Source organism: uncultured Anaerococcus sp. (assembly GCF_963512375.1).
In the GTDB taxonomy this organism is placed as follows: Bacteria; Bacillota; Clostridia; order Tissierellales; family Peptoniphilaceae; genus Anaerococcus.
The window spans coordinates 55271-112941 of record NZ_CAUPMI010000002.1; the positions used below are offsets into that span (position 1 = coordinate 55271).

Here is a 57671-nt window from a genome sequence, read left to right on the forward strand (position 1 = left end):
TCAAAACTCAGGGCTAAAAAAGCTGTTGATGAAATAGCCGATGACCTTGTAAAACTTTATGCAGAAAGAGCTAAACAAAAAGGACATGCCTTTTCTAAAGATACCACTTGGCAAGAAGAATTCGAAAACTCCTTTGCCTATGACGAAACCTATTCTCAACTAAGAAGTATTGACGAAATTAAGGCTGATATGGAAAGTGACCTACCAATGGATAGACTATTATGCGGTGATGTAGGTTACGGAAAGACTGAAGTTGCCTTAAGAGCCGCTTTTAAGGCTATTATGGATGGTTATCAAGTAGCATTCTTAGTTCCAACTACAATACTAGCCAACCAACACTATCACACAATGATTGAAAGATTTAAGGACTTCCCAGTCACATCTGCGGTCCTATCAAGATTTAATACAAAAACAAAAGATGAAGAAATATTAAAGGGTATAAAAACTGGAAAAATTGACATAGTTGTCGGTACCCATAGACTTTTATCAAAAGATATTAAATTTAAAAAATTAGGTCTTTTGATAATAGATGAAGAGCAGAGATTCGGTGTAAAACATAAGGAACAGTTTAAGAAGTTTAAATCATCAATAGATGTCTTAACCTTATCAGCAACCCCAATCCCTAGGACCCTACAAATGTCTTTGTCAGGAATTAGAGATTTATCAACACTTGACGAACCACCAGAAGAAAGGCTACCTGTCAATACCTATGTATTAGAATTTGATCCTGGAATAATAAGGGATTCTATATTAAGAGAAATAAATAGAGATGGCCAAGTATTTTTCGTATATAATAGAGTAAATGATATAGAAAAAATCTACCTAATGCTAAAGGACTTGGTTCCTGAAGCAAGCATTGATATAATTCATGGACAAATGAGTCCAAGACAAATCGAAAATATTATGCTTGACTTTTTAGAAGGGAAAACTGATATATTACTCTCAACTACAATAATTGAGACTGGTATGGATATAAAAAATGTTAATACCATAATAATATATGATTCTGACCTCATGGGTCTATCCCAACTTTATCAGCTAAAGGGGAGAATAGGAAGAGGATACAGGTCATCCTACGCTTATTTTACTTATAGGCAGGGAAAAATCTTAACAGAAATTGGAGAAAAACGTCTAAAATCAATCAAGGACTTCTCAGATTTCGGCTCAGGCTATAAGATTGCTATGAAAGATTTAGAGCTAAGAGGTGCTGGAAACTTACTAGGTGAAAGCCAATCTGGCCATGTTGAGGCTGTAGGTTATGACCTATATGTAAAATTCTTACAAGAGGCTGTTGAAAAAGCAAGCGGTAAAGAAGTAAAAATCAAAGAAAGAAATCAAACATATATTGACATAAAAATAGATGCATACATTCCAAATTCTTATATTAGCGATCCAAGTCAAAAAATTGAAATATATAATAGGATAGCTAATATTTCAGATAAGGAAGATTATGAACTTTTAGTTGAAGAATTGATAGATGTATATGGAGATATTCCATTAATAGTGGATAATATAATGTATGTATCTTTAATAAAATCTCTAGCATCAGAAAATGGTATAACAGAGATTAGGGAAGTTGATAACGAAATCAATTTATATTTCCAATCAAGAGATTACTATAGCTTTGAGGAATTGAAATTGATTAATGAAGGCTATAAGGGCGAAATGAGTCTTGATTTAGCCAACAAACCAGCTTTCAAGATTCCTTCAAGTAAAAGCAAATTACTTGACACATATGAACTTTTAGATACAATTAACAAAATAAGGAGTAATTAAATGAAAAAGAAACTATTAACAATTATGCTAGCATCAACAATGGTACTAGGTGCTTGCGGAAACCAAGCAAATAACGATAAGAATGCAGAACAAAAAGTAAGCAGCCAAGAAGCAGCTAAAGAATTAGGTAAAGATAGTATAGCTTTAGTGAATGGCGAAAAAATTAGCAAAGACGACTATAAAAAAGAAATGCAATTTTATGGTGCAATGCTAGCAAGCAGACAAAACCTCAAAAATTCTATAGTTCAAATGATGGTTCAAGATAAGCTTATTGCTGATGATATGAAAAAAAATAAAATTGAAGTTGCAGAAAAGGATGTAAATGATTCATTTATGAATTCTGTAAAACAATTCGGTGGTCAAGAACAATTTGATAAGATGCTTGATGACTATAACATGGATGTAGAAAAATTCAAAGAAACCGTTAAGAAAGATTTAATGTATCAAAAACACAGAGAATGGTTTAATAAAGAACACCCTGTAACAGATGATGAAATTAAAAAATACTATGAAGATAATAAAGACCAATTTGCTAAGCGTGATGCCGCTCATATCCTAGTAGCAGATGAAAAAACAGCCAAAGAAATCAAAGATAAGCTAAATAATGGTGAAGATTTCGCTGAACTTGCTAAGGAATATTCAACAGATACAGCAAATGCTGCAAAGGGCGGAGAACTAGGAACATTTTCTAAAGGTCAAATGGTAAAAGAATTTGAAGATGCCGTATTTGCCCTTAAAGAAGGTGAAATTTCAGAGCCAGTAAAAACACAATTTGGATATCACATAATCAAACTAAATAAAATCGCAGATTCTCTAGAAGATAATAAGGATGCAATCAAGAAAACTCTTGAAGATAAAAAATATTCTGATTACATCAAAGAACTTAATGAAAAAGCAAATGTTGTAACTGAAACAAGCATAGCCCAAGATAAAGCAACAGAAGAAAATTTAAACAAAGCTAACGAAGAAGACAAGAATGATTCTGAAGAAGCACCAGAAGAAAACAAGGAAGAAGAAGCTAAATCAGACGAAAAAGAAGCTGAAACTAAAGAAGATGAAGCCGATAAGAAAGATAATAACTAATCTTTTATATTTATCTTGCCTTGCCTTGTTATTAACTTCATGCAAAAAGGGTGTAAATACAGCAAATACTGTTGCTCTTGTTGATAATAAGCCTATTGATAAAAATACCTATAATAGTGAACTTGAATTTTATTTAAGCTTCTATGGCAAAAAATATGGAACAAATTACCTCGATAACAAGGATAAGTCAGGCAAAACAAACAAAGAAATCTTACAAGAAAAGCTTCTAGAATCTATGATAAAAGATCAGGTAATGCTAAATGATCTTGAAAAACATAAGATTGAAATAGATGACAATGCCGCAAACAAAATCAGAAGTGAGATGGAGAAAAAACTTGGAGATAAGGATTCTCTAAAAGCTAATATAAAAGCTTTAAATGTTAGTGATAGCGAATTTTCTGATATAATCTTTAATGATTCAATAAGAAAAATGCATTACGACCTCTTCATCTCAAATAGCGGTATAAAAGATTCTGAAATACTTAAACATTACAAAGAAAATCAAAATCTTCAAAGAATGTATAAGTATAACTTACTTAAATTTGATGATAAATTAGAAGCCGAAAGAATAAAATCAAAGATAAAATCACAGCTTGATTTTAGAAAATTACTTACAGGCTCTATAAAATCTTACGATGTTTTTAATTCAGATTTTGTATACGAAGATGATCCAATTCTTCTAGCATCAAAAATAAAAGAAAAAGATAAAGTAAGTGAAATATTTGAATATAATGGAAAATACAATATTTTAATGGTTAACTCATACAATGAGAATGAAAATGAACTCTTGATGCACGCAAAAGATATTTATTTAAAAGATGCATATAGAAAATACCTAAATAAATTAATAAAATCTAGTAAAATAAAGGTTTTTATTTGATGAATGCTTGAAATTATTTAATTTGTTATGTATAATCATTCTTAGAGTTAAACAGAAATCATGTTGATTTATAGGAGGAAATATGAATAAATCAGAATTATTAAATAGCATATCAGAAAAAAGTGGACTTAAAAAAGTTGAAGCAGAAAAAGCACTAAATGCATTCTTAGAAACAGTTCAAGAAGCACTAGTTGCTGGTGATAAAGTTCAACTTGTTGGTTTCGGTACATTCGAAGTAAGAGATAGAAAAGCAAGAGAAGGTAGAAACCCAAGAAAACCTGATGAAGTAATTCAAATCCCAGCTTCAAAAGCTCCAGTATTCAAAGCTGGTAAAACTCTTAAAGAAGCAGTTAACTAATTAAATCTAATAACAAAAGGCGGTCCTTGAAATAAAGAACCGCTTTTTTTATGCTAATTTTTCTATTTTATCCTCTATATTTAAACTCATATCTACAGTGATAGTTTTAAAGTTTTCGTAATATACCATACCTTCTTTAGCACCTTTGGCTTTGTTTACATTTTTCTTTTCTGTATAGTCCACATCAACTTTATTCTCACTAGCAACTGAAGAATTTGTCGCTGCCAAATAGGAAGCAACAATTATATCTTCTTGATTTATCTTGTCAGCTTTTAAAATCACATGGGAACCAGGTAGATCTTTTACATGGAACCATAGGTCGTCTTTTCTAGCTAGCTTAAGAGTAATGTAATCATTCTGTTTAGAATTTTTGCCAACATAGATGTCAGAACCATTTTTGGTTTTAAAATGCATAGGCTTTGACAATTTAACTTTCTTCTTCTTATTAGTCTTCCTTTTAAGAAGTTTATTATCAATCATTTCTTCTTTAATTTCATTTAAGTCAGAGATTGAACTTGTTCTATCTATAAAATCATCAAGTTGTTTTAGATAATTTAGTAATTCTACTTGCTTTGGCAAGTCTTTTTGCGCATAGCTTACAGAAGATTTGATTTTCTTAGCTCTATTATAGTAGTCATTAATATTATCCCAAGGAGATTTACTAGGATCTAAGCTAATTTTGATGGCCTTATTGTCATTATAAAAATCTTCTAATACTACTTCTTCGGACTTTTCTTCTAACCTATAAAGATTAGCTGCTAGCAAATCAGCCTTCTTCTTGGACTCATCAGCATTTTGTGACTTAGAAATATTATTATTAAGTATATTAATTTTTTTATTTACAGATTTCATATGACTGGATACTTTTTTTGAAAGTTCTGCCTTCATCTGATCTAATCTATCATTTGACTTATTTAAAGAATAGAAATCATCAATAGCCTCGCTCATTAAGTCATATTCAGTTTCTTTAAAATTTAGATGGGTTAATTTTAAGCAATAATATTCTTTGATTTTTTTATCATCCCTGTAATCAAAGGCTGACAAATTACCCTTAATAATATCATCTCTTAGCTCTAAAAATAATGAATTTAGTCTGCTTTTTTCATCTTCACTTACAAGTCCCCAATTTATCCTAGGGTCTATACCAGCTCTGAAAATTAATTCCTTACCAACTACAGGAGAAAAACCCTCGTAGTTTTGGTAAAATATTTTAAAAGGAATTTGACTATCCGGAATATTTTTATCTAGGCCTAGAGGGTCTAAGTTAAAATTCTCATCAGTAATATCAATCTTGTCACTTGGAATTCTTTCATATTGCAAAGATGGGAATATCTCCCTAACAGAAGACATTTCCTGGTTGACCCTTTTTACAGCATCAATTATCTTATAAGATTCGTCAGTTAGAATAATATTTGAATGTCTACCCATTATCTCAACTACAATCTTTTTACTTGTATCAAAGCCCATTTCATCAATAGATCCTACGGATATCTCAACAATCCTATCAAGCCCAACCTGCCTAATATCTAAAATCTTTCCTTGTTTAAGATGTTTTCTTAAAACCATGCAAAAATTTGCTGGAACTTCCGGATTTTCATATTTTTTATTTGTAAAATTAATTCTTGCTTCATTATTATTTGCACTTATCAATAATTTATAAGATTTACCCATAGAGTATATATCTAAGACTAAATCATATCGAGAAGGCTGAGATATTTTTTGTATCTTTCCCCCTAAAATTTCTTTTTTTAATTCGTTTACAATTTTTCTTGTAACTATTCCATCAAAACTCATATTTTCACCTCATTTATATTATACACTAAGATAACATCATACTTGAAGTAAATCCATATAAAAGTAAAATGATTTAAATAAGGGGGAGCGATGAAAAAGGGATTTTTATTGGTAATATCAGGTCCGTCAGGAGTAGGAAAAGGAACAGTCCTTCATGACTTGATGAATACACAAAGCAATTTAGTTTATTCAGTATCAGCAACCACAAGGAAAAAAAGAGACGGTGAAATTGAAGGAGTCAGCTACTTTTATAAGACGCATGAAGAATTCGAAGATATGATTTCAAGAGGCGATTTCCTTGAATACGCTCATGTCCATAACAATTACTATGGCACTCCCAGGGAATTTGTGGAAAATAAGATAAACGAAGGAAAAATAGTAATATTAGAAATAGATGTGCAAGGAGCTCTAAATGTCAAGAAAAATACTGATAATGGAGTCTTTATTTTTTTGGCGCCACCTAGCTTACAAGAACTAAAGAGAAGAATAGTAGGTAGAGGAACTGAGACAGACGAAGATATTAATATCAGAATGTCAAACGCTAAGAAAGAACTTGACCACATTAAAGACTACGACTACCTAGTAGTTAATGACCATTTAAACTCAGCAATTACATCTGTAAACGAAATAATTAATGCAGAAAAACATAAAGTTTTTAGAGAAGAAAATATAGAATTTGAGGAGAATTAATGAAAAACCCATCATTTAAAACATTGTCAGAAGTAAGCCCAAGTAGATATGAAATCTGTATGATGTGCTCAAAAAGAGCAAGAAGAATAGTAAACGGTTCTGCACCACTTACAAAAGAAGTCGAAGCAAAACCAGTTACCCAAGCACTTCATGAGATAATTGAAGGCAAAGTTACTAAGAAAAATAGATAAGATGCTTAAGGGCAAAAATATACTTTTAGGAGTAAGTGGAGGCATTGCAGCCTACAAAGTTTTAGACCTCTGCTCAAGACTAAAAAAGAAAGATGTAAATCTTAAAATAATAATGACAAAGTCAGCTACTGAGTTTGTAAGTCCCTTATCCTTTGAAACAATGGGTAGATGCTTAGTATATACTGATCTATTTGAAGGCCACCATGAAGAAGTCCACCATATCGAATTAGTAAAATGGGCTGACCTAATGCTAATAGCCCCTGCAAGTGCAAACACAATAGCAAAAATGGCAAATGGTATTGCTGACAATTTTCTTACCTCTTCATATTTGGCATGTGATAAGGATGTAATTATTGCTCCAGCAATGAATACCAATATGCTTAAGTCTAAGGCTACACAGAGAAATCTTAAAACTTTGGAAGAGGATGGAGTCAATATAATAAAGCCTGAACCTGGTATTCTAGCCTGTAATACTGTTGGGGATGGAAGGATGGAAGAGCCATCTGAAATTGTTGACTACTTAGATTCTTATTTTACAGAAAAAGACCTAGTAGGCAAGAAAATAATAGTAACAGCAGGTCCTACAGTTGAGCCTATAGATTATGTAAGATACATATCTAATAATTCTAGCGGCAAAATGGGCTATAATATAGCAAATGAAGCGAGAAAGCGTGGAGCTGATGTTGTCCTCATATCTGGACCTGTCAATCCTTTTAAAGTCAATGATATAAAAAGAATTGAAATAAAAACTAATTTAGAGTTGAAAAATACAATCGAAAGAGAATTTGCTGATTCAGATGCTCTAATCATGTCAGCTGCTCCTGTAGATTATAGATCAAAGCATGTAAGTGATAGAAAGCTAAAGAAAACAGGAAATGACCTTAATCTTGAATTGATAGAGAATCCTGATATTATAAAATATTTTGGATCAATAAAAGATAAGCAAACAATAATTGGTTTTGCTGCAGAAACAGATAATTTAATTGAAAATGCCAACAAAAAATTAAATGAAAAAAACCTTGATTATATAATAGCTAACGACTTAACAAAATGGGGAGCAGGATTTGATGTAGATACAAATGTCGCATCAATAATATCAAAGGATGAAATTAGAAATCTAGATATAATGCCAAAAAGTGAACTAGCCAATAGAATACTGGACTTATTAAGGTGATATATTGTACGCAAAAGTAATTATTGATAGTAAGAGCAGATTTTTAAATAGGTCTTTTACCTATCATATACCAGAAAAATTAAATAATAAATTACAAAGAGCAATGAGAGTCTTAGTACCATTTGGTAAAGGTAATAAGACTAGCGTTGCTTTTGTTTATGAAATAATTGATGAACTTGATGAAGATTTTAAAACAAAGGATATTATATCTATCATTGATGAAAATAAGCTAATTGACGATGAATTGATCGATCTTGCTTTTTATATGTCAAAAACATATCTTTCCCCAATTCAGCTATCTTTAAAGCAAGTTTTACCACCAACTAGTATAGATAAAATTAATACTTATTACCTTAGCAAGCAAAATAACGATGATGAAATACTTAAATTTTTATCTCGTAAAAGATCTAAAGAAGAATTTATTAAAAAATTCCCAGATAAATTAGATCTACTTAATTCTTATATAGAAAAAGATATGGTGAAGCTTGTATATGATGCTAAAGATAAACACAAAGTATCCTACGATACCTTTATAAAGCTGATAGATTCTAAGGCTAAGTTACCTAAAAATGCAAAAAAACAAATAGAAATAGTATCATATCTAAAGAAAAATGGTACAACCGAGCAAAAAATCCTTTTACAAGTCACTTCTTCCAGCACTTCTTCGATTAAATCTCTAGAAGACAAAAATATTATAGAAAAATTTGAAAAAGAAAGTGAAAAATCCCTAATAATCGACCATAAAGACTACAAAAGCCATGTTTTAAATGAGGAACAAGCAAAGGCCTTTAACAAAATAGAGTCAAAAGATAATGGCAAATATTTGTTATTCGGTGTCACAGGTTCAGGTAAAACAGAAATATTTTTACAAGTTGTGGAAGAAACAATCAAACAAGGCAAAGAAGCAATTATTTTAGTCCCGGAAATCTCACTGACACCTCAAACAATAGAAAGATTTGTGGGTAGGTTCAAACAAAAAATAGCTATCATGCACTCAAGGCTAACTCCAAAAGAAAGATTTAATCAATGGAGAATGATAAAAAATGGGGAAGTGAAAATAGCTATAGGTGCAAGGTCAGCAATCTTTGCTCCCTTTAAGAATTTAGGTGCAATAATAATCGATGAAGAACATGACAAGTCATATATCTCATCCCAAGATCCAAAATATCACACAAGTGATATAGCAAATTTCAGGGCAAATTACCAAAATGCTAAGTTAATCCTAGCATCAGCCACACCATCTATAAATACGATGAAAGATGCGATGGATGGCAAATATGAAATCTTAACCCTTAAGCAAAGAGTAAATAAGGTAATGCCTGACCTTTCAATTGTAGATATGAGAGAAGAGCTAAAAAATTCTAATTATTCTATGCTCTCATTGAGATTACAAGAAGAAATAAAGAAAAACCTTGAAAACCATGAACAAACAATTTTATTCCTAAACAAAATAGGCCATGATTCCTTTACTTTTTGTAGGGCTTGCGGATATGTCGTTAAATGTGAAGCCTGTGATGTTGCTATGACCTACCACAAAAATGTCAATAAACTTGTTTGTCATTACTGCGGACGAACCAAAAACCAAGTCACAAGATGTCCAAATTGCCACTCAAAAAAAATAAAGGAATTTGGAGCTGGTACTGAAAAACTTGAAGAGGAAGTAAGGTCATTATTCAAAGGAGCAAATATTCTAAGAATGGACTCTATGGTTGCAACTAACAGAGCTAAGTACGATCAAATGTATAAAAATATGAAAAATGGCAATATCGATATACTTCTAGGCACGCAAATGATAGCAAAGGGTCTTGATTTTGAAAATGTAACCCTTGTAGGAATAATCGCAGCAGATCTTTCTTTAAATGTTGGAGATTTTTCTGCTCAAGAAACAGCCTTTCAACTCCTAACCCAGGTCTCTGGTAGGGCGGGGAGGTCAAAGAAAATGGGACGAGCAATAATTCAAACCTATAAACCCGAAAACTTTGTAATTCAAGCTGTAAAAAATAATGATTATTCAAGTTTCTTAAAGAGTGAACTAAATATAAGAAGCGCATTTGCCTATCCACCATATAAAAATTTGATATCTATAAGAGTAGTAAATACAGATAGGGTAAAAACAATAGAAATTTCAAAAAAAATGACTGAGGAATTAAGAAAAATCACTTCAAATCTTATAGATGTTGAAATTATAGGACCTAATCCATGTAAAATATCCAGAATAAATAATAAATTCAGGTATAATATTCTAGTGAAGGCCTTTGATACGGACCTTGATGAAGTTAGAAACCATATAAAGTTGATTAGAAATAATTTTATAAACGAATATAAAGATACTTCTTTTATAGTTTCTATCAATCCAGCTAATATGAATTAAGGAGTATAAATGTTTGATTTTTTAAGAAGAAAAAAGAAAAAAGATGAAATTGAAAAAAAGGAAGAAATAATAGATAAAAAATCAGAGATAAATTCTAATGAAGATAAATCTGAGAAAGAAGAAGTTAAAATCATTCATAATAATCTAGATAATGATGATTACAATTCTTATAATTCCTATAATGAATACAATAAATTCAATGACCAAAAAGAAGAAGAAAATCAAAACTTAGAAAAGAATGATGAAGATAAAGAAAAGCAAGGCAGATTCATTGATCTAACAAAAGATGATGAAATATCAGATTTAAGCTCGGATATTAATGAAGATGAATCTATAGAAAAAAGCGAATCAATCTTTGATAGGCTAAAAAAAGGTCTTACAAAAACTAGAGATAATCTTACATCAAATCTTAAAAATTTATTTACAAGAAATGTTAAAATCGACGATGATTTATATGATGACCTAGAAGAAATTTTGATATCAGCTGATATCGGTATGACATCAACCGTAGAAATTGTCGATACATTAAGAGATGAAATAAAGAAAAGATCTATAAAAGAAAGTGAGCAGATCTATCCACTTCTTAAAGAAATAATGATTAGCAAACTAGATGAAAATAATCTTGATAATTCAATCACTTATAAAGATGGAGACTTAACTGTCATACTTGTAATAGGTGTAAATGGAGTAGGAAAAACAACAACAATAGGTAAGCTTGCTAATAATTTCAAAAAAGAAGGCAAAAAAGTTATGCTTGCAGCAGCTGATACATTTAGAGCAGCAGCAATTGAACAATTAGGTGAATGGGCTAAAAGAGCAGATGTAGAGATGATTGCTGATAAAGAAGGCGCTGATCCATCTGCAGTAATATTTGATGCTATTAAATCTGCTAGAAGCAATGATGTCGATGTCTTAATATGCGATACAGCTGGTAGACTTCATAATAAAAAGAATCTAATGCAAGAGCTTGATAAAATAAATAGAACCATTGATACCCATGCAGTAAATGCCCATAGGGAAAATCTTCTAGTTCTTGATGCAGCTACCGGTCAAAATGCTGTAAGCCAATTAAGAGAATTTAAAAATGTTACTGATATAACAGGTTTAATACTTACAAAACTTGATGGTACAGCCAAGGGAGGGGTAATATATCCTCTACAAGTGGAAGTAAAAGTACCGGTTAAATATATAGGTGTTGGTGAAGGCATAAATCACTTACAAAAATTCGATTCAAAATCTTTTGTAGAAGCTATGTTTTGATGTTGAAATATAGGTTTTTAGGAGTATATTATATCAGTACTACAACAATCACACTTAGGGATGCTTATATCGTTGCCTATTAGGTTATATAAGCAGTTGAAATAAGTGGAAGAATAAACGGAGGTAAATATGGCAGTAGTTTCAATGAAAAAATTATTAGAAGCCGGTGTACATTTTGGACACCAAACTAGAAGATGGAACCCTAAAATGGCAAAATACATCTTCACAGAAAGAAATGGTATCTATATAGTTGATCTTCAAAAGACAGCTAATCAAATAGAAGATGCTTACAAAGCTATTAGAGATATAGTAGCTGATGGTGGTAGAGTTCTATTTGTAGGTACAAAAAAACAAGCACAAGATTCTATCCAAACTGAAGCAAAGAGATCTGGTCAATACTATGTATCTCACAGATGGTTAGGTGGAATGCTTACAAACTTTAAAACAATCAGAAAAAGTGTAGAGAAACTTCAAAGATATGAAAAGATGGAAGAAGATGGAACATTTGATCTTCTACCTAAAAAAGAAGTTCTACAATATCAAAAAGAAATGGATAAACTAGAAAGAAACCTTGGTGGTATCAAAGATATGGTTGAACTACCAGATGTATTATTCGTAGTTGATCCAGGCGAAGAATCTATAGCTGTACATGAAGCTAAAATTCTAGGAATCCCAGTAGTTGCAATTGTTGATACAAACTGTGACCCAGATGAAGTAGATATTGCAATACCAGGAAATGATGACGCAATAAGAGCAGTTAAGCTTATAACATCAGTTATGGCAGATGCTGTAATAGAAGCTAATCAAGGTAACGAATTTGACCCATCAGCAGATGAGGAAGCATTTGAAGAAGAATCTGAAGAAGCTGATGATTCTATAGAAACTGAAGAAGAAGTTTCTGAAGAAGAACTAAAAGAAGCAGCTGAAGAAATCGAAACACAAGCTTTCGAAGAAAACGAAGCAGAATAATAAAGGGGTAAAAGATGGCAATTAGTGCAAAATTAGTAAAAGAATTAAGAGAAAGATCTGGCGCTGGAATGATGGACTGTAAAAAGGCCCTTGAAGAAGCCGGCGGTGATATCGATAAGGCTCAAAAAATCCTTAGAGAAAAAGGTCAAGCTACACTAGATAAAAAAGCAGGTAGAATTGCTGCAGAAGGTGTAATCGGTTCTTACATCCACAATGATAAGATTGGTGTAATTGTTGAAATCAATACTGAAACAGATTTCTCAGCAAACACAGATTCTGTTAAACAATTTGCTAAAGACCTTGCTATGCACATTGCTGCAAGCAATCCTAAATATATATCAGAAGCAGATGCTGATGAAGCAGATGTAGCTGAACAAAAAGAAATCCTAATCAAACAAGCTATGAATGAGGCAAATGAAAATATGCCAGAAGATAAAAAACAAATGATAGCTGAGAAAAAGGTTGAAGGAAGACTTAAAAAATGGTTCTCTGAAGTATGCCTATTAGATCAAGCATTCATTAAAAATCCTGATCAAACAATAGAACAATTACTAAGAGATACAGCTAATGGTGTTGGAGAAAACATCAAAATCAGAAGATTTGCTAGATTTGAAGTAGGCGAAGGATTAGAAAAGAAAGAAGAGGACTTCGCAGCTGAAGTAGCAGGTCAAATGAACCTATAATTTAATATTAGAGATTATATCTCAATCAAATCCCTCATATGGTCATAAGGCCATATGAGGGATTTTTTTATCAAAAATATAAGCCTTAGCTAACTTGTAAATTCACTATATATAATACAAGTATACTAATGACAAATAGCTTGATATACCTTAGTACTAAGTCATCTGAATAATAAGAGAAATTAATAATTAACTTTTTTATCAATTTGTTGTAGTATATAGATATGTAATTTATTACGATAATGTATTTAAGGAGTTGTTATGAAAAATGAAAAAATAGTTAGACTACCAAATTTATTTGAAGCAGTCCTTCCCATATTTACTATGGTAAGTCTAATGATTTATGTCTTTGTATTTGCGAAAGATGGAAAAGAAAATATTTATGACGCTGCTCACCTTCCACTTATTTGCGGGATTATTGTTGCTTCTCTTGTAGGGCTTATGTGTGGAATAAGTTTTAGAGAAATGCTTGATGGAATTATAGAACGAATTAGAACAACTCTTAATGCCATTTTAATATTATTAACTGTTGGCTTGCTAATATCCTCTTTTATGATTTCTGGCACAATACCTGCCCTAATCTACTATGGTTTAGAACTTTTAAATCCAAAGCTCTTCCTGCCAATTGGATGCATTATAACATCTCTTGTTAGTCTATCATGTGGGTCATCATGGACAGCAACAGCAACAATCGGTATAGCTTTTATGACTATAGGACAAGGTCTCGGGATTAATCCAGCAATAACAGCTGGCATGGTAATCTCAGGAGCTTACATAGGAGATAAATTTTCTCCCTTATCAGATACAACCAATCTTGCAGCTGGTGTTGCAAAAACCGGATTATTTGATCACGTTACAGTAATGGTTTCTACAACTGGTCCTATATTTATAATTTCTCTTATCCTTTATAGCCTAATAGGACTTAGGGCAAATGTTGTAAACTATGACCAAAATATAGCTGAAGGAATAAAAAGCGCTCTTTCTAGCAATTTTAATTTAAATCCACTAGTTCTTTTACCAATATTACTAATTATCTTACTTTGTGTTTTAAGAATTGAGGGTCTTGCTGGAGTAATTATTTCTGTATGTGTTGGCTTAGTCTTTTCCATTATTTTTCAAAAACAAAGATCACTAGCCGAAATATTTGCAATCCTCCACTACGGACCAAGTATTGAGACAGGAAATGATTTTGTAGACAAAGCACTTGCAAAGGGTGGAATGGATAATCAAATGTGGACAATTAATCTGAACTACTCGCAGTGTCATTTGGGGGAGCATTAGAAAAAGCTGGTATCATCAAAAAACTTTTCTCCCACCTAAAAGAAAGAATTAATACAGTTGGTGGCCTAGTAGGTTTAACCATGCTTACATCAATTTTCTGTGACGCTACTATGTGTGACCAATTTTTAGGAATAGGAGTACCTGCTCCTTTATACGAAGATAAATATGACGAGCTCGGACTTTCCCGTAATATGCTATCAAGAACTCTAGAAGATGCAGGCACTCTCTGGGCTGTTATGTTTCCATGGACTGCTTGCGGTGCATATCAAATGAAAACTTTAGGAGTTAGTCCACTAAACTTCTTCCCTTTTGCTTTTGTAAATCTTCTAAATCCAATTTATGCCCTAGTTACAACTATGTTTAAAAAGAATATCTTCTGGGCAGACGGATCTTATACTAACCTATTTGGTAATACAAAAATGAAAAAAAGAGCAAAAGCACCTGAAGATTCATTAAAGATCGCCTTAGAAAGCTTAGATAAATTAAGAAAAACAGGAAAAGTACCTAAATTAAATTAAAATACTAAACATAGAGAGCCTTGACCTGAACCCGTAAACACGGAATAATTTAATAATATTTTAAAAGATTGCTTTTTAAAGTATAGTAAAAATGTAGGAAATAATAATTTAAATCATTTATTAATGATGCGCATATATAAAGAAAGGATATTTATGACTATTAAAAAAAATCCAACAGAGTTAATTGGTAATACCCCATTATTAAAACTTAACTCTCTTAAAAAAGAGGGCAGAGCTGACATCTATGTAAAAGTAGAAAAAAACAATATAGCTGGTTCTATCAAGGATAGGATTGCCCTCTACATGATAGAAGAAGCAGAAAAAAGTGGAAAATTAAAAAAAGGTGGAACAATTGTAGAACCTACTAGTGGTAACACTGGTGTAGCCCTTGCTGCTCTAGCTGCTGCAAAAGGTTACAACTTAATCCTGACCATGCCTGCATCTATGAGTATAGAAAGAGCAAAACTTGCTATGGCATATGGTGCGAAAGTCATAAGAACTACTGAAGGCGCTTTACAAGGATCAGTTGATAAAGCAAAAGAATTGGCTGAAGAAAATGGCTATTTCATGCCAGACCAATTTTCAAATCCTGCTAATATCAAAGCACACTACGAAACCACAGGACCTGAAATTCTAGCAGAAATTAGTCCAGATGCCTTTATAGCAGGAGTAGGTACAGGTGGAACTGTAACAGGTGTTGGTAGAAAATTAAAAGAAGCTAACCCAGACACTAAAATATACGCTATAGAACCTGCTGAAAGTCCACTTTTATCAGGTGGTAAGGCTGGTGGCCATAAAATTCAAGGTATAGGTGGTAACTTCATACCAAAGAATCTTGATTTTGATATAGTCGATGGAATAGTAGATGTAAAAGGTGATGATGCAATAGAGATGTCTAGATTTTTAGCAAATAACGAAGGATTAGCTGTTGGTATATCATCAGGCGCCAATGTTAAAGGTGCTATAGAGATAGCAGATAAATTAGGAGAGGGGAAAGTTGTGGTAACTGTTCTACCTGATACAGGTGAAAGATATCTATCAACTGAGTTATACGGAAATGTTGAATTATAACCAATATAAAGAAGAATTAATAGAAAACGCCCTAAAAAAAGATCCAGCATTAAAAAGTAAAGAGGAGGCAATCCTCTTCTCTGCTGGAATTAAGGCTTTACTAGCCCATTATATTGCCCATAATTTATATCTAGAGGGTAAATTATATGAGGCAGAGGAAACCGCCTTTAAAGCAAGGATGGAAACTGGAATAGAAATCCATCCAGGAGCTAAAATAGGACGTAGATGTTACATAGATCATGGAATGGCAACAGTTATTGGAGAAACAGCGGAAATTGGTGATGATGTTTTAATATATCATTCGGTAACTCTAGGAGCCATAACAAATAAAAAAATAAAGAGACATCCAACTGTTGGTAATAATGTAATGATTGGAGCTGGTGCTGTATTGCTAGGTAATATTCACATAGGAGATAATAGCATGATTGGAGCAAACTCTGTTGTTCTTACTGATGTTCCAAATGATTGTACAGCTGTAGGTTCACCTGCACGAATAATCCCTCATAAAAAGTAGCTTAGGCTGCTTTTTTTATTTCGAATGAAAACTATTTCGTATAATTATAAAAATCGGGTATAATAATATTTGGAATGAATTTTCCATATTATTGGAGGTGATATGATGTTTGATAATTTAAATCCAATAGTTGTTCTCATCATAGTTGTCGCCTTCGTATTGTTAGCTTTTTATTTTGGCTATCTTTATCGTAAGAAAATTGGTGAATCTAAGATTGGTAGTGCTGAAAGTTTAAGTAGGCAAATCATAGATGACGCTAACAAACAAGCTGAGGCATTAAGAAGAGAAACTCTAATCGATGCTAAAGATGAAATATCAAAGTTGAAATCTGAAAATGAAGAAATGCTAAATCAGACAAGAGCCGAACTTAATAAAAGGGAAGCACGTTTGATAAAGAAAGAAGAAAGTTTAGACAATCGATCTTTATTGATTGACAAGAAATCTGATCAAATCTCTAGTGATCAGAAAAAATTGAAACAAAAAGAAGAAAGAATTGACAAGTTAATAGAACAACAAGAGTTGGAGCTACAAAATATCGCTGGACTAACTAACAATGAGGCTAAAGAAATTATATTAGCTAGAGTAAAATCAGAGACAATTCATGAATCAGCCAGAATGATAAAAGAAGCTGAAGAAAGAATTAAATCTGAAAGTAAGAAGATTGCAACAGAAATATTAGCTACCACTATTCAAAGATTTGCCCCAGAGCAAGTTTCAGAAAATACTGTATCTGTAATCTCCCTTCCAAAAGATGAAATGAAAGGTAGAATTATAGGCCGTGAAGGTAGAAATATAAGAGCTTTCGAACAAGCATCAGGAGTAGACCTTATAATAGATGATACTCCAGAAGCAGTAGTGATATCATGTTTTGAACCTGTAAGACGCGAAATAGCCAAAGTTGCACTAGAGAAATTAATTCAAGATGGAAGAATAAATCCATCTAGAATTGAAGAAATGCTTCAAAAGGCTACAGACGAAGTAGAAGCCAGAATCATAGAAGATGGTGAGGCAGCTGCAGAAAAAGTAGGAATAATGAATCTTCATCCACAGCTAATAAGGCTAGTAGGTAAGATGAAATTTAGAACATCCTACGGTCAAAATATTCTAAATCACTCTGTAGAAGTAGCCCTCTTAGCCGGAATGCTAGCTGAAGAAATAGGTGCAGATGCCCAACTAGCTAGACGTGGTGGGTTACTACACGATCTTGGTAAAGCAATAGACCAAGAACAAGAAGGCACACACATCTCACTAGGAGTCGAAGCAGCTATAAAATATGGTGAAAACAAATATGTAGTTAACGCTATAGAATCACATCATGGAGATGTTGAACCAAATTGTGTTGAATCAATCCTAGTTCAAACAGCAGATGCAATAAGTGCTGCTAGACCAGGAGCTAGACGCGAAAGTCTTGAAAATTATATCAAGAGACTTGAGAATCTAGAAAAAATCGCAAATTCATTCGATGGTGTTGAAAAATCATTTGCTCTACAAGCTGGTAGAGAGCTAAGAATATTAGTCAAACCAGACAAGGTATCAGATGACGAAATGGTTGTAATAGCTAGAGATATTGCAAAGAAAATCGAAAATGAATTAGAGTATCCAGGTGAAATTAAAGTGAACTTATTAAGAGAGTCCAAAGCGATAGATTTTGCAAAATAATATTTAATTAATTATTTAAACTAACTGCCAAGTAATTTGGCAGTTTTTTTAGTAGAATTTTAAAGGTATAAATACACCAGCAAAAATTTAAAATCGCTTAGAAGTCAAAATAGAGCGTATTACAATCCTAGTTCTATAAGGAGAATTTTTTTAATATAAAACTATAGAAGATGTTTAAATTTAATTGAAAATAATAATATAAAGGAGAATTAGACCCAAGCATAAAAACAATACATATAATAAAGCAAAGCATATTCACTCATAAAACTTCTTGACAAATAAGAAAATATAATCTTAAAAAGACATGAAAAGAGGTATATGGCAATTTTAAATTATTGCACAAAATAACAATTTTGTGCAATAATTTGTTTTTATCGAAATTTTAAGTATAGTATCTATGTAAATATTAATACGAATACATCCTAGAGCCTTTATAAACTTAATTAGGAGTAATTATGGAAAAATTTATTAAACCCCTTATACTTACAGATTATTTAAACTATTTAAAATCCATCAAAGGTCTTTCTGCATCTACTATTAAGGAATATGAATATGACCTTCTTATGTTTATCGAATTTGAAATTATAAGAAAAATATATTCCGGCAATGAAGAATCTTATCTTAAAGATTTTGATTTTAATAAAATAAACCATATTATCAATAGCGAATTTTTTGAGCAAATGTCTATCCAGGATTTCTATGCCTTTCTTTCATATTTAGACAACGACAAAAATGATTCAGCTACTACTAGATCACGTAAGATTTCTGCTATCAAATCTTTTTACAAATATATGTACAATGAGATTGAAATTATAGACACTAATAATGCTAACAAATTAACAAATCCCAAAATAAGTCAAAGACAACCAATATACCTAACTCTCTCGGAAACCGAGATCTTGCTTAATGAAATAAACAAAGAAAAGAACGAATTTTTAAGAGCTAGAGACCTAGCCATGGTTTTTACCTTTTTAACCACCGGTATGCGTCTATCAGAGCTAGTAAGTATAAACTTATCTGATGTAAATAAAGATAGTTTTAACATCATTGGAAAAGGTAATAAAGAACGAACTGTATACCTTACAAAAAATTGTTTAGAACTGATTAATTCATATATTATAATAAGATCAGCTTATCTTAAGGATGATAAGGTCAACGCCCTATTTATATCCACTAGGAAAAAGAGAATTTCAAATAGAGCTGTACAAGCCACAATTGATAAATATCTCGAAAAAGCCGGTTTTGATACCACCATCTATTCAACCCATAAACTAAGACATACTGCTGCAACTCTAATGTATAAGTATGGAGATGTTGATATTAGAGCTCTTAAGGATATACTTGGGCACGCTTCTGTATCTACCACACAAATCTACACCCACTTAGATGACGAAGACCTAAAAAAGGCCGTCAACAAAAATCCACTTTCAAAACTCGACATATAAAAATCGCCCATTAAGCTTAAAGCTATTTGGGCGATAATTTCTATATTAAATTATTTTTCTTCAGTCTATTTAAAACTATTTTCAAAGCTAACTTACCGTGATAATAGTTAAGTCCTCCTTGTAAATATGCCATATAAGGCTCTCTTAGAGGACCATCCGCTGATAATTCAGATGTAGCGCCTTCAACAAAGCCACCAGCAGCCATTATTACAGGGTCTTCATATCCTGGCATTGGATATGCTTCAGGAATGAAGGTTGAATCAACTGTACAAGCTTCTTGGATTGCCTTACAGAAAGTTTTAAGCTTATCCGGATTTCCTAGCTTTATAGCTAATATTATATCTGACCTTGGATCTTCTAAGCTTGGAGTAACTTCATATCCTAATTTCCTAAACACAGATGCAAATAAAAGTGCCACTTTAATTGATTCCTTAACAACATGTGGAGCAAAATATAAGCCTTCTGCAACCAACCTATTTGTTCCAAAACTTAATCCTTCGTCCTTGCCAATGCCTGGTGCAGTAAGGGTATTTGCACAATATTCTATCAAATTTCTTTTTCCTGAGATATAGCCCCCTGTTAATGCTATTCCCCCACCTAGGTTTTTAATTAATGATCCTGCTACTATATCAGCACCGACTTCTATAGGTTCCTTATCTTCTGTAAATTCACCATAGCAGTTATCTATGAAAACAATTACATCTTTATTTTCTTTTCTAATTTCATCTATAGCTTTTTTAATTTCATCAATTGTAAAAGCTCTTCTTTGACTATAGCCAGTTGACCTTTGAATAAGAATGACCTTAGTCTTATCGTCAATTTTATCTCTAATCTTTTCATATTTGATCGACCCATCATCATTTAAGTCAATTTTGTCATATAGGATTCCTTTTTCAAGCAAGGTCCCCTTCTTATTTCCAGCTATTCCTATCACTTGCTGCATGGTATCATATGGGTCATCAGTTATAGATAGGAGTTTATCACCGTGGTTTAATAGTGAGAATAAGACAATCGAAAGAGCATGGGTACCTGATACTATAGAAGGTCTTACTAGACTGTCTTCAGCCTTGAAAATACTTGAAAAAATATTCTCTATAGTATCCCTACCAGTATCTGCATAACCATAACCGGTGGAAGAATTAAAATCACTTGTTTGCAGAGCGTTTTTATTAAAAGCACTTAGTACCTTGGCTTGGTTAAATTCACTAATATCTTCATGTTGTTTAAATAAATCTTCTAATTCTTTCTCAGACTCTTTGATAATCTCATCAAATGAATCGTCTATATTATAATTATCATATATCTCTTTATAGTCCATAAACATCCTTTATTATACTTTCTATTATCATTCCTGCATCATCCTTGCTTAATTCATCCATTATTATTTCGTGGCAAAAAGGATAATTTTTGTATCTTTTCATCCAAGTTATTTGCCTTTTTGCATATCGTCTTGTATTTTGAGCAATAGTTGCTATAAGCTCATCCTTATTTATTTCACCCTTTATATATGGAAATATTTCCTTATATCCAATTGCAGCCATAGATTGACTGTCAGGAGTTAGATTAAATCTATCAATTAAATATTCAAATTCTTCAATCAGACCTTGGTCAATCATTTGCTCGACTCTTAGATTTATTTTGTCGTAGAGTATATCCCTATTCTCGTAATTTAAGAAAAACAAAATCGGATTTATTTCAGAATTTAAAACCCTTTCGCCAGTCCTTTGCACTGAAGCCTTTACTCCTGTTTCCTTATAGATTTCAAGAGCTCTTATTATTCTATTTCTTTCATTTGGATGATATTTACTTGCACTTTCTGGATCTATTTCCTTTAGCTTTTCATATAAATATTCATTTCCAAATTCTTCCGCCTCAGAATCTAATTTATCTCTTAGCTCTTCATTTTTACTGACCTTTCCATAATTCATATCGAATAATATAGAATCTATATAAAAGCCAGTTCCACCTGTCATAATCGGAGTAAGGCCATTATCATTTAATTCTCTAATAATGCTGAGGGTCTCGGCCCTAAAATATTCAACTGTAAAATTCTCGTCTGGATTAACAACATTTATTAGATGATGATCTACCGTGAAATCATCAACCTTATTAGTCCCTATGTCCATATATCTATAGACTTGTTGACTATCTGAAGAAATTATTTGACTATCTAATTTTTTAGCTAAATTTATAGCGATGTCACTCTTTCCGCTTGCAGTAGGACCTGTTATTATTATAAGTTTATCTTTCAAAGTATTTCTCCAAATCTTTACTATCTATCATTATTAAAGTAGCTTGTCCATCATAGTTTATATAGGGATTTTCTTCATCCATAAGTTTTTTATAAAGTGAAACTGCCTCATCTTCGTTAATCCTATGGCCCTTTCTAAAGGATAAAGCCTTTACTAGCTTTCTAAATTTTTTATATAAAAATTTATTTGAATCATCATAATCTATATCGAGTAAATCATAAAAGAAATCGCTATTTTCTGGTAAATCAAATATGGTTGGTATTTCTCTAATTATCAGCTTATTATTCGATATAAAATCTATATCAAAGCCCATATTTTCAAATAAATTATCCTTTTCTTTAACTCTTTTAATATCATCAACCTTAAGCTCAACTGTTAGTGGATTTGTAAGAATCTGTCTTGCTATATTGCCTTCTTTAAAATCTCTAATATATTTAGACATTTTAATTTTCTCATCAGCTTTTCTATGGTCGAGTATATAGGCTTTATTCTTATCTTCAAATATTGAATATCGAAAAAACAAACTTGTCTTGTAGGTTGGTATATCATCTATAAATTTCTCTTCGATAACATCTTCATAAAAATCATTATTTTCTTCCAATGCCCCTAAATCCAATGGTAAAGATTCATCAAAGAAGTTATTAGAATTTTCAGTTGAATAATTACTCGGACTTTCTCTAATTAAATTCTCAACTGGAGAATACTTATCAAGTATAGCCTTATAATCGCTGAAATCTAGGCTTTTATTTTCCTTAGTGACTTCCTGTCTGATAGTCTTTATGTCTTTATTCTTCTTAAAAGCCTTGTTAATTGAATTAGTGATTAGGTCTATAAGTTCTTCCTCGTAGGAAAATTTAATTATCTTTTTATTAGGATGGATATTTACATCTATATTTTTGGGATTTGTATCTATAAATAAGAAAAAAGCTGGATATCTTCCATTAGGGATAAGTCCTTGGTATTGGTATTCAATAGCCCTATTTATTTCATCATTTTCAATTAATCTTTTGTTTGCAAAGACATATTGCATTGATCTCTTTCCACGATAATAGTTTGAATTTGAAATATAGGCTTTTATATTAAAAATATCGTTCTTATCACTTATTTCTATCAAATTTTCTTCAAGCAAACTATCTAAAAGATCAGCTATATTTAGCTTAAAAGATGTATTTGAAGTTGATCTAAATTGTAGACTATCATCTTTTATATATTTAAAAGATATATCTTGATAACCTATAGCAAAAGCATAAAGAAGCTTTGTAATTTTATTTGTTTCTGCTAGGTCGGATTTAAAGAATTTTCTCCTAGCAGGTATGTTATAAAATAAGTCTTCCACTATAATACTTGTACCTTTATTTGTAGCAATCGAACTTTTACTGGTATCTTTTGAGCTTATGACTAACTTACTACCTATAGGTGCACCTTCAGTCTTAGAAATAGCTGTAAGTTTACTTACGGCTGCTATGCTTGGAAGAGCTTCCCCCCTAAATCCAAGAGTGTCAATCCTATATAAATCATCAAAATCAGTAATCTTACTTGTGGCATGTTTTTTGAAGGCTATCTCTAATTCATCACTATCAATACCTGCCCCATCGTCTGTGACTCTTATATATGACTTACCGCCATTTCTTATTTCAACTGTTATATTTTTACTATTAGCATCAATGGAATTTTCTACCAATTCTTTAACAACAGAAAGAGGAGATTCTATTACCTCTCCTGCCGCTATTTTTTCTATTGTATCCTTGTTTAGTCTAATTATAGGCACTATAATTCACCGATTCTTTCTATTAATATATTTAGTTTATTTAGTGCTTCTAGAGGAGTAAGTTCATTAATATTTATATCCTCTGACAAATTTCTTAAATCTTCTAGCTTCTTATCTTTTATTTCATCTATTGAATTTTTAAGCTCTTTTTGCTTATCTACTTCATAAAAATCATCATTAGATAGTTTGTTCATTATCTTATTAGCATTATCAATTATCTCATCAGGCAAGCCGCTTAATTTAGCAACTTCTATACCGTATGATCTGTCAGATTTTCCCTTGCTTATTTTTCTTAAGAAAACTAAGTTATTATTCTCTTCAAGGATTTCTATCTTAAGATTTGTAACATTATCAAGCTCATTTTCAAGAATAGTTAATTCGTGAAAGTGAGTAGCGAACACAGTCTTAACCTTCTTATGCTTTGATAAATACTCAACTAAGGCCATAGCTATACTTAGCCCATCGTCAGAGCTTGTTCCCCTACCAACTTCATCCAGGATAACAAAAGACCTATCTGTAGAATTTTCCAAAATATTTGATACTTCATTCATCTCTAGCATAAAGGTAGACTGACCTTTTGATATATTATCACTTGCCCCTATCCTTGTAAACACTTTATCACAAATTCCAATTTGGGCACTGTCTGCTGGTACAAATGAACCTATCTGAGCCATAATTATTATAAGAGCTGTTTGTCTCATATATGTCGATTTACCAGCCATATTTGGACCAGTAATAATCTGTATTAGATTAGTATCCTCGCCAATATCTGTATCATTTGCTATAAATTCATTTTCTTTTAGGTTTCTCTCTATAACAGGATGTCTCCCTGATTCTATCTTTATTACAGGCTCATCATTTATTATTGGTTTTACATAATTGTATTTTGTAGCAATTTTAGCAAAGGAATTAAGTGAATCAATATTAGCTATCATTTTTGATAGGGATTGAAGTCTTGAGGTTGATTCTAATATTTTATCTACAATATCATTAAAAAGTTCATATTCAAGACTATTAATCTTATCCTTCCCATTTAAGATAAGAGAGCTAATATTTTCTAATTCTTCTGTTGTGTATCTTTCCTGGTTTTTAAGTGTTTGTTTTCTAATATATGACTTATCAACCTTATCGGTATTTACCTTTGTAACCTCAATAGAATAACCGTTATTCTTGTTATAGATGATTTTTAAATTCTTAATTCCAGTAAGATCTCTTTGTTCCTTTTCATAGGTTAAGAGTCTATCTTCAGCATTATTAGATAATTTTTTTAAATCGTCTAAGTCTTTGTTATAATTTTCTTTTATTAAATTACCTTCAGTAATTGTTATAGGCGGTTCCAGTACAATTGATTTATCAATTAAATCATAAATGTCACTTATATCTGGTAAATTAATGCCTAGGGCTGATATTAACTTATTATTGGAATTTTTTAGTATATCTTTTAGCTTAGGAATATCCTTCAAGGAATTTTTTAGAGAAATTAAATCCCTTGCATTTGCTCTTTTATAAGAGATTTTAGCAAGTATTCTTTCTAGATCATATATGCTATCTAAAATATTAGACACATTCCTAGATAAAATATTATCCTTATAAAATCCATCAACTAAATCAAGTCTTCTTTGTATCTTATCCCTATCTATTAAGGGTCTTTCTAACCAGTCGTGAATTAGCCTAGATCCCATTACAGTATCTGCCTCATCTAATAGAGAGATTAGGGTATTTTCCTTACTGTTGTTATTTAAGTTTCTGGTAAGCTCTAGATTTTTTCTCGTATTAGCTTCTATTTCCATATATTCATTGATCTTTAAAAGTTCAATATTATTAATATGTTCTAATTTTTCATTGTAATACTTATATATATAATCAAGTAGATTTGCTAAAGAAATTATTGCTAGTCTTTTATCAGATATCTTCTCTAAATTTTCCTTACCTAAATATTTGACTATGGTTTTGATTCTATTTTCATAATCATTTGTAAAATTAATATAGTTTAGAAAGATATTATTATTTAAATTAAAATACTGTCTTAGATCTTGGTTGGAATAATTTGAATTTATAACCAATTCTGCAGGATTTATCTTTTCTATTTGATCAATTGCTTTTTTACCTAGGCTCTTGCTTAGGGCTTTTATTTCAAGGCATACAAGCTTACCTGTGGATATATCACAATAGGTCATTGCTATACCATATTCATTTTCAAATATTGATAAAAGATAGTTATTTTCTTTCCTATCTAGAGATTCTATGTCTGTTAAGGTTCCCGGAGTTATTACCTTAGTTATGGCTCTTTTTACAAGGCCTTTGGCCTCTTTGGGATCTTCTACCTGATCGCATAGGGCTACCTTATATCCTTTTTTAACTAGTTTATTGACATAAGTATCAACTACGTGATGAGGTACTCCACACATCGGCGCCCTATCCTCATGACCACATTCTTTTCCTGTCAAGGTTAAAGATAATACTTTAGCAGTTATTATTGCATCATCAAAAAAAGTCTCATAAAAATCACCTACCCTGTATAAGAGTAAGGCATCTGTAAAGTCTTTTTTCATATCTACATAATGTTTTAACATTGGGGTTAATTTATCATATTTAAACTTACTTTTCATCTTCTACCTCTCTATTTAACTATACCTCTTAAGAAAAAAGACTCATGACTAATCATGAGCTTTATTATTGTAAGTTTAGGGTTTTAACATTGGTTATCCAACTGCTAGCACTTTTAGAATTTGTATCTATTATTGCCAAAGTACCGTATGAAGGATTGTATTCAAGTAGTGGTTGACCTTCTATTTTATAAACTAAATATATCCTATCAACTTCTAGGGCTACTGACATTGGATACCTAGTAGCATTTCCATTATTATCTTCTATCTCTATAGTAGGTCTATCTCTAAAATTATAATCTAAGTTTCCTATAAGTTTTTCTAAAGATATCCCTTCGACTTCGACTTTCTCTAAGCCGTTATTAATATATACTTCAGTTTTATTTGAGCCTAAAGCTTTCAATTCCTTAATTGAAAAAGACTTTAACTCATCTCCATTTCCCTTTATAATAACAATATCATTACTGTATTTTGACATTGTCATATCTTCATATTTTTTCTTAAGAAATATTCCTGCAAATATAAGTACTATAGCAAGTAATGCTAGGAGATATAGTTTGTATTTATTCTTCTTAAATATTCTATTAAATTTATTCATTATCTTCCCGTAGATCCAAATCCGCCTTCATTTCTTTCGCTTTCTGAAAGCTCTTCTACTTCTTCTATCTGGCATCTAAGATAAGGTTGAATCACTAATTGAGCAAGCCTATCACCATTTTTGATAACCTGATCGGTCTTGCCATAATTATAGAAGAACATCATTAGCTCTCCTCTATAGTCTGAGTCAATTACCCCTAAAGTGTTGGCAAGCATAAGTTGTTTCTTTACACCTGTTGATGACCTTGGATAAACTGCACCAAAGTATCCTTCTGGTATTTCTACTTTTAATCCTGTATTAATTTTTACAGTTTCCCCAGGCTTTATACTTATATCTTCCTTAGTCTTACAATATAGATCAATTCCAGCAGCATGTTCTGTAGCATAAGCTGGAACTTGGTTGTCTGTTATAATCTTTAATTTCATCCTATCACCTTCCTTATTTAGTATACCAATTTTAGCCCATTTTACAATTGCAAGTATAATAGTGATAAAGGAGATATTATGAAAAAAATAGAAGATAGATTTTTAAATTATATAAGCTTTGATACAAAAAGTGATCCAGAAAAAGGTGAAATTCAAAAACCTTCTACAGAAGGTCAACTTGTTTTGGCAAAAGAATTAAAAAAAGAACTTGAAGACTTTGGTCTTGTTGCAGAAATTAATGAAGAAGGTTTTGTATTTTCTGAGATAAAATCTAACTCAGATAAAAATCTACCAAAGGTAGGCTTCATATCACATATGGATACATCACCAGAAATGTATGGAAAAATTGATAATCCGCAAATTATCAAATATGAAGGTGGAGACATAAAACTAAATGAAGAAAAATCTATAAAAGTTGAAGATTTCCCTTACTTAAATGACTTAGTAGGCACAACTCTTATAACAACTAGGGGCGAATCACTTCTAGGTGCTGATGATAAGGCAGGAATCTCAGCTATTATGCACGCTATTGATTATATAGTTAGTAACCCTGATATTAAACATGGTGATATAAAGATCGCCTTTACCCCAGATGAAGAAATAGGCACAGGTTGTGATTCTTTCGATGTAGAAAGATTTGGGGCTGACTTCGCCTATACTATAGACGGTGGCATCCTGGGTGAATTAGAATATGAATCATTCAATGCTGCTGATGCTAAAATTACTATAAGAGGTAAATCTATCCATCCTGGTTCTGCTAAAAACACAATGATTAACTCTATAAGCGTAGCAAATCAATTTGATAGGTTACTAGGTAGTGTAAGACGTCCAGAACATACAGAAGGCTATGAGGGCTTTTTCCACTTATTAGATATAAAGGGTGAAACAGAAATTACCAAGCTGCATTATATTATTCGTGATCACGATAGAGCTACCTTTGAAAATATGAAGAAGGAAATCGAAGATAATGCAGCTTATCTTAATAAAAAATACGGTAATATTATCGATGTCCAGTTATCAGATTCTTACTACAATATGGGAGATATCATAAAAGATCATATGGATATTGTGGAAATTGCTAAAACTGCCATGGAAAATCTTGACATAATTCCACTTGTTAGCCCGATAAGAGGTGGTACAGATGGTTCTAAACTTTCTTTTATGGGACTACCAACACCTAATATTTTCACAGGTGGCATGAATTTCCACGGAATTTATGAGCTTATACCAATTGAGCATATGCAAAAAGCAAGTGATGTTATAGTCGAGATTATTAAATTAATAGAAAAGTCACATTAGGAAAATGATTGTAAAATTTTATTAAATATGTTATTATAGTAGTATAAGAATGCTTAATGTAGATTAAAAAGGAGATATTATGGCAGACAAAGTTACAAATGATAACCAATACAGAGGTAATGAAGAACTTGATAAAAAAATCAGAGAAGAAAACAAAGAAAATGGTGGAGAATCTTTAGATAAAAAACTAAGTCCTGACCAAGAAAATCTTAGATCAATTTCTGATGAAGCTGATGAAAATTCAAACGTTGGTGTTGAAGCAAGAAGAACAAGAGCAGAATTTTCAGAAAATCCATCTGAAGATTAATATCGGATACTTATTTTTAAAAAGACGAGAAAATATAATCTCGTCTTTTTTAAATATTTATTTTTCAATCTCTTTTCTTAATATATCTCCCTCTTCTAAGGGCAGATCTATTTTCATTTTAATTAGTTGTTTAGGTTTATTTGCAACTTCGATTTCTTCACCATTTTCATCTTCCATGTGCTCTATTGTAAAATTATAGAAATCTTTGCTATTTCCAAATATTTCTATATCATCACCTTTAAAGAATCTATTTCTTTGTTCAATTGTTGCAATTTTAGAGTTCTTATCATAAGCTTTGACAAGACCTATAAAATCATAATTTCTTATATAAGAAGATGTTCCATAAATCTGGTCATTTTCATCTGGTTTATTATGGAAGAATCCTTTAGTGAAGTGCCTGTGGCTTGCTTTATTTATCTCGTTAAAATATTTTTCTGCTAGTTCTTTTGAAAAATGTCCCTCATAATAAGCATCAATTACCTGTCTATAAGACCTAATTACAGTTGCTACATAAAAAGGTGTCTTCATTCTTCCTTCTATTTTAAAACTATCTATCCCAGCTTCAATTAATTTATCTACTTCATCAATTAAGCATAGGTCTTTCGAATTCATGATAAAGGTTCCACCATTACCATCTTCTTCTATAGGATAATATTCACCAGGTCTTGTTTCTTCTTGAAGAGAGTATTTCCACCTACAAGGTTGGGCACAGTCTCCCCTATTAGCATCTCTTCCTGTCATATATGATGATAATAAACATCTTCCAGAATAAGATATGCACATGGCTCCGTGAATAAAGCATTCTATTTCCATATCTTTTGGAGTATTCGCTCTAATTTCTGTTATTTCTTTTAATGATAATTCCCTAGCTAATATTACTCTTTTTGCACCCATTTCATACCAAAAATTAACAGTTGCTGAGTTTGTAACTGAAGCTTGAGTTGAGATATGCAAGTCTATATCTGTATGTTTTTTAGCTAAATTAAATATACCCGGGTCAGATATTATTAATGCATCTATACCAATTGTATTTAAGTGTTCAAGGTATTCAATAATACCTGTCATATCACCATCATGAGGCATTATATTCATAGTAACATGCACTCTAACATTTTTAGAATGAGCATACTCTACAGCTTTTTTTAATTCTTCATCATTAAAATTTTTTGCATTTGCCCTTAGGCCGAAGTTGTCTCCAGCAAGATAAACTGCATCCGCTCCAAATTTAATAGCAGTTTGTAGTTTCTCAAAGTCTCCAGCGGGGGCAAGTAATTCTACTTTTTTATTTTCCATTTTATCTCCTTACGCTGATTGTAAGTCCATCTCCTATGGGGATAATTGAACTTATAAAATCCTCGTTGTGTGTTATATAGGCTAAAAATTTTCTTAAATTTTTAACCAAGGTTATCTTTCTTTTTTCTATTAAATCATCGTTACAAACTTCACCTCTAAAAAGAACATTGTCTGCTACAATGATTCCTCCCTCATTTAATAATTTGCTTGTTATTTTAAAATAATCTAGGTATCTAGATTTATTAGCATCAATGAAAACAAAATCAAAGCCTTGATCAATATTTCTCAAGGCTTTCATAGCATCATCATTTATTAATGTGATATTTGTTTTATATTTTTTAAAGTTATCATTTGCTATTTTTGCAGTATCTTCATCTAATTCAATAGTTGTAATATCCGCATCAGAATACTTAGAAAAAATTAAGGAAGAATAGCCAATAGCCGTGCCTATTTCAAGTATTTTTTTAGGCTTGGCAATTTTTATTAAACTTACCAATAATTCTTTGGTCTGGCTATTCATAATAGGAACTCTATTTTCCTCAGCGTATTTTCTTAATTCTAAAAAATCAACATCTTCTAGCAAATCTTCTATAAATTGGGAGCTATGTTTATAATTAATATTTCCCATTTTCTATACCAGATATTACAGGTAATATCATTGGATCTCTACCTAATTCATTGTAAATATATGATTTTAGGTCTTCTCTTATTTGATATTTGATTTGGCTTAAGGCTTTTATATCATCTTTTTTGCATTTATCTATAGACCTTAAGACAATGTCTCTTGCATTTTCGATTATGTCTTGATTCTCCTTGACATAAACAAAACCGCGTGAGACTATCTCAGGACCTGCTAAAAGCTCTTGGGTATGTTTATCAAAGGTTATAGAAACTACCATTAGGCCATCTTCAGATAGGTGTTTTCTATCTTTTAATACTATATTTCCTACATCCCCAATACCTGAACCGTCAACAAGTACGTTTCCAGCTTGAACCTTACCTTTTATTTGGGCAGACTTTTTACTAAACTCAATTACATCCCCATTTTCAACTATAAAGATGTTCTCCTTTGGTTGACCCATGTCTACAGCTATATCAGCGTGTTTCTTAAGCATCCTTATCTCGCCGTGGGCTGGTATTAAATACTTTGGTGTAACTAGTTGGTACATAAGTTTTATTTCTTCTTGACAAGCGTGACCTGATGCATGGACTTGTGCTAAAGAAGAATATATAATCTTACAACCAATTTTTGTAAGATTGTTGATTGTTGTATTTATTGCCATCTCATTACCTGGTATAGGTGATGAAGATAGGATAACTGTATCAGTTTCATTTAAGCTAATTTGTCTATGTTCTTTATTAGCCATCCTTGTTAGTGCACTTAGTGGCTCCCCTTGGGTTCCTGTAGATAGGATTACAAGCTCATCGTCAGCATATTTTTTTATTGCTTTCATATCTATTAGAGTATTCTTTTTAATCTTAAGAAAACCTAACTCAGTGGCAATTTTTACGTTATTTAGCATTGACCTGCCTGATAAGGCAACTTTTCTGTTATATTTTTCTGCTGCAGTTATGATTTGTTGGACCCTATGAAGGTTTGATGCAAAAGTAGCTACAATTATTCTTGATTTGGCTTGGCCAAAGATTTTTATAAAAGTTTCGCCTACTGTCTTTTCACTTACAGAAAATCCTTCTCTTTCAACATTTGTTGAGTCAGCAAAAAGAGCTAACACACCTTTTCTTCCAAGTTCAGCAAGTCTTTGTATATCTGTTGGGTCGTTGTCAATTGGAGTGAAATCCATTTTGAAGTCACCTGTAAAGATTACAGTACCTACTGGTGATTTAACAGCTATAGCACAAGCATCAGGAATAGAGTGGCTTACTCTTATAAATTCTATACTTAGACTTCCTGCCTTAACTGTATTATTTACATTTACCATCTTAATCTTATTTGTATTTAAGCCGTGCTCTTTAAATTTATTTCCTAAAAGTCCCTTTGTTAATTTTGAACAGTATACATTTGTATCAACATTTTTAAGAAAATATGGTATTGCACCAATATGGTCTTCGTGACCATGGGTTACAAAAATACCTCTTAATTTATTTTTATTTTCTTCTACATAGGTAAAATCAGGGATAACTATGTCAACTCCTAACATTTCACTATCTGGAAATGTTAGTCCACAGTCAATCATAATCATATCATTGCCGTATTCTACAACCGTGCAGTTTTTTCCTATTTCGTGTAATCCCCCTATAGGGATTATTCTTAATTTCTTTTCATTTGTCATTATTTCTCCTCATTTTTCTGACAATCGGAACATACTCCATAAATCCTCAAAGAATAATAAGACAAATCAAAGTCATAATTTTCTTTCAATGAGTTTTTTACTTCATCAACAGATAAAAACTCATCTTCCAATATTTTCCCACATTTTGTACAAATGATGTGATCATGATGATCACTCTCTGGGTCTATCAATTCATAAGTATAAGCTTGGTCAGTAAATTCTTGCTTATTAACTATACCTAGCTCTTCAAAAATATTTAAAGTTCTATAAATAGTTGCTATCCCAACCTGCTTATGGTCTTGATGAACAATAGAGAAAAGTTCTTCAGGTGTTAAATGCTTTTGTGAAGAATTTTTCAAAACAGTAAATATCAGCTGTCTTTGTTTAGTAAATTTTTGATTATTATTCTCAAAAATTTTCTTTACTTGTTCAATGTTCATTAATTTCTCTTTTCATCTCTTCATAAAATTCAATTATTTCGTTTAATTGATTTTGATCTTCTATGGATTTAAATATAACTTCATCAGCTTCATTAATTACTTCCACTATTAATATCATATCATCAATAGGATTTCTTAAAGCTGCGTAATTGTTATCATCAATTCCGAAAGTGTCTTCTATATTAAATTCAACTTCATTATTATTTTCATCCAGTAAAAAGATACTATTCATTATTTCTCCTGTCTAAATAGCTTTGTAAGATAAAGCTAGCAGCGATTTTATCAATATGTTCTTTCCTATTTTCTCGTCTTACAGACATATCAATAAGAACAGCCTCAGATTCAAGTGTTGTCATCCTTTCATCTTGATAGATTATTTCAATATCTATTCTTTTTTTGATTAGGTCAACAAAGCTCATAACTTTCATAGCCTGAGGGCCAATTGTATTATTCATATTTTTAGGAAGTCCAACTATTAGAGTTGAAACATCTTTTTCATTAATAATTTCTTCTATTCTATCTATGTCAAGTTTTGCTTTTTTTCTTTTGATTGTTTCAAAAGGTTGGCTAGTGATAAACATTGGGTCGCTTAAAGCGATCCCAATTGTTTTATCTCCAACATCTAAGCCCATTATTCTAGTCATTGATATAATTGTTTAATAATTCTTCTAATATTTTATCTCTATCAACTGCCCTAATAAGCTTTCTAGCACCATTATGTGCTGTTATATAAGTTGGATCCCCAGATAGAAGGTAGCCAACAATTTGAGGATTTGGTTTATATCCCTTTTCTTCAAGAGCTTTATAAACTGTTGTTAATATTTCTCTAATATCATTTTTCTCTACATCTTCTCTTTTAAAGAGCATAGTTTCATTAAACTTATTATTATCAGTCATAATATTACTCCTTGATTATTTCATAAGCCTTTTCTAAGGCTTTATCTAATGCAGATATGTCGTTCGCACCAGCTTGGGCGAAGTTTTTCCTTCCACCACCATTTCCACCAGCGACTTTTGCAATTTCTCTTATAATTTGACCAGCATTGTATTTATCTGTCAAATTATCATCTACTGAAACAGTAAATATTATCTTATCTGAAACAGTTGCAAAGACGATTACAAGATTAGAATATTGGTTTTTAATCCTATTTTCCAAATCCCTTAGCTCATCAATGCTTACATTATCAAATTTGGCTACTAGCAAATTAATTCCATTTACTTCTTCTATCTTTTCTTTTAGTTCTCCAAATATGTCTTTATTTGATTGAGATTTTAATCTCTTAATTTCCTCATCTTTATTAATGAGTTCATTCTTAAGAGATTTTATTTTAGAATCTATGTTATGGACGTTTGTATCTAAACTAGCTGCTATGCTTCTAAGCTTATCTTCTTGTGCCAAAATCAAATTATATACAGCTTTTCCTGTTATAGCTTCGATTCTTCTAACTCCTGCAGCTGCTGATGATTCGGATTCTATCTTAAAGATTAAGACTTCAGATGTATTGTTTACATGGCAACCACCACATAACTCTTTTGAGTAATCACCCATAGATACAACTCTTACAGTTTCTTTGTACTTATCCTCAAATAGTCCGATAGCTCCAATTTCTTCAGATTTTTTATAGTCCATATATTCTTTTTTCACAGGAAGCTCTGCTCTGATTTTTTCATTGACTATTTTTTCTATTTGTAATATTTCTTCTTGGCTTAAAGCCTTGTTGTAAGAGAAGTCAAATCTAAGCTTATTTGGATCTACTAAAGAACCTGCTTGTTTTATATCTTTACCAAGCACATCTATTAATGCTTGATCAAGTAAGTGTGTTGCAGAATGGTTTCTTTGGATATCGTATCTTCTTTCCAAATCAATCTTAAATTCCGCATCATCATTTGCAACAAGCTCGCCTTCTAGAATTTCAACATAATGGAATATTATATCATTTTTCTTTTGTACATCTATGACTTTTGCCTTACCCTTATTTGTTAATATATATCCGGTATCAGCTACTTGTCCACCACCTTCTGGATAAAATGAAGTTTTATTACTTATTACTATACCTTTATTAGGATTTTTTATCGATTCTTTTTCTTCATTATCTACAAATATTGCTAGTATTTTAGCATCAACATCAAATTCATCATAGCCGACAAATTCTGTCTTTGCTATATGGTCTGTTATTAGGTTGTCGTGGTTTGAGCCCTTATCAACCTTACGAGCATTTCTTGCAAGATTTCTTTGTTTTTCCATCTCTTCTTCAAACTTCTTTTCATCTACTTCTAGATTTTCTTCTTCAAGTATTTCTTTTGTAAGATCTAATGGGAAACCATAAGTGTCATATAGCTTGAAAGCATCTGAACCATCAAATACCTTTTGTCCATTTGCTTTTGTTGTAGCAATTAGGTCATTAAGTATATCTAATCCTTGGTTTATTGTTTTTTGGAATCTATTTTCCTCATCACTTATAACTTTATGAATATTTTCTTGATTATCTACTAATTCGTCATATTCTGCTTTATAGGTTTCTACAACCTTGTCAACTATCTTATTTAAAAATGCTCCTTCAATTCCTAATAATTTACCGTGTCTATAAGCTCTTCTTATAAGTCTTCTTAATACATATCCACGTTTTTCATTTGATGGAATAACCCCATCTGAAACTAAAAATGTCATTGCCTTGGCATGGTCTGCAATAACTCTGATTGATATATCATCTTTTTTATTTTCTTTATATATTTTGTTAGATAATTTTTCAATTTCAGATATTATTTCTGCCATCACATCTATTTCAAAGATATTATCTTTTCCCTGAAGAACCATTGCAATTCTTTCAAGGCCCATTCCTGTATCTATGTTTGGATGAGCAAGATTTGTATAATTGCCTTGATTATCTTTGTTAAATTGGGTAAATACAAGATTCCATACTTCCATAAACCTATCTGAATCATCGTTACCAGGCATGTTGTCATTTTCATCAATAGCTCTCTCAACTCCCCTATCGACAAAAATTTCTGAACAAGGTCCGCATGGGCCTACTTCTAGCTCCCAGAAATTATCTTCTTTACCTTGTCTAAGAATTCTTTCAGCTGGCATTTTCATTTCATTATGCCAGATATTATAGGCTTCGTCATCATCTTTATATACAGTCACCCATAAATCATTTTTATCTATACCAAGTCTTTCTGTTAGAAATTCATAAGCCCAGCTTATTGCCTCTCTTTTAAAATAATCGCCAAAAGAAAAGTTACCTAGCATCTCAAAAAATGTACCATGACGTTCGGTCTTTCCAACTCTTTCTATATCACCAGTACGAACACATCTTTGTGATGAAGTTGCTCTGTTGTTTTTCATCTTTTTTTCGCCTGTAAAATATTTCTTTAGAGGTGCCATGCCTGCGTTTATTAATAAAAGAGTGTCATCATCAATCGGTGTTAATGGAAATGATTTTAAAAGTGTATGGTTTTTCTCATTTGCAAAAAATTCTAAGTAGCTTTTTCTAAGCTCATTCATTCCTAAGTTTTTCATCTGTTCTCCTTAAATTTCGTGTTTAATAATATTATCCAAAGTTATGGAATCGACAGCCTCATTTATTAGACTATCTAATTTTGTAAATACATCATATGCATCACATTTTTCAGTGCACTCTACTTTTCCACTTACGCAGTCACTCATTGTTAGGTCACCCTCTAAGCTCCTTAGAATTTGACCTATAGAAATATCTTTAAGTGGTTTGCTTATCTTATATCCGCCCTTTGGTCCACGGCTTGATTTTATCAAGTCATCTTTTCTTAGCATTCTTACTAATTGTTCTAAATAATTTTCTGATAAATTTAAATTTTCACTAATTTCAGAAACAGGTACATAGCCCTTATCTTCATTTTCTGCTATATAGCATATTGCTCTAAGTCCATACCTGCCTCTTGTTGATAATTTCATATATACCCCTATACCGTTATCAAATCTTTCATTGCATCAAAATATTTATCACCTATACCGCTAACATTTTTTATCTCTTCGATCTTTTCAAATCTCTTTTTCTCTCGATATTCTATTATAGCTTCAGCTCTTTTTTCGCCTATATTGGGCAAAGTCATGAGTTCTTCCTTGCTTGCTAAATTTAGGTTGACCTTAGTTTGTGAGTTTTGATTAGAGATTGGTTGACTTAGACCCAATGCTTTGGTGTTATCAGCATTTATGTTTTGATTCTCATCAATATTAGGTATGTAAATTTTCATCTGATCTTCTAACCTTAAGGCTAGATTTATCGCATTTATATCTGCCTTTTCTGTTAGCCCACCTGCCTTTTTGACTAAATCATCTAATCTGTCACCATCTTTTATATCATAAACGCCAGAACGCAATACTTCCCCAGATATATAGACTTTTTTATCAAAATTTTCCAAATCTGGTGACTCATCTTCTTCTGTAGTATTTTCTTCTTTGTTTCCGTTTTTGTGGTCAGTATCCTTTACAATTATAGTCTCTTCTTTATTTGTAAATTTATCGATTATGCTATTATCCGAGAAAATATTAGCTACTAGGAAGGCTAAAGCTATGATAGCTGCAAATATAAATTTGTCTTTTCTATCTTTAGGCATACTTACTCCTAATAATCTATGGGATTAGTTCTCCCATAGATTATCTATATCATAGAACTCTCTTTGTTTTTGGGTGAATATGTGAACTATAACATCACTAACATCTATTAAAATCCATTCACCTTCTCTTAGTCCTTCGTTTGATAATACTTCATAACCTTCTTTTGCTAAAGCTTCTTCTATATAATCAGCTAAGGCTCTAGTTTGGTTTATTGAATTACCTGTAGCTACAACAAAATAATCCGCTACAGAAGAGTCTTCTAATTTTATTACATTTATATCATCGGCTAATTTATCTTCTAGTGTTTTAACTATTATGTCTAGTTTTTCCATTTTTCTCCTCTATCAAGTAATTTCTTGCTTCTATACTTAGTGGATTTATAGTTGATTTTTTTGATATTAAAAATTTTATACTACTATCAAGCAGCATCAACATAGTTTCATCCAAGTTAACTACTGATTCTTTTCTAATATCTTCAATCCCCTTAAAATCCCTAGCAGGTTCTATAGCATCAGCAATAAATATTATTTTCTCTAACTTACTCATATTTGCCTTGCCAGTAGTGTGGAAACTTATCGCTGATAATAAATCCTCATCATTAATATTATACACTTTTTTTGCTAATTCTGCTCCTAAAAATGAATGGAGAACAGGGTCTGTTTCTGAACTTACTGGATAATTTGAAATGTCGATATATAGCTTATCTATATACTTTTTTTCGTTGTATTTTGCACAATCATGTAAAACTCCTGCTAGATAGGCTTTTTCTTCATCTAATCCGTAAATTTTAGCTAAATTACTCGCTGTTTTAGCTACCCTAAGACTATGGTTATATCTTTTTTCTCCAATATCTTCTAATATTTTTTCTTTAATATAATCAAGATCATGCATATAAATTCCTCTGTTTAATAATATAAGCAACCTCATCTTTAACAAGATATTTTATACTTTTCTCATCCTTTACTAAAGATCTTATTAGAGTTGAAGATATATTTATACTTAAGCTATTTACTAGGAATATATTTGGATTATCCTTCCTAACTTTTTTTACTTTTTCAACAAATTGGCTTTCAGAATCTATACCTTCCCTGGAAAAAACAATTATATTTGAGTCTAATATATATTTATAATTCTTCCAAGTATCTATAGTCATAAATGAGTCCTCACCCATTATATAAAAGATTTCATGTCCCTTTAGAGAATCTGTAAAATATTTTATTGTATCATGGGTGTACCTAACTACCTGATCTGTGGATTCAAAGGTAGATAAGATTATCTTATCATTATCTTTGATAGCCTCGCTTACCATTTCAACTCTAGTATTGACATTAGTAATCTTCTTATCTTTTTTGTGAGGAGGATTAGATGATGGTAATATGATAATTCTATCAAGATTCATATAATTAATCACATTCTCCATCACTATTAAATGACCTAAATGTATTGGATCAAATGTTCCTCCATAAAGTCCTATCCTCATTATAAGTTATAAGAATTTGATTCGTTTTTTCTGTAAATTGTAATTATTGATCCAATATGTGAAATAAACTCACAATTTAATTTGTCAATTATAGTATCAATAATTTCATCAGCATCATCTAGATTATTATTTAGAATCTTTATTTTTATTAATTCCCTAGCTTCTAAGGCTTCATCAATTGCTTCTAGCAATTGATCTGTTACTGAAAATTTACCTATATTTATTATTGGTTTAAAATCATGAGCTTCTTGCTTAAGCATAGCTCTTTGCTTTCCTGTTAACATACTTCCTCCTATTCATAATACTCAAAGACAATATCGCCTACTGCTACACTATCTCCATCTTTTATTCCCATTTCTTTAAGTTTGTCAAATACTTCCATCTCTCTTAGGGTCGATTCAAAATACATTCTTGAGTCATAATCGTCTATGTCTACCTTCTTTATCAAATTATCGACTCTCTTACCATAAACTATATAAATATCATCTTCTTTTGTAAAGTTAAGATCGTATTCAATTTCTTTATTATAAAATTCATCTAAGAAGTTTTCGTCTACTTCTTCCATAAGAGCAAACTCTTCTTCTTTTCTCTTATCTAGATCAAAAGCTACATAATCAATCATATCTTTTATACCTTGAGTGGTAGCAGCTGATATTTTGAAAATTTTATAAGAATTTCCAAATTCTTTTATAAACTCTTCGGCATTATTATTAGAATCTAATTCTGATTTATTAAGGGCGATTATCATTGGTTTTTTAGCTAAATCGTCATTATAAAGTTCTAATTCTTTATTAATTAGCCTAAAATCATCGATTGGATTTCTTCCTTCAAGTCCTGCTATATCTACAACATGGATTAGTATCCTGCATCTTTCTACATGCTTTAAAAAATCATGGCCTAGACCTTGCCCATCGTTTGCACCTTCGATTAGACCAGCAATATCTGCAACTATAAAACTTCTCTCACTATCAACTTGGACTACCCCAAGATTAGGATCAATTGTTGTAAAATGATAATTAGCAATCTTTGGTTTTGCCTTACTTATTACGGATAAAAGAGTTGATTTACCTACATTTGGTAAGCCGACAAGTCCTACATCAGCTAGTACTTTTAGCTCAAAGATTACATTGATTTCTTGACCTTTTCTTCCTGACTCAGCAAACCTAGGAGCTTGTCTAATAGAGTTTTTAAAGTGGACGTTACCTCTACCGCCTCTACCACCTTTGGCAATTAAGAATTCTTCACCATCTTTGTTTAAATCTTTTATAATAACATTAGATTCTTCTTCTCTGATTAAAGTTCCTACAGGCACTGGTATTATTAAGTTTTCGCCTTTTTTGCCGAATTTTTTATTCTTTCCACCTTGTTCACCATTTTCTGCATGAAATTTTTTCTTATATCTAAATTCATCAAGAGTGGAGAGGTTTCTTGTGGCTTTTATAATTATTGAGCCACCATTTCCCCCATCACCACCGGCTGGTCCTCCAGTTGGTTCATATTTTTCCCTTCTCCAAGCGACTGCACCATTACCGCCATCGCCTGCCTTTAAGCTTACTTTTGCTATATCTATCATATTTTTCCTTTCATAAAAAAAGGCTTGCCAAAGGCAAGCTTAATTTTTTCTTAATTATTGTGCATAAACAGATACTTGTTTTCTGCTTTTGCCTTTTCTTTCAAATTTTACAACACCTTCACATGATGCATAAAGAGTATCATCAGCACCTCTTTTAACGTTATTTCCTGGGTGGATTTTTGTTCCTCTTTGTCTAACAATGATTGTTCCAGCATTTACAAATTGACCGTCAGCTCTTTTAACGCCAAGTCTTTTAGCTCTTGAGTCTCTACCGTTCTTTGAAGATGAAACTCCCTTTTTACTTGAAAATCTTTGTAAATTAATATTTAATATCATGATTTCTCCTTATAATTTAATTTCACATAGCTGCTATAATTACCTAAAAGTGTTTCAATACCAGTCTTAAAATAATCAAATATTACTTCTGTTTCCCTATTCGGATAAGCAATACTTACAGACATTGTTACTTCATCATCTGCAAAAATCACCTCATCTTCATATTTATCAAGGGTATTTACACAAGTATAGGCAAGTATTGTTACAGCTGAACATACCAGGTCTTTGCCATATTCATCATATTCTGCATGACCTTTAACTTCAAATCCTACTATTTCGTCCTTTTGATTGATTAATAAATCAACATTAATCATTAAAGACTTATGCTATTAATTTTTACTAAAGTATAAGGTTGTCTGTGACCGTGTTTTTTTCTATATTGTTTTTTAGGTTTAAATTTAAACACTACGATTTTTTTAGCTTTATTTTGATCTTCAACAGTTGCAGATACTTTTGCACCTTCAACAACTGGACTACCAACTTTGATATCTCCATCGTTAGATACTAATAAAACTTCTTCAAAATCAACAGTTTCACCAACTTCGTAATTAAGTTTTTCAACTCTTACCAAGTCACCTTCTGATACTTTGTATTGTTTTCCACCTGTTTTGATTATTGCGTACATGGAAATCCTCCTAATTCTTAAATTCTCGCCAGCATTCGGGGATCAGAGCCCTAACTGAGCGGTCTACTCATATATATTACTTCTATTTGATAACTTTGTCAAGATATTTCTATTATTTCCATCTTATCGATAGCTTCATTTTCTAACTTTTCTATGTCTAGCTTTTCTTCAGACATTTTTATATATTTTAACTTAGGTTTTGTTAGTGGTGAATCAGGGGCAAAAATTGAGCAACAATCATCATATGGCTCTATGGATTTTTCATAAGAACCTATTTTATATGATATGTCAATAATATCCTTCTTATCCATGGCAACTAATGGTCTTAAGATTGGCCTTTCTGAAGAATCATTTATTACAGAAATTGACTCTATTGTCTGGCTTGCTACTTGGCCCAAACTTTCCCCTGTAATTAAGGCTTGATACTCCTTGCTTTCAGCTATTTTATTGGCAATCCTCATCATAAATCTCCTAGATAAGATTGTTGTTTCTCTCCTATCACAATTTTGGTTAATTGCCTTATAAATATCAGCTAAATTTATTGAATATATAGTCATCTTGCCTGTGTAGGCTGATAAAATTTCTCCTAGGTCAATAGCCTTTTGTAAGGCTCTTTTTGATGTAAAAGGATATGAATGAAAATGTAAGCAGTCAATCTTCATTCCTCTTTTTGCCACCATAAAACCAGCTACTGGTGAATCAATTCCGCCAGATAAGAGTAATAGGCCTTTTCCTGAAGATCCGATTGGGAGACCTCCTAAGCCTTCAAACCTATCAGCATACACATAAACATTTTCTTTTACATCTATATATATCTTAAAATCAGGATTATGAACATCCACTCTTAGGTTTGCAAAATCTCGTAGCATAAATCCACCTATTTTTGCACTTAATTCTGGACTTTTTAATTTAAAGGTCTTATCTGTCCTTCTGCTTTCTACCTTAAAAGTATAGTTATTGTCCGCATATGAGCTTTGAACAACTTCTTTTGTTGCATTATATATAGAATCAAGATCTTTATTTGTTTTTAAAACATAAGCAAGATAAGAAATCCCAAATACTTTTAAGATATTTTCCTTTAATTTATCAAAATCTTGCCTATCAGCTTCAATGTATAACTTTGAAGATTCTGTATAAATATTGCCATGTTTGATATCTCTTATATTTCTTTTTATATTATCAATTGCTTGTTTGTAGAAAATATTTCTATTCTTGCCTTTTAAGAATATTTCACCAAAGCTAACTGCAATCATCCATTCCATTATATTACCATCCTTATTAGTTCAATACTTCTTTTTAGAATATCTATTGTAAAATCAAGGTCTTCTTTGCTTATTTCACCACTGAAAGAAAATCTAATTGCCCCATCCATATATTTTTCATCTAGATCTATAGCAGATAAAATCCTGCTATCATCTCCCTTTGAGCAGGCAGACCCGCTTGATACATAAATTTCCTCTTCTTCCAGCATATGGAGTAAAACCTCAGCCTTAATATTTGCAAAAGCAACATCTAGTATATATGGTGAAGAATTCTTTTCTGGAGAAATTATATAATAATCGTCAATATTATTCTTAATTAATAACCTTAAATAGGTATTTAGCTCTTTTATATAGTCATACTCATCAGCTTCAATCTGTTTTTTTAGAGCAGTTGCCATCGCATAAATAGATGGTGCGTCACTTGTTCCCGATGATATTATTTCTTGATATCCTCCATCTAAGATAGGTTTAACCTTTGCAATTACATCTCTTTTTACATATAAACCACCCATTTGCTTAGGCCCGTGGAATTTATGGGCAGAAAAACTCATCATGTCTACACCAAGTGCCTTTACATCACAGTTAATCTTACCTAGGGCCTGAGTTGCATCAATATGTAAAATTATACCTTTATTGTAAGTTTTGATTATTTTTGATATTTGCTTAATATCTTGAATGCAGCCAATTTCATTATTAACATAAATTATCGATACAAAACTTAGGTCTTTGCTTAATTTGTTTTTTAAATCTTCAAGATCAATAAAACCATATTTATCATTACCTAAATAAATAACCTTATCAAATTTAGAATTTTTAAAAGCTTCATCTACTGAAGAGTGTTCTATTTTGCTTGTCAAAGCGATTCCTTCAAATGATTTAATCGCTATATTATTTGACTCACTTGCTGATTTTGTAAAAAATATTTCGCTCTCACTTGCTGAGATAACACTTGCTATATATTTTCTACTTTCTTTTATTAAATTTTCTGCTTCCATACCAAATGAATGAAGGGCACTTGGATTTGCAAAAGTCTTTTCTTGGGCTTTTACATATGCCTTAATAGCCTCATCATACATCTTTGTAGTCGCAGCATTATCTAGATAGATCATACATACTCCTTAATATTTCTATTATATTAGAAGTAAGTTAGATTACAAATTATAGTATAATATTATTATGATTACTATTAAAAAACATATAAATTCAAAAAAAATCTCAAACAAGGACCTTGTTTTGGATATAGAAACAACGGGTTTAGATTTTAAAAGTGATAAGCTTGTTTTACTTGGTCTTGTCAAGGTTATAGATAATAAAACATATATATTTCAATATTTTGCAGAAGATGATAGCGAAGAGGAAAGACTACTTGATATATATTTAAGAGAAATAAAAGGTAAAAGGGCTATAAGTTTCAATGGCGAAATTTTTGACTTCGTGTTTCTAAATTCACGTTTGATTGACCATGAAAAATTTCCGGTTATTATCGATAATAGCCTAGATATTTATAGGATTATTAAAAGAAGCTCAAAATTTATTTATTTTGATTCAATGAAGCTTGTAGATATAGAAAAGTTAATTGGCATCAATAGAAATGACCCCAGCAGGTACAAGGCCATATCTAAGTTAACTGATGACTTAAGAAAGAGGGCTAAGCCTTATCCTATATTAAAGCACAATGAAAATGATTTGATTGCAACAACAGAACTTGCCAATATAAAAGAAATAATTAAAGAAAAATTGGGAATTGCTACAAAGTTTGGCAATATTTACATCTCTAATGCTAATATTAATAAAGATATAGCAAATATAGAATTTAAGTCAGACAATAATCTAAATGAAACATATCTGGTTAAAGATAACTATCAAATAATAATAAAAGATAAATTTATTAGACTCAATCTGTTCGTTCTATACGGTAATTTCCCAGATGGATCAAATGGTCATGTCGCAATTAACACTTTAAACATAAAAAATAATTCTGATACTAATATCAACGAAAATCTCCTAATTGTTAGACAAGACTTCCTCTACAATTATAAAAACCTTTTAGCTTTAGCCAAAAAAATAATAGAGACTATAGATATTTTATAAGCTATCTACAGTCTCTATTTTCCAATTGATTTCTTCTTCTTTATTGTCTTTTAAAAATTGATTTGTTTTCGAAAAAACTTTTGATCCAAAAAATCCTCTCCTAGCAGATAAAGGCGAAGGGTGTGATGATTTTATTATTAAGTGTTTAGGATTGGTGATAAATCTTTCTTTAGATATCGCATTATTTCCCCAAAGGATAAAGACACATGGTCTTTCTTTCTCATTTAATATTTTAATTATTGCATCTGTAAATATTTTCCAGCCAATATTTTTATGAGAATTTGGTTTCTTTTCCTCAACTGTAAGACTTGTATTTAGGAGAAGTACCCCTTGTTTAGCCCAAGATATTAGAGAACCAGTATCAGCAATTGGAATTTCTAAATCAGCTTCTAATTCCTTATAGATATTTTTAAGTGAAGGAGGTATTTTCACACCTTCTTTGACTGAAAAGGCTAAGCCATTTGCCTGGCCTGGATTATAATATGGGTCTTGGCCAAGTATGAGAACCTTAGTATCTCTATAAGAAGATAATTTAAGAGCATTAAATATTTCACTTTTTGGAGGAAATATAGTCCTGTTATCATAAGCTTCTTCTAAAAAAACTATTATCTCTTTAAAATAAGCCTTATCGAATTCATCTTTTAAAATTTCATCCCAATCATTTCCTATAATATTTCTAATTTTCTTCATGGATAAAGAGTATATAAATTATTGCTAAACCACAACCTATTGTCACTAAGATGTCTGCAATATTAAATATTGGGAAGTTTATAAAGGCAAACTCTATAAAGTCTACAACATATCCATTAAAGGCCCTATCATAAAAATTACCCAAAGCTCCTGAAATAATGAATGATAGGGCTATGTTTAGTATTAAAGGATTATTTTTATAGTTTTTTATAAAGTAATAAATCAAATAAAGGACTATTGCAACAGTTATAAGAAGGAAAAATATCCTCTTATCTTGTAAAATTCCAAAAGCTGCTCCCCTATTTTCTAAATAAGTAAAATTAATTATTGGACTTTCGATTGGGTTTTCTATAAAATTGTTAATTGCGTAAATTTTACTTAACCTATCTAAGATTAAGCCAGCTACTATTATTAGTATATATATCATTTAATTTTCCTATATTCTATTTGGTAGTTTCCTTTTTTGCTTAAGCCGCTTATGGTATCATAGATAAATCTTCCATTTTTTCTAATAGATATTAGGGAAGATTCATTTACCTTATATGAAGGATCATCTATGGTCTGAAAATCTACCTTAACCATTCTAGCGGCAACTAGTTCTTTGGCCTTGCCTCTTGATGTAGAGATAAATTCTGCAACAAGATTATCAAGCCTTAGGCTTGAGATGAAGCCTTTGTGATACTCGTATTCTAAAGGAATTAAAGAAATTTGTCCATCTTCTTTTTTATTTAATCTTATCTTTTCGTTCTTAATTTTTGTCAAATTAAATTCTACAAAAGAAGCTATTTCCTTATCGATGACAAATTCTACCCTATCATCAAGTACAGAAATATCACCTATCTGATTTCTATCTATACCCAAACTTAATAAAGCTCCAAGTACATCAGGATGACTTATATCACTTGCATCAAATTCTAAAACGCTTAGATAATTAGGCTCATATAGAGGTAAATAATAGTAGTTTGCAACAAATATCTTTCTTTCAGCATTAGGATTACCACCAATAAAAGTGATGTCGATATTGTTTTTACCTGCAATATCTCTCATCACTTTTTGTTCAAATGGATCCAAAAAAAAGCTTGTTGTTTCTACCTTGCTGTAATAAGCTTTCTCTAAAAAAGCCAAGGCCTTTCTTATATTTGTTTTTTTCTGTTTATCTAAAATATGGTCGAGATTGTATATTAAAGCCATAAAAATAAAAGATCGAACTTAATCGATCTATAATTGGTTATAATTTCCTTCTGAAATTTGATCTGCTACAAAAGAATCTATTTCAACACCATTTGGTGTTATTACAAAAATACCTTTTGTAACTTTTTTCATATTACCCTTAAGAGCATATACAGCTCCGCTTACAAAATCGAATATTCTCATTCTTAGGTCATTATCAACCATCTCTAAGTTAAGTACTACCACTCTATTTTTTAGGATTTCTTCTATTACTACTGGCGCGTCATTATCATAATCTAATGGTTCTTGAATTGAAATTCTCATATTACTACTACTCCTAGAAAAATTGTTGCTATTCATACTTACTATATTGTCATCCTTACTACTAGTATATGAACCCTTATAAGTATAATCATCGTTTTTACTATAAGAATTTGATGAAAATGTATTTGATGAATATGATGGAGTTTTATCATCATCAATCAAATTACTGTAAGTTTTACGTTCGCTTTTATCTTCATCAGTTTCTTCTTCATCATAATACATTTGATCGTCATCATAATCATCGTAATTATCATCTATACCGATGAATTCTTTAAACCTATCTAACATTTAAACCACCCTTTGTTTTCTTTTTAATTCTTACACTTATTATATCCTAATTTCGACATATGTAAAAATTAATATTCACTCTTAATCTCTCTCATCATTAGATCTCTGACTGATTGGTCACAGTCTTTTCCCTTAAATAGGACTTCATATATTTCATTAGTTATAGGAAGCTCAACATTTTTTTCTTTTGCCAACTCATATACAGACTTTGTGGTTGGTATACCTTCAACAACCATGTGGATTTCTTTTTCAAGGTCTTCCACGCTTAAACCTTGGCCTACTAAAATTCCAGCTCTATTATTTCTAGAATGTTTACTAGTAGCCGTTACAATCAAATCCCCTACACCAGCAAGACCGTTGATTGTTTTTGAATTAGCGCCAAAAGCTTTAGCGAACCTATTCATTTCGTGAATACCCCTAGTTATGAGAGCAGCTTTCGCATTATCTCCATAACCAAGTCCACTTGTCATACCTATTCCAAAAGCAAGTATATTTTTAATAGCTCCGCCTAGCTCTACTCCAATTACATCCTGTGATGAGTAAACCCTAAAGTAATCTCTCACAAAAAGACTCTGTAGTTCTTTTGCTAAATTTTCATCTTCACAAGCACAGACAATAGTTGTAGGCATCTTCAAAATAACTTCTTCAGCATGTGATGGCCCACTTAATACCGCAAATTTAAGTTCCTTATTAAAGTCTCTAAAAATTTCTGATATTCTCTTATGGGTATTTAACTCGAGGCCTTTTGATAAATTAATTATAATATGATCACTTTTTAAATAATCCTTAGATTTTTCTAAAACTGACCTAATATTCTGGGTTGGTATACCATTAACTATATATTTATTTGAATAAATCTCTTTTAAGTCAGAAGTAGATTTTATCTTTTGGCTTAACTGTATATCAGGGAAATATTTTGAGTTTACATGCTTAGAATTTATTTCTTCTGCTAATTTTTGATCTCTTGCATATATCAAAACATCTTCTTTTTCTGCAAGGATATTGGCTATGGCTGTTGACCAGGAACCAGCTCCTAAAATTGATATTGTCATTTAATCACCTAAAATATTTTTTTCTCTTCACCCTTAATTAGTCTTTTAAAATTATCTTTATGCTTATAAAGTATTAATAAAGCAAGTATAACTAAACAAATTGTAAAATTAGTTATTCCAAACTTATATAAACCATAAAATATAGCCACAAAGGCAGCACTTATTGATGCTAATGATACAATCCTGCTTGTAAGAAACACAGCTAGAAATACTGCAAAAAGAGTTAGGGCAAATACTGGATTAATATAAACTAAGGCCCCAAAAATTGTCGCTATGCCTTTGCCTGCCTTAAAATTAAGTATAAAGCTATACATATGACCTATAACTACAAAAAACATAGCTAGGTACATACCATTTTCTCCAGCAATCTTACTTCCTATTAAACAGGCAATAATTGCCTTTAAGAAATCAAATAGAAAAGTTCCAAGACCAGCTAATTTTCCAAAATTTCTCAAGGCATTTGTACTTCCTACATTTCCTGACCCCATTTTTCTTATGTCTTTTTTGAAAAATATTTTTCCTATAGCATATCCAGCTGGAATTGAACCGATTACATATGCTATCACACAAATTAATAGGTACTTCATGATTTTTCCTTATGTTCTTTAAATACAAAGCTAAATGGAACCCCTACTAAGGCATAATTTTGCCTAATTTGATTCTCAAGATATCTAGTATATGAGAAGTGGATTAATTCCCTATCATTTATCGATAATAAGAATTTTGGAGGCATTGTTCCTACCTGGCTCATATAATAAATCTTAAGTCTCTTACCCTTATCTTGTGGAGGTGGATTTAGTAGCATTGCATCTTGTAAAATTGTATTTAAAACACCAGTCTTAATCCTCATCCTGTAGTTATTATCAACTGCTTCTATCATATCTAGTAGGGTATCTATCCTCTTATTATCCTTAACTGATATAAAGACAATTGGTGCATACATTGCAAAAGATAGGGTTTCTCTTATTCTTTTTTCCATATCTGCCATGGTATTGGTATCTTTTTCTACCAAATCCCATTTATTAACTGCAATTATTATTGCTTTTTTATTGTTATGGGCATATCCTGCAATCTTTGCGTCCTGCTCAGTTACTCCCACTGTAGCATCTATCAAAAACAAGCAAATTTCAGCACTATCTACAGCATCAAATGTCCTTTGATTTGCATAATATTCGATATTTTCTTTGACTTTTGCCTTTCTTCTTAGGCCTGCAGTATCAATTAAGACGTAGTTCTTGTCATTATATTGCCAATAAGAATCTACAGCATCTCTTGTAGTGCCCGCAATATTTGTAACAATCATCCTGTCTTCGTTTAAGAGTAGGTTTACAAGCGAGCTTTTGCCAGCATTTGGTTTACCAATTATAGCAATCCTTGTTTCATCTTCTGGTGAGTCAAATTGAGAGAAATCAATATAAGATGTAATAGCATCTAAAAGATCTCCTAAGCCCTTTGCTTGTTCTGCTGAAATTATTTTTAGATCATCAAAGCCAAATTGATAAAAATCGTAAATATCATCTGGCATGACCATATTATCTACCTTATTGGCTACTATTATTACAGGCTTATTATATTTTCTAATTTCATTTGCAATGTCGACATCGTGAGGATTTACCCCTTCTTTGCCATCGACTACAAATAAGATTAAATTAGTCTCAAGAAGGGCTTTCTCAACTTGTCCTTTTATTTCGACATTCATCATCTCTTTACTTGATATATCTATACCACCAGTGTCAACCAATTGAAATTCGTTATTTTGCCATTCAACTTTGTCAACAATCCTATCTCTTGTTACGCCAGATACATCTTCAGTTATCGATTTTCTTTTGCCAACTAATCTATTAAATAGTGTGGATTTACCTACATTTGTTCTACCTACTAAGGTTACTATTGGTAAGGCCATTTTTTCACTCCCTTATCCCATATTGAATTATCAATATTATTTATTTATTTTCCTAATTTTCATTAGCTGTTCTTTTTTAAATCTCTTATCTACTTTTCTCATTATCAAAATTGAGATAGCTAAAAATACTAATACACTTAACAAGGAAATAAGATTTAAATCCAAGTTTGAATTTTTAAATAATAATGATGGACCTATAGCACCTATCATTACCATTATCATTGGAAATACATAAACTATGGCAGATAATTTGTTTATCTGGCTTGCATCACTTTGTAAAAGCACAGTATCTCCCTTTTTTATATCATCTGCTGAAAACATTTCAATTATAGTTGATTTTCTTTCAGCACAAGATCCATTTGCAGCACAAGAGCCGCAAGCAGAGTTCCTATCTACTTGGATTTTTAAATTGCCATTATTATTTTCAAGGACTAAACCTTCTTTAGTCATTGACATTTCATATCACCTCAATTTAATATTCAACTCATCTAAAGCCTTGTCATCAACGATTGATGGAGCTTCAGTTAGAGGGCAAGTTGCTGATTGTGTCTTAGGGAAGGCAATTATGTCTTTGATATTATCAGTTTTTGCAAATAGCATCAATAATCTATCGAGACCATAAGCAAGTCCTGCATGTGGTGGTGTACCATATTGTAGGGCTTCAATAAAGAAACCAAATTTGTTTTCTATATCTTCCTTGCTTAGTTTTAAAGCTTTAAAGACTCTTTCTTGTAAGTCTGAATTATTAATCCTTACTGAGCCTCCACCCATCTCATCACCATTTATAACTATGTCGTATGCTTGAGTTCTTACCTTTTCTGGATGAGTTTCAAGTAGGTCTATGTCTTCTTCGTTCATCATTGTAAAAGGATGGTGTTGAGCAACATACCTATCTTCTTCTTCACTGTATTCAAACATTGGGAAATTTACTACCCAAGTTAGGGCATATTCTTTTTCGTAAAGATTATTATCTTTAGCGATTTTTACTCTTAGGGCTCCTAAGGCTTCTAGGACTGTTTTATCCTTATCAGCTGCTAGGAATATTAAATCTCCTTCTTTTGCCCCTAATTTCTCTTTTAGACCTTCTATGATTTCATCAGTTAGGAATTTTTTGATAGATGATTGCATATCAGAGTTAAATTTAACATAAGATAGACCTTTTAGTCCATAATCTTTTACAAAATCTGTTAATTTATCAAGTTGTTTTCTTGAATATTTATCTTCTAAACCTGTAAAGTTAATAGCCCTTACAGATTTACCATCTGTTGTATTATCTGAAAATACTTTAAAATCGCTATCTACAAATATATCAGATACATCTTGAATTTTATAACCGTATCTTAAATCTGGCTTATCTGATCCGTATGATTCGATCGCTTCACTATAATCCATCCTTGCTATTGGTAGTTTTAAATCATAGTCTGTGTACTTATCAAATAAGGTCTTTAACAAACCTTCGTTCATTGCTATTACATCATCTTGGTTTGAAAAGCTCATCTCAAGGTCAAGCTGAGTAAATTCTGGTTGCCTATTTGCTCTTAAGTCCTCGTCCCTAAAACATTTTACTACTTGGAAATATCTATCTAGAGACCCTATCATCAAAATTTGTTTTAGTAACTGTGGTGATTGTGGTAGGGCATAAAACTTGCCTGAATTAATTCTTGATGGTACAAGGTAGTCCCTAGCTCCTTCTGGAGTTGGTTTTGTTAGAAAAGGTGTTTCTACTTCTGTAAAATCATTGTCATACATGTATTCTCTCATGGTCCTAACAATATCTGACCTAAGTTTTAGATTTCTTTGAACAGATGGTTTTCTCATATCAAGATATCTATATTTTAGCCTTAAATTTTCGCTAACATCATCATCATCCTTGATGTAGATTGGTGGTGTTTTTGCCTTATCAAGGATATTGATCTTGTCAGCGATTATTTCTATATCGCCTGTAGGAATCTCTGGGTTTTTGCTTTCTCTTTCAAAAACTTTTCCCTTAACTTCTATTACATATTCTTGAGCTAAGCTTTTTGCAACCTGATAGTTATCAGCATCTTCTTCTCTAACTACAATTTGGCTGATACCTGTCTTATCTCTTAAATCTATAAATACAAGAGATCCTAGGTTACGTTTTTTACCAACCCAACCCATTAAAACTACTTCTTTGCCTAAGTCTTCAATTCTTAAGCTTCCACACATATTTGTTCTTTTAAATTCCATATTTCCTCCCATTAATTTAAAAATGGATTATTATCTAATTCAAAGCCCAAAAGGCTTTCTTCGTTATGTCCAGGATAAATTATATAATCCCTGCCAAAGCTTGCAAGTTTATTTTTGATAGAATCTATTATTTCTACCATTGACCCGCCTGGAAAATCTGTCCTACCTATTGATAATCTAAAAAGTGTATCCCCAGTAAATATTGCCTTATCTATGACAAAACACATAGAATCAATGGTATGACCCGGAGTTTTGATTGCTCTAATATTATATTTACTAAATACTTCATTATCTTTTAGAAAAATATCAATTGGTACTTCTAGATTTCCTAAATGATGTCCTAGATTATAATTTTTATCTTCAGCTATATCTTTTGCTTCCTCGCTAGCATAAACTGGAACACCATACCTATCTTTATAATACTTAAGTCCTGTCACGTGGTCAAAGTGAGTATGTGTTTGTAAAATAAATTCTATCTTAATATTATTATCCTCAATATACTTATCTACAGCAGTAGAAGGATAAGGACAATCTACTATAAAACCCTTCCCATCAATAGATACCACGTACATATTTGTCATAACAGGTCCTAGGGTAAATCTTTTAACTTCCATCAAAAAATCCTCTCACTGTCTAAAATTATTGTAACCGGACCATCATTTGTAAGAGATACCTGCATGTGAGCTTGAAATTTACCAGTTTTCACTTTAAATCCTTCATCAATTAAATTATCTCTTAGTTTTAAATAATAGTCATTTGCCTTTTCTAAATTCGCTGATTGGGTAAAGGATGGCCTGTTGCCTTTTCTTACATCTCCATATAAGGTAAATTGACTAACTAATAAGATTTCCCCTCCCTTATCCTTAAGGCTAAGGTTAAGCTTGCCTTCTTCATCTTCAAATATTCTTAAATTGCTTATTTTTCTTTGTATATAGGCAAGGTCATCATCTGTATCTGTTTCTTTAACGGCCAATAAAATTAAATAACCATCCTTTATCTCAGATATTTTTTCCTCATCCACTACAACACTTGCCTGTGTAACTTTTTGTATAATTGCTCTCATTAACTTTTCACCCTAAATACATCCGATACTGTTTTTATCGTCTTTAATTTTTTTATTACATCTTCTAATTCTTGTGTACTCTTAACTTCAATTATAAGATCCATTATTCCTTCATCAGAATCTGTTCTTGAATTTATGCTTAAGATATTGACATCAAATGTCGAAATTATCTTTGATACTTCAAATAAGGTTGATGGACTGTTTAGAGAAATTATTTGAATCTTTACAGGGAATTTATCAGTTGTTAGGTTTTGCCAATAAACGTCTATGAGTCTTTCCGGTGACTTAGAATTTATTATATTTGGGCAAGTCTTTACATGGACTGAAATACCATTGCCTTTAGTTATAAACCCAACTATTGGGTCCCCTGGAACTGGTGTACAACATTTTGCAAATTTAACCTCAACATCTTCCGTTAAATCAGAAACCCTAATTTCATTTGTAACCTGAGTTTTAATTTCCCTATTGTTAATTTCAAAAGATTTGTCAATTTTTTCTTGATTTTCAAGCTCTTTTTCTCTTCTAATAAGCTTTTGGCTTATTTGCTCTGGCGTAGTCCTTCCATAGCCTACTGAAGCATACATTTCATCCTCTGATGGGAAACCTAAATCTGTTGATATCTCATCTAGCCATTCTGGCTTTAGGAGGCTCTTGTAATGTTGCTTATATTTTTTAAGTTCCCTAATTACAGAACTTTTTCCTATTTCAATATTTTCTTCTTTGTCATATCTTTTAAAGTATTGCTTGATTTTTGACTTGGCTTGGTTTGATTTTACGATATTAAGCCAATCCCTACTTGGTCCTTGAGAATTTTTACTTGTAATTATTTCAACAAGGTCTCCAGTTTTTAGTTTATGAGTTAGGGGAACCATCCTGCCATTAACTTTGGCACCTACGCAAGAATTACCAACTTCCGTATGGATTTTATAGGCAAAATCTATTGTACATGACTCAATTGGCAATGAATAAACCTCACCTGCAGGAGAATAAACGTAAATTTCCCTTGAGAAAAAGTCATTTTTCAGAGTTTCCATAAACTCTTGATTATTTTGCTCTCTGCCGCCTTCTTTTTGCCATTCAACAATTTGCCTTAAAAAGCTCATAGCATCATCGAAGTCTGATTTGGTATTTTTATTTTCCTTATATCTCCAATGGGCAGCTACACCGAACTCACACTCCCTATGCATCTGCCTTGTTCTAATTTGTACCTCAAAAGGTCTTGAATCATCGCCAAATACGGTTGTGTGCAAGGACCTGTAGCCATTTGGCTTTGGTTGACCAATATAATCCTTGATTCTATTAGGTATAGGCCTCCAAATTGAGTGGACCTTGCCCAAGACTGCGTAGCATTCAGCAATTGTATCAACTAATACTCTAATAGCTGTTAGGTCATAAATTTCCTCAAAGGCGATTTTATTCCTTTCCATCTTTTTGTTGATAGAATATAGAGACTTTGGTCTTCCTGAAATTTCAAAGTTTATTTTTGTATTAGCAAGAGATTTTGTCAAAGTATCAATTATTTCATTAATATATGCTTCTCTTTCTCGCCTTTTTACACTTACCATCTCAGCAAGCTCATAATACTTATCAGGTTCTTGGTATCTAAAGCATAAATCTTCTAATTCCCATTTTAATGAATATATTCCAAGCCTATGGGCTAGGGGCACGTAAATCTCAATGGTTTCGTTGGCAATTTGAATTTGCTTTTGCCTTGTCATATATTCAAGAGTTCTCATATTATGAAGCCTATCTGCTAGCTTTATTAGAACTACCCTAACATCGCTAGCCATAGCCATTACCATTTTTCTAATATTTTCAGCCTGTTTTTCTTCACGAGAGTTGTAATTTAAGTTTTTTAGCTTGGTAACCCCATCAACTAGGAAGGTTATCTCCTCGCCAAAGATTTCTTTCATTTCATCTCTTGTTACAGGAGTATCCTCCAAAATATCATGCATCAAGCCTGCACATATAGTTTGATCATCTAATTTCATATTAGATAGATTCTCGGCTACAGCTATTGGGTGGATAAAATAATCTTCTCCAGAATTTCTCTTCTGTCCATCATGATTTTTCACACCAAAATCATAGGCTTTTTTAATAAGATCAATGTCAGCCTTTGGATTATTATTTAGTATAATTTCTTTAAATTTTATAAATTCTTTGTTAAAATCTGTAGCCATAAAATCACCTAATGTCTATTAATTTAAGTTGAAGGGTTCTTTGACCCCTAAATTCGTTTATATCTGGATAATAAACTATATCTATTTTTTGACCCACTATTTGGCCATTAAACTTATCTTTTAAATATTGAAATTCTTTCTCAGCTCCAAATTTTATCGCATTATAGTAGGAGCCATTTTGAAATAATGATAGCCTCATAGTATTCTTATCCTTGCCTATCATTGAAAGGCTTGCAATCGATACATCCTTATTTGCAAATAGTGGCTTTTCATTGTCTTTACCAAAAGGCTTTAATTTTAAAAGGCTTTCGGCAAATTCTAGTGATAGGTTGGAGATATTTATTTGACTATCTACATTGATTGATTTTTCTTTTTCCTTATCGGAAAGCTTTGAATTTGTGTTTAAAAATTTTCTAAATTCATCAATATTAGTAATTTCTATTGAAAGTCCACAGGCCATAGGGTGACCTCCAAATGAAGCCAATTTGTCTTTAAAGGGTAAAATCTCTTCATAAATATTATAAGCTTCTATTGATCTACCCGAACCTTTTGCTATATTTTCATCTTTAGATTTGGTTAAAACTATTGTAGGTCTGTAGTATTTTTCCTTTATCCTACCAGCTACTATCCCACAGATTGATTCATTGAAATTTTCATCATAGACTACTATTACATCATCCTTGTAATAGGAATTTTCTTCTATTATTTGGCATGCTCTCTTATAAGCAGATTCAGTCAGCGACTTTCTTTCGTTGTTAAGTTTGACTAATTCACGAGCTTTATCATAGATGTCATCTATATCTTCTTCTATCAAAAGCTCGATGGCCATTTTGGCTGATTTAAGCCTGCCAGTAGTATTCATTAGAGGACCTAAGATAAAGCCAAGTGTGTATTCATCTACTTCTTTTTCCCAACCTGCTTCATCTAAGAGGGCTTTTATCCCTATTTTCTCAGTTTGGTTTAGTCTATTGAGTCCTTCGATTACAAATATCCTATTTTCATCAGTTAGAGATACAACATCACAAACTGTACCCATAGCAACGTATTCAAGAAGTGAATATAAGTAATAAATATCACCGTCAAGTTTTTGATAAAGGCCTTGCATTAGTTTAAAACTTACGCCTGCCCCACATAAATCATCAAAAGGATAATTTGAGTCTAATCTTTTAGGATTTATAACTGCATTGGCCTTTGGAAGGACCTGCTCTACCCATTCCTCATTTTCCTTTTTTTCAATTTGATGGTGGTCTGTCACTATGACATTTATATTGTTAGCTCTTAGATTATCTATTTGATCAAAACCTGTTATACCATTATCACAAGTTATAACCAAAGACACTACATCTTCTATGGCCTTATCACTCATCTTTGAAGATATGCCATAGCCTTCATCGACCCTGTGAGGAATATCATAAGATATATTATCATAATAAAACAACATCCCATCCATTAAAGTCATAACAGATGCTATACCATCTTGGTCATAATCTCCAAAAATTCTTATTTCTCCACCTTCTTGCATTGTCTTTATAATCAAATCGACTGCCTTGTCCATATCATTTAGTAGAAAAGGGTCATGTAGTTTGTCAAGACTTGGCCTTATAAACATATCTACTCTTTTAGGGTCGATTATATCCCTATTTCCTAATATTAAGGCCTGCAATTTTGTAATATCTTCTATTTTTAAATTATTAATGTAATTTTGTTTTTTATTGTATATAAACCAGTTTGCCATAAAATCCTTTCATAGAAATTATACTCTTTAATTGCTTTATATAAAGAAAAGGGCCCCTGGCCCTTAATCTAAAATGTCTTCGATATATGATTTTTCTA

At 31.5% G+C, this 57671-nt stretch carries 59 protein-coding genes and 1 pseudogene (2 of these 60 running past the window's edge); 19 read left to right on the forward strand and 41 right to left on the reverse strand.

From position 1 onward, the window contains the following. From mfd to RRB46_RS01510, 4 genes are all read left to right on the forward strand, one after another. Nucleotides 1-1776 carry the 3' portion of a transcription-repair coupling factor gene (gene mfd, locus RRB46_RS01495; protein WP_311537241.1) on the forward strand. It extends 1716 nt beyond the left edge of the window, so 1776 of the gene's 3492 nt are visible here — the last part of the coding sequence; its start codon lies off the left edge, out of view; it ends in the stop codon at nucleotides 1774-1776. Next, complete coding sequence (locus RRB46_RS01500) at nucleotides 1777-2859, forward strand: peptidylprolyl isomerase (RefSeq protein WP_297688829.1); 1083 nt, start codon at nucleotides 1777-1779, stop codon at nucleotides 2857-2859. Beyond that, nucleotides 2831-3739 carry a SurA N-terminal domain-containing protein gene (locus RRB46_RS01505; protein ID WP_311537242.1) on the forward strand — a complete coding sequence of 303 codons (909 nt, stop codon included), beginning with the start codon at nucleotides 2831-2833 and terminating at the stop codon, nucleotides 3737-3739. Before RRB46_RS01500 ends, RRB46_RS01505 begins: the two co-directional genes overlap by 29 nt. A gap of 82 nt (nucleotides 3740-3821) precedes the next feature. Then, nucleotides 3822-4097, forward strand: a complete 276-nt coding sequence (locus RRB46_RS01510) for an HU family DNA-binding protein (RefSeq protein ID WP_296128435.1) — start codon at nucleotides 3822-3824, stop codon at nucleotides 4095-4097. 48 nt (nucleotides 4098-4145) lie between these two features. On the opposite strand, the gene RRB46_RS01515 is transcribed toward RRB46_RS01510, so the two are convergent. Then, a complete protein-coding gene (locus RRB46_RS01515; protein ID WP_297688832.1) occupies nucleotides 4146-5891 on the reverse strand; it encodes an NFACT family protein in 1746 nt (581 codons plus the stop codon). Nucleotides 5892-5981: 90 nt separating this feature from the next. Here RRB46_RS01515 and gmk point away from each other — a divergent pair, with 90 nt between their 5' ends. From gmk to RRB46_RS01575, 12 genes and pseudogenes are all read left to right on the forward strand, one after another. Next, nucleotides 5982-6581 (forward strand): guanylate kinase, encoded by a 600-nt coding sequence (gene gmk, locus RRB46_RS01520; RefSeq protein ID WP_297688834.1) that lies wholly within the window; start codon nucleotides 5982-5984, stop codon nucleotides 6579-6581. After that, a complete protein-coding gene (rpoZ, locus tag RRB46_RS01525; RefSeq protein ID WP_296128444.1) occupies nucleotides 6581-6772 on the forward strand; it encodes a DNA-directed RNA polymerase subunit omega in 192 nt (63 codons plus the stop codon). Before gmk ends, rpoZ begins: the two co-directional genes overlap by 1 nt. A 1-nt stretch (nucleotide 6773) precedes the next feature. After that, entirely contained in the window at nucleotides 6774-7946 is a 1173-nt protein-coding gene (gene coaBC / locus RRB46_RS01530) for a bifunctional phosphopantothenoylcysteine decarboxylase/phosphopantothenate--cysteine ligase CoaBC (protein ID WP_297688894.1), read from the forward strand. Nucleotides 7947-7950: 4 nt separating this feature from the next. Next, nucleotides 7951-10317: a primosomal protein N' gene (gene priA / locus RRB46_RS01535; RefSeq protein WP_311537243.1), complete on the forward strand. Its 2367-nt coding sequence runs from the start codon at nucleotides 7951-7953 to the stop codon at nucleotides 10315-10317. 9 nt (nucleotides 10318-10326) lie between these two features. After that, nucleotides 10327-11577 carry a signal recognition particle-docking protein FtsY gene (gene ftsY, locus RRB46_RS01540; RefSeq protein WP_311537244.1) on the forward strand — a complete coding sequence of 417 codons (1251 nt, stop codon included), beginning with the start codon at nucleotides 10327-10329 and terminating at the stop codon, nucleotides 11575-11577. A gap of 129 nt (nucleotides 11578-11706) precedes the next feature. Next, nucleotides 11707-12546: a 30S ribosomal protein S2 gene (rpsB, locus tag RRB46_RS01545; protein ID WP_297688839.1), complete on the forward strand. Its 840-nt coding sequence runs from the start codon at nucleotides 11707-11709 to the stop codon at nucleotides 12544-12546. 14 nt (nucleotides 12547-12560) lie between these two features. Continuing rightward, a complete protein-coding gene (gene tsf / locus RRB46_RS01550) occupies nucleotides 12561-13229 on the forward strand; it encodes a translation elongation factor Ts (RefSeq protein WP_265213226.1) in 669 nt (222 codons plus the stop codon). Nucleotides 13230-13490: 261 nt separating this feature from the next. Further along, nucleotides 13491-15028, forward strand: a pseudogene (nhaC, locus tag RRB46_RS01555) (Na+/H+ antiporter NhaC). 153 nt (nucleotides 15029-15181) lie between these two features. Then, the gene (gene cysK / locus RRB46_RS01560) at nucleotides 15182-16099 is read left to right on the forward strand and encodes a cysteine synthase A (protein WP_296129772.1); all 918 of its coding nucleotides are present in this window, start codon (nucleotides 15182-15184) and stop codon (nucleotides 16097-16099) included. Then, nucleotides 16086-16613, forward strand: coding sequence for a serine O-acetyltransferase EpsC (gene epsC / locus RRB46_RS01565; protein ID WP_311537245.1), 528 nt, complete (start codon nucleotides 16086-16088; stop codon nucleotides 16611-16613). The genes cysK and epsC overlap by 14 nt, the downstream gene beginning before the upstream one ends. A gap of 102 nt (nucleotides 16614-16715) precedes the next feature. Further along, nucleotides 16716-18272, forward strand: coding sequence for a ribonuclease Y (gene rny, locus RRB46_RS01570; protein ID WP_311537246.1), 1557 nt, complete (start codon nucleotides 16716-16718; stop codon nucleotides 18270-18272). A 455-nt stretch (nucleotides 18273-18727) separates the two neighbouring features. Next, nucleotides 18728-19717, forward strand: coding sequence for a tyrosine recombinase XerC (locus RRB46_RS01575; RefSeq protein WP_296129766.1), 990 nt, complete (start codon nucleotides 18728-18730; stop codon nucleotides 19715-19717). A gap of 40 nt (nucleotides 19718-19757) precedes the next feature. Here the strand turns inward: RRB46_RS01575 and RRB46_RS01580 are convergent, their stop codons facing one another. The 6 genes from RRB46_RS01580 to dut form a co-directional block, all read right to left on the reverse strand. Then, nucleotides 19758-21035 (reverse strand): aminotransferase class I/II-fold pyridoxal phosphate-dependent enzyme, encoded by a 1278-nt coding sequence (locus RRB46_RS01580; protein WP_296129763.1) that lies wholly within the window; start codon nucleotides 21033-21035, stop codon nucleotides 19758-19760. After that, entirely contained in the window at nucleotides 21025-21969 is a 945-nt protein-coding gene (gene miaA, locus RRB46_RS01585) for a tRNA (adenosine(37)-N6)-dimethylallyltransferase MiaA (protein WP_311537247.1), read from the reverse strand. The genes RRB46_RS01580 and miaA overlap by 11 nt, the downstream gene beginning before the upstream one ends. Then, nucleotides 21959-23737 carry a DNA mismatch repair endonuclease MutL gene (mutL, locus tag RRB46_RS01590; RefSeq protein WP_311537248.1) on the reverse strand — a complete coding sequence of 593 codons (1779 nt, stop codon included), beginning with the start codon at nucleotides 23735-23737 and terminating at the stop codon, nucleotides 21959-21961. The genes miaA and mutL overlap by 11 nt, the downstream gene beginning before the upstream one ends. Then, complete coding sequence (gene mutS / locus RRB46_RS01595) at nucleotides 23737-26346, reverse strand: DNA mismatch repair protein MutS (RefSeq protein ID WP_311537249.1); 2610 nt, start codon at nucleotides 26344-26346, stop codon at nucleotides 23737-23739. The genes mutL and mutS overlap by 1 nt, the downstream gene beginning before the upstream one ends. Nucleotides 26347-26410: 64 nt before the next feature. Next, the gene (locus RRB46_RS01600) at nucleotides 26411-26941 is read right to left on the reverse strand and encodes a hypothetical protein (protein ID WP_311537250.1); all 531 of its coding nucleotides are present in this window, start codon (nucleotides 26939-26941) and stop codon (nucleotides 26411-26413) included. Beyond that, nucleotides 26941-27366 carry a dUTP diphosphatase gene (gene dut / locus RRB46_RS01605; RefSeq protein ID WP_296126539.1) on the reverse strand — a complete coding sequence of 142 codons (426 nt, stop codon included), beginning with the start codon at nucleotides 27364-27366 and terminating at the stop codon, nucleotides 26941-26943. Before dut ends, RRB46_RS01600 begins: the two co-directional genes overlap by 1 nt. 78 nt (nucleotides 27367-27444) lie before the next feature. On the opposite strand from dut, the gene pepT reads away from it, so the two are divergent. Together pepT and RRB46_RS01615 are read left to right on the forward strand one after the other, a co-directional pair. Beyond that, entirely contained in the window at nucleotides 27445-28665 is a 1221-nt protein-coding gene (gene pepT / locus RRB46_RS01610) for a peptidase T (protein ID WP_311537252.1), read from the forward strand. Between the two features lie 79 nt (nucleotides 28666-28744). Continuing rightward, nucleotides 28745-28972 (forward strand): elastin-binding protein EbpS, encoded by a 228-nt coding sequence (locus RRB46_RS01615; RefSeq protein ID WP_311537253.1) that lies wholly within the window; start codon nucleotides 28745-28747, stop codon nucleotides 28970-28972. A 57-nt stretch (nucleotides 28973-29029) separates the two neighbouring features. Here RRB46_RS01615 and RRB46_RS01620 read toward each other — a convergent pair whose 3' ends face one another. The 20 genes from RRB46_RS01620 to RRB46_RS01715 all read right to left on the reverse strand — a co-directional run bounded on the left by RRB46_RS01620 (nucleotide 29030) and on the right by RRB46_RS01715 (nucleotide 43975). Continuing rightward, nucleotides 29030-30265 (reverse strand): U32 family peptidase, encoded by a 1236-nt coding sequence (locus tag RRB46_RS01620; RefSeq protein WP_311537254.1) that lies wholly within the window; start codon nucleotides 30263-30265, stop codon nucleotides 29030-29032. A 1-nt stretch (nucleotide 30266) separates the two neighbouring features. Further along, complete coding sequence (locus tag RRB46_RS01625) at nucleotides 30267-30893, reverse strand: O-methyltransferase (protein WP_296126528.1); 627 nt, start codon at nucleotides 30891-30893, stop codon at nucleotides 30267-30269. Further along, entirely contained in the window at nucleotides 30880-32556 is a 1677-nt protein-coding gene (locus RRB46_RS01630) for a ribonuclease J (protein ID WP_311537255.1), read from the reverse strand. The genes RRB46_RS01625 and RRB46_RS01630 overlap by 14 nt, the downstream gene beginning before the upstream one ends. Further along, the gene (locus RRB46_RS01635) at nucleotides 32556-32996 is read right to left on the reverse strand and encodes a Fur family transcriptional regulator (RefSeq protein WP_106460248.1); all 441 of its coding nucleotides are present in this window, start codon (nucleotides 32994-32996) and stop codon (nucleotides 32556-32558) included. The genes RRB46_RS01630 and RRB46_RS01635 overlap by 1 nt, the downstream gene beginning before the upstream one ends. Continuing rightward, nucleotides 32986-33228, reverse strand: coding sequence for a DUF1292 domain-containing protein (locus RRB46_RS01640; RefSeq protein WP_311537256.1), 243 nt, complete (start codon nucleotides 33226-33228; stop codon nucleotides 32986-32988). Before RRB46_RS01640 ends, RRB46_RS01635 begins: the two co-directional genes overlap by 11 nt. Further along, the gene (ruvX, locus tag RRB46_RS01645; protein WP_311537257.1) at nucleotides 33221-33640 is read right to left on the reverse strand and encodes a Holliday junction resolvase RuvX; all 420 of its coding nucleotides are present in this window, start codon (nucleotides 33638-33640) and stop codon (nucleotides 33221-33223) included. Before ruvX ends, RRB46_RS01640 begins: the two co-directional genes overlap by 8 nt. Further along, nucleotides 33633-33893, reverse strand: a complete 261-nt coding sequence (locus tag RRB46_RS01650; protein WP_296126519.1) for an IreB family regulatory phosphoprotein — start codon at nucleotides 33891-33893, stop codon at nucleotides 33633-33635. Before RRB46_RS01650 ends, ruvX begins: the two co-directional genes overlap by 8 nt. Before the next feature lie 4 nt (nucleotides 33894-33897). Next, entirely contained in the window at nucleotides 33898-36516 is a 2619-nt protein-coding gene (alaS, locus tag RRB46_RS01655; protein ID WP_311537258.1) for an alanine--tRNA ligase, read from the reverse strand. A 9-nt stretch (nucleotides 36517-36525) separates the two neighbouring features. Continuing rightward, nucleotides 36526-36927 carry an Rrf2 family transcriptional regulator gene (locus tag RRB46_RS01660; RefSeq protein WP_311537259.1) on the reverse strand — a complete coding sequence of 134 codons (402 nt, stop codon included), beginning with the start codon at nucleotides 36925-36927 and terminating at the stop codon, nucleotides 36526-36528. An 8-nt stretch (nucleotides 36928-36935) separates the two neighbouring features. Then, nucleotides 36936-37589 (reverse strand): DUF655 domain-containing protein, encoded by a 654-nt coding sequence (locus RRB46_RS01665; RefSeq protein ID WP_296126512.1) that lies wholly within the window; start codon nucleotides 37587-37589, stop codon nucleotides 36936-36938. Between the two features lie 24 nt (nucleotides 37590-37613). Next, nucleotides 37614-37922, reverse strand: a complete 309-nt coding sequence (gene rsfS, locus RRB46_RS01670; RefSeq protein WP_296126507.1) for a ribosome silencing factor — start codon at nucleotides 37920-37922, stop codon at nucleotides 37614-37616. Then, on the reverse strand, nucleotides 37897-38481 hold the full coding sequence (gene yqeK, locus RRB46_RS01675; RefSeq protein ID WP_296126505.1) for a bis(5'-nucleosyl)-tetraphosphatase (symmetrical) YqeK: 585 nt from the start codon (nucleotides 38479-38481) through the stop codon (nucleotides 37897-37899). The genes rsfS and yqeK overlap by 26 nt, the downstream gene beginning before the upstream one ends. Further along, a complete protein-coding gene (nadD, locus tag RRB46_RS01680; RefSeq protein WP_296126502.1) occupies nucleotides 38474-39070 on the reverse strand; it encodes a nicotinate (nicotinamide) nucleotide adenylyltransferase in 597 nt (198 codons plus the stop codon). Before nadD ends, yqeK begins: the two co-directional genes overlap by 8 nt. After that, complete coding sequence (gene yhbY / locus RRB46_RS01685) at nucleotides 39070-39354, reverse strand: ribosome assembly RNA-binding protein YhbY (RefSeq protein WP_296126500.1); 285 nt, start codon at nucleotides 39352-39354, stop codon at nucleotides 39070-39072. The genes nadD and yhbY overlap by 1 nt, the downstream gene beginning before the upstream one ends. An 8-nt stretch (nucleotides 39355-39362) precedes the next feature. Beyond that, nucleotides 39363-40643: a GTPase ObgE gene (gene obgE, locus RRB46_RS01690; RefSeq protein WP_311537260.1), complete on the reverse strand. Its 1281-nt coding sequence runs from the start codon at nucleotides 40641-40643 to the stop codon at nucleotides 39363-39365. A gap of 54 nt (nucleotides 40644-40697) precedes the next feature. Next, entirely contained in the window at nucleotides 40698-40979 is a 282-nt protein-coding gene (gene rpmA / locus RRB46_RS01695) for a 50S ribosomal protein L27 (protein WP_072537410.1), read from the reverse strand. Continuing rightward, entirely contained in the window at nucleotides 40976-41293 is a 318-nt protein-coding gene (locus tag RRB46_RS01700) for a ribosomal-processing cysteine protease Prp (RefSeq protein ID WP_296126494.1), read from the reverse strand. The genes rpmA and RRB46_RS01700 overlap by 4 nt, the downstream gene beginning before the upstream one ends. Continuing rightward, nucleotides 41293-41604, reverse strand: a complete 312-nt coding sequence (gene rplU, locus RRB46_RS01705; protein WP_296126490.1) for a 50S ribosomal protein L21 — start codon at nucleotides 41602-41604, stop codon at nucleotides 41293-41295. Before rplU ends, RRB46_RS01700 begins: the two co-directional genes overlap by 1 nt. A gap of 98 nt (nucleotides 41605-41702) precedes the next feature. Further along, a complete protein-coding gene (thiI, locus tag RRB46_RS01710; RefSeq protein ID WP_311537261.1) occupies nucleotides 41703-42866 on the reverse strand; it encodes a tRNA uracil 4-sulfurtransferase ThiI in 1164 nt (387 codons plus the stop codon). Next, a complete protein-coding gene (locus tag RRB46_RS01715) occupies nucleotides 42866-43975 on the reverse strand; it encodes a cysteine desulfurase family protein (protein ID WP_311537262.1) in 1110 nt (369 codons plus the stop codon). The genes thiI and RRB46_RS01715 overlap by 1 nt, the downstream gene beginning before the upstream one ends. Nucleotides 43976-44042: 67 nt before the next feature. On the opposite strand from RRB46_RS01715, the gene RRB46_RS01720 reads away from it, so the two are divergent. Then, nucleotides 44043-44957 carry a ribonuclease H-like domain-containing protein gene (locus RRB46_RS01720; protein WP_311537263.1) on the forward strand — a complete coding sequence of 305 codons (915 nt, stop codon included), beginning with the start codon at nucleotides 44043-44045 and terminating at the stop codon, nucleotides 44955-44957. Here RRB46_RS01720 and RRB46_RS01725 read toward each other — a convergent pair. The 14 genes from RRB46_RS01725 to yajC all read right to left on the reverse strand — a co-directional run. Continuing rightward, nucleotides 44952-45647: a uracil-DNA glycosylase gene (locus RRB46_RS01725; protein ID WP_399529763.1), complete on the reverse strand. Its 696-nt coding sequence runs from the start codon at nucleotides 45645-45647 to the stop codon at nucleotides 44952-44954. The genes RRB46_RS01720 and RRB46_RS01725 overlap by 6 nt on opposite strands. Beyond that, the gene (lspA, locus tag RRB46_RS01730) at nucleotides 45634-46074 is read right to left on the reverse strand and encodes a signal peptidase II (RefSeq protein WP_297688856.1); all 441 of its coding nucleotides are present in this window, start codon (nucleotides 46072-46074) and stop codon (nucleotides 45634-45636) included. The genes RRB46_RS01725 and lspA overlap by 14 nt, the downstream gene beginning before the upstream one ends. After that, nucleotides 46071-46772, reverse strand: coding sequence for a YlmH/Sll1252 family protein (locus tag RRB46_RS01735; RefSeq protein ID WP_311537264.1), 702 nt, complete (start codon nucleotides 46770-46772; stop codon nucleotides 46071-46073). The genes lspA and RRB46_RS01735 overlap by 4 nt, the downstream gene beginning before the upstream one ends. Nucleotides 46773-46865: 93 nt before the next feature. Continuing rightward, nucleotides 46866-47429 carry a cell division protein SepF gene (locus RRB46_RS01740; RefSeq protein WP_296126473.1) on the reverse strand — a complete coding sequence of 188 codons (564 nt, stop codon included), beginning with the start codon at nucleotides 47427-47429 and terminating at the stop codon, nucleotides 46866-46868. Between the two features lie 68 nt (nucleotides 47430-47497). Beyond that, entirely contained in the window at nucleotides 47498-48481 is a 984-nt protein-coding gene (locus RRB46_RS01745; protein WP_296126471.1) for an NAD(P)H-dependent glycerol-3-phosphate dehydrogenase, read from the reverse strand. Nucleotides 48482-48489: 8 nt separating this feature from the next. Next, nucleotides 48490-49068, reverse strand: a complete 579-nt coding sequence (gene plsY / locus RRB46_RS01750) for a glycerol-3-phosphate 1-O-acyltransferase PlsY (protein ID WP_296126468.1) — start codon at nucleotides 49066-49068, stop codon at nucleotides 48490-48492. Further along, nucleotides 49065-50384 (reverse strand): ribosome biogenesis GTPase Der, encoded by a 1320-nt coding sequence (gene der, locus RRB46_RS01755; protein ID WP_296126466.1) that lies wholly within the window; start codon nucleotides 50382-50384, stop codon nucleotides 49065-49067. Before der ends, plsY begins: the two co-directional genes overlap by 4 nt. 36 nt (nucleotides 50385-50420) lie before the next feature. After that, nucleotides 50421-50840, reverse strand: a complete 420-nt coding sequence (locus RRB46_RS01760) for a SoxR reducing system RseC family protein (RefSeq protein WP_296126464.1) — start codon at nucleotides 50838-50840, stop codon at nucleotides 50421-50423. Nucleotides 50841-50846: 6 nt separating this feature from the next. After that, nucleotides 50847-52595 (reverse strand): aspartate--tRNA ligase, encoded by a 1749-nt coding sequence (aspS, locus tag RRB46_RS01765; protein ID WP_297688860.1) that lies wholly within the window; start codon nucleotides 52593-52595, stop codon nucleotides 50847-50849. A gap of 11 nt (nucleotides 52596-52606) precedes the next feature. Beyond that, entirely contained in the window at nucleotides 52607-53209 is a 603-nt protein-coding gene (locus RRB46_RS01770; RefSeq protein WP_296126459.1) for an MBL fold metallo-hydrolase, read from the reverse strand. Continuing rightward, on the reverse strand, nucleotides 53209-53658 hold the full coding sequence (gene dtd, locus RRB46_RS01775) for a D-aminoacyl-tRNA deacylase (protein WP_311537265.1): 450 nt from the start codon (nucleotides 53656-53658) through the stop codon (nucleotides 53209-53211). Before dtd ends, RRB46_RS01770 begins: the two co-directional genes overlap by 1 nt. Then, on the reverse strand, nucleotides 53658-55838 hold the full coding sequence (locus RRB46_RS01780) for a bifunctional (p)ppGpp synthetase/guanosine-3',5'-bis(diphosphate) 3'-pyrophosphohydrolase (RefSeq protein WP_311537266.1): 2181 nt from the start codon (nucleotides 55836-55838) through the stop codon (nucleotides 53658-53660). The genes dtd and RRB46_RS01780 overlap by 1 nt, the downstream gene beginning before the upstream one ends. Before the next feature lie 4 nt (nucleotides 55839-55842). Next, the gene (recJ, locus tag RRB46_RS01785; RefSeq protein WP_311537267.1) at nucleotides 55843-57573 is read right to left on the reverse strand and encodes a single-stranded-DNA-specific exonuclease RecJ; all 1731 of its coding nucleotides are present in this window, start codon (nucleotides 57571-57573) and stop codon (nucleotides 55843-55845) included. 63 nt (nucleotides 57574-57636) lie between these two features. Then, nucleotides 57637-57671, reverse strand: partial view of a preprotein translocase subunit YajC gene (gene yajC / locus RRB46_RS01790; RefSeq protein ID WP_296126451.1) — the 3' portion only. The gene runs 226 nt beyond the window's last position; only the last 35 of its 261 coding nucleotides appear in the window; its start codon lies off the right edge, out of view; it ends in the stop codon at nucleotides 57637-57639.

What these genes read in the sequence shown, in the direction of transcription:
- RRB46_RS01500 (WP_297688829.1), top strand. Translation starts at nt 1,777, where the DNA reads ATGAAAAAGAAACTATTAACAATTATGCTAGCATCAACAATGGTACTA.
- RRB46_RS01505 (WP_311537242.1), top strand. Translation starts at nt 2,831, where the DNA reads ATGAAGCCGATAAGAAAGATAATAACTAATCTTTTATATTTATCTTGC.
- RRB46_RS01510 (WP_296128435.1), top strand. Translation starts at nt 3,822, where the DNA reads ATGAATAAATCAGAATTATTAAATAGCATATCAGAAAAAAGTGGACTT.
- RRB46_RS01515 (WP_297688832.1), bottom strand. Translation starts at nt 5,891, where the DNA reads ATGAGTTTTGATGGAATAGTTACAAGAAAAATTGTAAACGAATTAAAA.
- gmk (WP_297688834.1), top strand. Translation starts at nt 5,982, where the DNA reads ATGAAAAAGGGATTTTTATTGGTAATATCAGGTCCGTCAGGAGTAGGA.
- rpoZ (WP_296128444.1), top strand. Translation starts at nt 6,581, where the DNA reads ATGAAAAACCCATCATTTAAAACATTGTCAGAAGTAAGCCCAAGTAGA.
- coaBC (WP_297688894.1), top strand. Translation starts at nt 6,774, where the DNA reads ATGCTTAAGGGCAAAAATATACTTTTAGGAGTAAGTGGAGGCATTGCA.
- ftsY (WP_311537244.1), top strand. Translation starts at nt 10,327, where the DNA reads ATGTTTGATTTTTTAAGAAGAAAAAAGAAAAAAGATGAAATTGAAAAA.
- rpsB (WP_297688839.1), top strand. Translation starts at nt 11,707, where the DNA reads ATGGCAGTAGTTTCAATGAAAAAATTATTAGAAGCCGGTGTACATTTT.
- tsf (WP_265213226.1), top strand. Translation starts at nt 12,561, where the DNA reads ATGGCAATTAGTGCAAAATTAGTAAAAGAATTAAGAGAAAGATCTGGC.
- cysK (WP_296129772.1), top strand. Translation starts at nt 15,182, where the DNA reads ATGACTATTAAAAAAAATCCAACAGAGTTAATTGGTAATACCCCATTA.
- epsC (WP_311537245.1), top strand. Translation starts at nt 16,086, where the DNA reads ATGTTGAATTATAACCAATATAAAGAAGAATTAATAGAAAACGCCCTA.
- rny (WP_311537246.1), top strand. Translation starts at nt 16,716, where the DNA reads ATGATGTTTGATAATTTAAATCCAATAGTTGTTCTCATCATAGTTGTC.
- RRB46_RS01575 (WP_296129766.1), top strand. Translation starts at nt 18,728, where the DNA reads ATGGAAAAATTTATTAAACCCCTTATACTTACAGATTATTTAAACTAT.
- RRB46_RS01580 (WP_296129763.1), bottom strand. Translation starts at nt 21,035, where the DNA reads ATGGACTATAAAGAGATATATGATAATTATAATATAGACGATTCATTT.
- mutS (WP_311537249.1), bottom strand. Translation starts at nt 26,346, where the DNA reads ATGAAAAGTAAGTTTAAATATGATAAATTAACCCCAATGTTAAAACAT.
- RRB46_RS01600 (WP_311537250.1), bottom strand. Translation starts at nt 26,941, where the DNA reads ATGAATAAATTTAATAGAATATTTAAGAAGAATAAATACAAACTATAT.
- dut (WP_296126539.1), bottom strand. Translation starts at nt 27,366, where the DNA reads ATGAAATTAAAGATTATAACAGACAACCAAGTTCCAGCTTATGCTACA.
- pepT (WP_311537252.1), top strand. Translation starts at nt 27,445, where the DNA reads ATGAAAAAAATAGAAGATAGATTTTTAAATTATATAAGCTTTGATACA.
- RRB46_RS01615 (WP_311537253.1), top strand. Translation starts at nt 28,745, where the DNA reads ATGGCAGACAAAGTTACAAATGATAACCAATACAGAGGTAATGAAGAA.
- RRB46_RS01620 (WP_311537254.1), bottom strand. Translation starts at nt 30,265, where the DNA reads ATGGAAAATAAAAAAGTAGAATTACTTGCCCCCGCTGGAGACTTTGAG.
- RRB46_RS01625 (WP_296126528.1), bottom strand. Translation starts at nt 30,893, where the DNA reads ATGGGAAATATTAATTATAAACATAGCTCCCAATTTATAGAAGATTTG.
- RRB46_RS01630 (WP_311537255.1), bottom strand. Translation starts at nt 32,556, where the DNA reads ATGACAAATGAAAAGAAATTAAGAATAATCCCTATAGGGGGATTACAC.
- RRB46_RS01635 (WP_106460248.1), bottom strand. Translation starts at nt 32,996, where the DNA reads ATGAACATTGAACAAGTAAAGAAAATTTTTGAGAATAATAATCAAAAA.
- RRB46_RS01640 (WP_311537256.1), bottom strand. Translation starts at nt 33,228, where the DNA reads ATGAATAGTATCTTTTTACTGGATGAAAATAATAATGAAGTTGAATTT.
- ruvX (WP_311537257.1), bottom strand. Translation starts at nt 33,640, where the DNA reads ATGACTAGAATAATGGGCTTAGATGTTGGAGATAAAACAATTGGGATC.
- RRB46_RS01650 (WP_296126519.1), bottom strand. Translation starts at nt 33,893, where the DNA reads ATGACTGATAATAATAAGTTTAATGAAACTATGCTCTTTAAAAGAGAA.
- alaS (WP_311537258.1), bottom strand. Translation starts at nt 36,516, where the DNA reads ATGAAAAACTTAGGAATGAATGAGCTTAGAAAAAGCTACTTAGAATTT.
- RRB46_RS01660 (WP_311537259.1), bottom strand. Translation starts at nt 36,927, where the DNA reads ATGAAATTATCAACAAGAGGCAGGTATGGACTTAGAGCAATATGCTAT.
- RRB46_RS01665 (WP_296126512.1), bottom strand. Translation starts at nt 37,589, where the DNA reads ATGCCTAAAGATAGAAAAGACAAATTTATATTTGCAGCTATCATAGCT.
- rsfS (WP_296126507.1), bottom strand. Translation starts at nt 37,922, where the DNA reads ATGGAAAAACTAGACATAATAGTTAAAACACTAGAAGATAAATTAGCC.
- yqeK (WP_296126505.1), bottom strand. Translation starts at nt 38,481, where the DNA reads ATGCATGATCTTGATTATATTAAAGAAAAAATATTAGAAGATATTGGA.
- nadD (WP_296126502.1), bottom strand. Translation starts at nt 39,070, where the DNA reads ATGAGGATAGGACTTTATGGAGGAACATTTGATCCAATACATTTAGGT.
- yhbY (WP_296126500.1), bottom strand. Translation starts at nt 39,354, where the DNA reads ATGTTAACAGGAAAGCAAAGAGCTATGCTTAAGCAAGAAGCTCATGAT.
- obgE (WP_311537260.1), bottom strand. Translation starts at nt 40,643, where the DNA reads ATGATAGATATAGCAAAAGTAAGCTTAAAGGCAGGCGATGGCGGTAAT.
- rpmA (WP_072537410.1), bottom strand. Translation starts at nt 40,979, where the DNA reads ATGATATTAAATATTAATTTACAAAGATTTTCAAGTAAAAAGGGAGTT.
- RRB46_RS01700 (WP_296126494.1), bottom strand. Translation starts at nt 41,293, where the DNA reads ATGATTAATGTTGATTTATTAATCAATCAAAAGGACGAAATAGTAGGA.
- rplU (WP_296126490.1), bottom strand. Translation starts at nt 41,604, where the DNA reads ATGTACGCAATAATCAAAACAGGTGGAAAACAATACAAAGTATCAGAA.
- thiI (WP_311537261.1), bottom strand. Translation starts at nt 42,866, where the DNA reads ATGGAATGGATGATTGCAGTTAGCTTTGGTGAAATATTCTTAAAAGGC.
- RRB46_RS01715 (WP_311537262.1), bottom strand. Translation starts at nt 43,975, where the DNA reads ATGATCTATCTAGATAATGCTGCGACTACAAAGATGTATGATGAGGCT.
- RRB46_RS01720 (WP_311537263.1), top strand. Translation starts at nt 44,043, where the DNA reads ATGATTACTATTAAAAAACATATAAATTCAAAAAAAATCTCAAACAAG.
- RRB46_RS01725 (WP_399529763.1), bottom strand. Translation starts at nt 45,647, where the DNA reads ATGAAGAAAATTAGAAATATTATAGGAAATGATTGGGATGAAATTTTA.
- lspA (WP_297688856.1), bottom strand. Translation starts at nt 46,074, where the DNA reads ATGATATATATACTAATAATAGTAGCTGGCTTAATCTTAGATAGGTTA.
- RRB46_RS01740 (WP_296126473.1), bottom strand. Translation starts at nt 47,429, where the DNA reads ATGTTAGATAGGTTTAAAGAATTCATCGGTATAGATGATAATTACGAT.
- RRB46_RS01745 (WP_296126471.1), bottom strand. Translation starts at nt 48,481, where the DNA reads ATGACAATATCAATTTTAGGAGCTGGTTCCTGGTCAACAGCCATAGCC.
- plsY (WP_296126468.1), bottom strand. Translation starts at nt 49,068, where the DNA reads ATGAAGTACCTATTAATTTGTGTGATAGCATATGTAATCGGTTCAATT.
- der (WP_296126466.1), bottom strand. Translation starts at nt 50,384, where the DNA reads ATGGCCTTACCAATAGTAACCTTAGTAGGTAGAACAAATGTAGGTAAA.
- RRB46_RS01760 (WP_296126464.1), bottom strand. Translation starts at nt 50,840, where the DNA reads ATGTCAATGACTAAAGAAGGTTTAGTCCTTGAAAATAATAATGGCAAT.
- aspS (WP_297688860.1), bottom strand. Translation starts at nt 52,595, where the DNA reads ATGGAATTTAAAAGAACAAATATGTGTGGAAGCTTAAGAATTGAAGAC.
- RRB46_RS01770 (WP_296126459.1), bottom strand. Translation starts at nt 53,209, where the DNA reads ATGGAAGTTAAAAGATTTACCCTAGGACCTGTTATGACAAATATGTAC.
- dtd (WP_311537265.1), bottom strand. Translation starts at nt 53,658, where the DNA reads ATGAGAGCAATTATACAAAAAGTTACACAGGCAAGTGTTGTAGTGGAT.
- RRB46_RS01780 (WP_311537266.1), bottom strand. Translation starts at nt 55,838, where the DNA reads ATGGCTACAGATTTTAACAAAGAATTTATAAAATTTAAAGAAATTATA.
- recJ (WP_311537267.1), bottom strand. Translation starts at nt 57,573, where the DNA reads ATGGCAAACTGGTTTATATACAATAAAAAACAAAATTACATTAATAAT.